Source organism: Paraburkholderia hayleyella (assembly GCF_009455685.1).
GTDB classification, from domain to species: domain Bacteria; phylum Pseudomonadota; class Gammaproteobacteria; order Burkholderiales; family Burkholderiaceae; genus Paraburkholderia; species Paraburkholderia hayleyella.
In genome coordinates this window covers 1-57,671 of record NZ_QPES01000002.1, presented here as the reverse complement: position 1 = coordinate 57,671, position 57,671 = coordinate 1, and the positions used below count along the sequence as shown (strand labels likewise).

Genomic DNA, 57,671 nt, shown 5'->3' with positions numbered 1-57,671 from the left:
ATGGCGCGCCGGTTTATGTACGCCACGAAATCGTGCATAACCGCCATGTGGTCGATAACTTGCGCCAAAAAGGCGCGTGTTTTGTTGAAGAGCTGGATGCGGTTCCCGCAGGCGCGGTGGCTATTTTCAGCGCGCACGGCGTTGCCCAAAGCGTTGAGCAGGCCGCCGCCGCGCGCGAGCTCGATGTGCTGGATGCCACCTGTCCGCTGGTCACCAAAGTCCATGTGCAGGGACGGCAATACGTCGCAGCGGGGCGCACGCTGATTCTCATCGGCCACGCCGGGCATCCGGAAGTCGAAGGCACGATCGGACAAATTCCTGGGCCCGTGCTGCTGGTGCAAAGCGAAGCCGACATCGCCCGCCTCGATCTGGCCGTCGACACCCCGCTCGCCTATGTGACACAAACCACGCTCTCGGTAGATGACACGCGCGACATCATTGACGCGCTGCAACGCCGTTTCACCAATCTCGTCGGCCCCGATACGCGCGATATCTGCTACGCCACGCAAAACCGCCAGGCCGCCGTGCGCGAGCTCAGCAAGCAGGTCGATGTGTTGCTGGTGGTCGGCGCCACCAATAGCTCGAATTCCAACCGTCTGCGCGAGATCGGCAGCGAGAGCGGCGTGCCAAGCTATCTGGTGGCCGATGGCTCCGAGGTTCAGGCCGAATGGTTTAGCACGGCGCGCACGGTCGGCGTGACCGCCGGGGCCTCGGCGCCCGAAGAAATGGTCGAGCACGTCATTGATGCGCTGCGTGCATTAGGGCCCGTCGAACTCACGACAATGGCGGGCCGTGAAGAAAAAGTCGAATTCAAATTGCCGTCGAAGCTGACGCAACCGCTCGCCGCGCGCGAAGTTTAAGGAGGACGTTTTGTCTATTCCGCTCTTACAGAAATTCCGGGTTGGCGCTTACATCATGCGTCAGCATCTGGCCCGCAACCGGCGCTACCCGCTAGCCCTGATGCTGGAGCCGCTGTTTCGCTGCAATCTGGCCTGCAACGGCTGCGGCAAGATCGACTATCCCGACCCGATCCTGAACCAGCGCCTGTCGCTTGAAGAATGCCTCGGCGCGGTCGACGAATGCGGCGCGCCCGTGGTCTCGATTGCCGGTGGCGAGCCGCTGTTGCACAAGGAAATGCCGCAGATCGTACGCGGCATCATCGCGCGCAAGAAGTTCGTCTATTTGTGCACGAACGCGCTGCTGATGGAAAAGAAAATGGACGATTACGAACCCAATCCGTATTTCGTCTGGTCGGTGCACCTCGATGGCGACCGTGAAGCCCACGATCACGCGGTGTCGCAAGACGGCGTGTATGACAAGGCCGTGGCCGCCATCCGCGAAGCCAAACGCCGGGGCTTCCGCGTCAATATCAACTGCACACTGTTCAACGATGCCAAACCCGAGCGCGTGGCGGCCTTCTTCGATACGCTCGGCCCGATGGGCGTGGACGGCATTACCGTATCGCCCGGCTACGCCTATGAGCGCGCGCCCGATCAGCAGCATTTTCTGAACCGCGAAAAAACCAAGCATCTGTTCCGCGAAATTTTCAAACGTGGCAACAACGGCAAGAACTGGTCGTTTAGCCAGTCGGCGATGTTTCTCGATTTCCTCGCGGGCAATCAGACCTACGCCTGCACGCCCTGGGGCAACCCGGCGCGCACGGTGTTTGGCTGGCAAAAGCCCTGTTATCTGGTGGGCGAAGGCTATGTCAAAACCTTCCGCGAACTGATGGATACGACCGATTGGGACGCCTACGGCACGGGGAACTACGAGAAATGCGCGGACTGCATGGTGCATTGCGGCTTTGAGGCCACCGCCGTGATGGATACCGTCGCGCATCCGCTGAAAGCGCTCAAGGTCAGCTTGCGTGGCCCGAAAACCACCGGCGCGTTCAGCGAGGATATTCCGCTCGACAAGCAGCGCCCGGCTGAATACGTGTTCTCGCGCCATGTCGAGATCAAGCTTGAGGAGATCGGGCGCAGCACGCCGGCCAAGGGTAAGGGCAAAGAGAAGGACAAGAAAATGCAGGCCGAAGCCGCCGTGGCGCATTAAGGGATGAGTGGGCCGCTTTGCCGGTCCACTTTCATGCCTGTGAGTTGCACAATCTTGATGCAAAAGAGCCGCCTGAAAAGCGGCTCTTTTTTTAAATACATCCGTTTTTGCTGAAAACCAGTTGAAATAATTAACGCGTGTTATTTAATCCATAAAACTTCATCAACGTGCGGCGCGATCACGCCCTCTCGCGCCGCATTTGCGTTTCACCTCAACAGCACTTCCCCGCCCCCGAGCGATACCGGGCGTTCTGCCTTTCGCGGAAAAATTCGTCGTAAGTCATCACGTCACGCTCCGGATGCGTGGCCTGCATATGCGCCACGTAGGTGTCGTAGTCGGGGATGCCGACCATCAAGCGCATCGCCTGCCCCAGGTAACGCCCTGCGGTGCGGACATCGTCTCGCAGATCAGAAAACATTCGGACCTCCGTTTCCCAGATAAACCCGCCGCCCGCCCTCGATGACACCGAGGGCGGGCGGCGTTCGTTTTAGTCCTGGCCGGACTTAAGCACCACCCGCACCACCCGCGCCACCCGCTTGCCGACCGGCGGGCATCGCTTCGAACGGCGTTTCGCATACGGTCGGATGATCGACGCGTCGCGCCCGCAGCACGGCCATCACGCCATACACCACGATGCTCACCACCACGAGAATAAACAGCGCGCAGAGGCTTGCATTGACGTAATCGTTGAACAGCACGCGCTGCATTTCAGCGGCGGATTTGGCGGGCGCCATCACCTTGCCGGCATCCAGCGCCTCACGCAGCTTGGCCGCATGCGCGAGAAAACTCACGCGCGGGCTGGCATCGAACAGTTTTTGCCAGCCTGCGGTCAAGGTACAGACCAGCAGCCAGACGGTTGGCACCAGCGTGACCCACGCATAGCGCTCGCGTTTCATCTTGAACAGCACCACCGTACCCAGCACCAGCGCGATCCCCGCGAGCATCTGGTTCGAGATGCCGAACAGCGGCCACAGCGTATTGATGCCGCCCAGCGGATCAACCACGCCCTGATACAGGAAGTAACCCCACGCGGCCACGCACAGCCCGGTGGCAATCAGGTTGGCCGCGAACGACTCAGTACGCTTGAGCGCCGGATGGAAGGTGCCCAGCAAGTCTTGCAGCATGAAGCGGCCCGCGCGCGTGCCCGCATCGACGGCAGTCAGGATGAAGAGCGCCTCGAACAGGATCGCAAAGTGATACCAGAAGGCCATCATCCCGGGCCCGCCAATCACCTGATGCAGGATCTGGGCCATGCCAACCGCCAGCGTCGGCGCGCCGCCGGCCCGCGCGATGATGGTGCTTTCGCCGACCGCCTTGGCGGTTTGCGTCAGCATGTCGGGCGTCAGCATGAAGCCCCATTGCGTCACCGTTTGCGCCACGGCTTCGGGAGTGGTGCCCAGCACGGCGGCGGGCGCATTCATCGCAAAGTAAATGCCCGGCTCGATCACGGCGGCGGCCACCAGCGCCATGATCGCCACGAACGATTCCATCAGCATCGCGCCATAGCCGATGAAGCGCGCGTTGATTTCGTTATCCAGCAGCTTGGGCGTCGTGCCCGACGAGATCAGCGCGTGAAAGCCCGACACCGCGCCGCAGGCGATAGTGATGAAGAGGAACGGGAACAGGTTGCCCGACCACACGGGGCCGGAGCCGTCGATGAACTTCGTGAAGGCGGGCATCTTCAGTTCCGGCGCGACGATCAGAATGCCGATGGCCAAGCCGAGGATGGTGCCGATCTTGAGGAAGGTCGAGAGGTAATCGCGCGGCGCGAGCAGCAGCCACACGGGCAGCACCGAGGCGACAAAGCCATAGCCGATCAGAATCCAGGTGAGCTGCGTCCCGCTGAAATCGAACCATGCGGCCAGCGCCGGGGTGTCATGCACATGCTGGCCATACGCGATCGAGATCATCAGCAGCACGAAGCCGACGATCGAGATTTCGCCAATCCGGCCAGGCCGGATGTAGCGCATATACAGCCCCATGAAGAGCGCAATCGGGATGGTCGCGGCAACGGTGAAGGTGCCCCACGGCGAATGCGTTAGCGCCTTGACGACGATCAGCGCCAGCACCGCGAGGATGATGACCATGATGAGAAAGGCGCCGAAGAGCGCGATCACGCCCGGCACGAGGCCCAGTTCCATCTTGATCAGGTCGCCCAGCGAGCGGCCATCGCGGCGCGTCGAGATAAACAGCACCATGAAATCCTGCACCGCGCCGGCGAACACCACCCCCGCGAGAATCCACAGCATGCCGGGCAGATAGCCCATCTGCGCGGCCAGCACCGGCCCGACCAGCGGACCGGCCCCGGCAATCGCGGCGAAATGATGGCCGAACAGCACGTACTTGTTGGTGGGCACGTAATCGAGCCCGTCGTTGTATTTGACCGCAGGCGTCATGCGCCGGGGATCGAGCTGCACCACCTTGCTGGCGATAAACAGGCTGTAAAAGCGGTATGCAATCAGATAGACGCACACGGCGGCAATCACGATCCATAACGCGCTGATGCGCTCGCCGTGCGCCAGCGCGATCGTGCCAAAGGCGAACGCGCCTACCAGCGCGACCACGATCCAGAGCAGATAGCTGGAAATCCGGTTCATGAAAATCCCCTATTGGTTAATCGACCTGCCAGCCCATCGCGGGGCTGCAGTCGTGTTGCATGGGTTTTTGCTAATTTTGCTGAGTCACTTGTTATCTCCCACTTCTTTTTTTAACCGGCACTCCGTGCGTTGTGCCGCACCAGATACTGCAACAGCCCATCGATACCGCCCTTGGCCAACTGGTCGGCAAACTGCGTCTGATACACCTGGATCAGCCACGCCCCCATCATGTTGATGTCGTAAATCTTCCAGCCCGCCGCGGTTTTTTCCAGACGGTAATCAATGGCATCGTCACCGCCATTGCTCAACACGTGCGTATTCACGACGGCGTCTTTGGCATCAGCCGCTGCGCTAACCGGGGCAAAGCGGAAGCGCACGTCCTGGTCACGCAATTGCGACAGCGACGCCGCATAGGTCCGCACCAGCAGCAACTGGAACTGCTCGTAGAGTTTTTGCTGCTGCTCCGGCGTGGCGGTATTCCAGGCGCGGCCCACCGCGATACGCGTGGTGCGCTGGAAGTTCGTGAAAGGGACAAAACGGGTTTCGACGAGATGGGTGATTTTCGCCATGTCGCCGCCGCGTGCTTCGCGGTCGGCCTTCATGGCACTCACGGTACCTTCGACCGCCTGTTTCACCACGGCCTCGGGCGTGCCCTGGGCGAAGACCGGAGCGCTCAGCACAAGCGCAGCCAGAAAAGCGAGGAAAGCGAGGAAATAACGTTTCATGGACATATCAGAAAGAAAGGGAAAGGCGCCGGCCCCTCTGCAGGCCGTTCTGGTGCCGCAGTGTATAACGACTTTCCACTCCCGTCGCTCCTGCGCGGCCTGTCTCGCCCCAGGGCCGGGCCGCTGTCTATATACTCTTGCGCTCCTGTCTCGCCCAGCCTTCGATCGAACCCCATCCCATTTGCCGCCATGCTGAAGTCCTCCATAGTCCGGCTCGTCGCCGGATCGGTGCGCCATCCCGCACGCGTGATCGCGCTGTCGCTCGTGCTGGCGGTTGCCAGTAGCGTGTACGTCGCCCATCACTTCAAGATCAATACGGATATCAGCCGTCTCATCGACACCGATCCGCAATGGTCGGCGCTGGACGAGGCCACGAGCCGCGCCTTTCCGCAGCGGGGACAGTCGCTGCTGGTGGTGGTCGAAGCGCCCGTGCCAGAGCTGGCCGACGCTGCCGCCAACACGCTCACGACCGCGTTGCAAAAAGAGCCCGGCGAATTCGTCGCGGTCACGCAGCCGGCAGGCGGCGCCTTTTTCGAGCGCAATGGCTTGCTGTTCGCCTCGCTGAGCGAGGTCGAAAGCACCACGGCCAAACTCACCCAGGCGCGGCCTCTGCTCAATCTGCTGGCCAAAGACCCGAGCCTCACCGGGCTCGCTGGCGTGCTGAGCACCAGCTTGATGCTGCCGTTGCAGATGGGTCAGGTGAAACTCGCGGACATGGACCGGCTGCTCTCACGCAGCGCCCAGACCCTGGATCAGGTACTCGCGGACCAGCCCGCGGCGTTCTCGTGGCGCGCCCTGGTCGATCCTGAGGCGGCCCGCACGCCCGCCCGCGCATTTATCGCGGTGCAGCCGGTGGTCGATTACGGCGCGCTCGAAGCGGGGGCGCAAGCCTCCCGCGCGATTCGCGCAGCCGCCGCCTCGCTCGATCTCAAGGGTCAATACGGGGCGCAAATCCGCCTCACGGGCGAGCAGCCGCTCGCGGACGAAGAATTCGCCTCGGTCCAGGAAGGCGCGCTGGTCAATGGCATCGCCACTTTCGCCGCGGTGCTGCTGATCCTGTGGCTGGCGCTGCGCTCGGGCCGCCTGATCGTCGCGGTGTTCATCACGCTCTTCGTGGGCCTGGCCATTACCGCCGCGCTGGGGCTCATGATGGTCGGCGCGCTCAACATGATTTCCGTTGCCTTCATGGTGCTGTTCGTCGGGTTGGGGGTCGATTTTGGCGTGCAGTTCGGCGTCAAGTACCGCGAGGAACGGCACCGTGATCCTCGCCTGGCTGCCGCGCTGGCCCACACCGCCGCCCACATCGGCGCGCCGTTGACGCTCGCGGCGGTGGCGGTCGCGGAAAGCTTCTTCTCTTTCATGCCCACGGCCTATCGCGGCGTGGCGGAACTGGGCCAGATCGCGGGCGTGGGGATGTTCGTCGCGTATCTCTGCAACATGACGCTGCTACCCGCGCTGATCCGCGTCTTCAACCCGCCCGGCGAAGCCGCCGTGCCGGGCTTCAAATGCCTCGCACCTGTCGATGCGTTTCTTGAGCGGCAGCGCAAACCGGTGCTGTTCATCACGCTGGCGCTGGTACTCGGCGCGCTGCCGCTGCTCGCGCATCTGCGTTTCGATTTCAACCCGCTGCACCTGAAAGACCCGCATAGCGAATCCATGGCGACCTTGCTCGCGCTCAACGATTCGCCGCTCGCACCGCTCAACAATGTGCATGTACTAGCGCCCTCGCTGGTCGAAGCCAACCGCATCGCCGCGCACCTCGCCGCCTTGCCGGAAGTGGGCCGTACCACCACGCTGTCGAGCTTCATCCCCGCCGATCAGACGCAAAAGCGCGCCCTGATCGCCGCCGCCGCGCAATCGTTGCTGCCCGCGTTGAACCAGCCCGCCGCGCCCGCTGCCCGTGACGCGGTCCGCATCGCCGCGCTCAAGCGCGCCGCCAACCAGCTCGCGCTCGCCGCGGAAGATCATCCGGGCCCCGGTGCGGCATCGGCGGCGCATTTGTCGGCCACGCTGGACAAGCTCGCCGCCGCCGATGCCGCCACCCGCGAGCGGGCGGAACACGCGCTCGGCGCGACGCTCAGGCTCGCGCTCGGACAACTCACGCTGCTGTTGCAGCCTGGCGTGGTGAGCCGCGAGACCTTGCCGCCCGAAATCGTGCACGACTGGCTCTCCCGCGACGGCCAGGCGCTGGTCGATATCTCGCCGAAGGTGTGGCCCGGCGCCGATCCGAACGACGATGCGGCCCTGCGCCGCTTCGCCAATGCGGTCAAGGCCGCCGAACCCGCGGCAATTGGCGGGCCGATTTCGATCCTGCATTCGGCCGATACGATCATCAAGGCGTTCGTGCAGGCCGCCTGCTGGGCGGTGATCGCCATCACCCTCCTGCTGTGGCTCACGCTGCGGCGCATCGGCGACGTGCTGCGCACGCTCGTGCCGCTGCTGGTATCGGCTGTGGTGACGCTGGAGTTGTGCGTGGTGTTCGGCATGCCGCTGAACTTCGCCAATATCATTGCGCTGCCGCTGATGCTGGGCGTGGGCGTGGCCTTCAAGATCTATTTCGTCATGGCCTGGCGCAATGGCCACACCGGTCTGCTGCAATCGAGCCTGACCCATGCCGTGCTGTATAGCGCTGCCACCACCGCAACCGCGTTCGGTAGCCTATGGCTGTCGCATCATCCGGGCACCTCGAGCATGGGCCGCTTGCTGGCACTCTCGCTGCTGTGCACGCTGATTGGCGCGGTCGTTTTTCAGCCCGTGTTAATGGGTAAGCCGCGTGCGCTGCGCGCCGCCAAACATTCGTAGGAGAAGTTTTCATGAAGTTTTACAACATCGTCGCAGCCGTCTTGCTCGCAGGCCTCGCCAGCGGTTGCGCGACGGGGCCGGAGCGCAAGCCAGGCGATCCGCTGGAGCCGATGAACCGGGCGGTATTCAAGTTCAACGATGCGCTGGACCAGACCGTCGCCGTGCCCCTCGCCAAGGGCTATCAGACCGTGACGCCACAGCCGCTGCGCACCGCTGTCAGCAATTTCTTTGCGAATCTGGGCGATCTGACCACCGCCGCCAATAACCTGCTGCAACTGAAAATCACCGATGCCACCGAAGACCTCATGCGCGTCGCCGTCAATTCGACCTTCGGCCTGGGCGGGCTGCTCGACTTCGCCACGCCCGCCGGGCTGCCGAAGCATCGCCAGGATTTTGGCCTGACGCTGGGGCGCTGGGGCGTGCCCTCGGGGCCGTATCTGGTGCTGCCGGTGTTCGGGCCCAGCTCGCTGCGCGACAGCATGGGCCTCGTGGTGGATGTGCGCTTCAATCCGCTGAATTACGCCGAACCCATCGTGCGTTATCCGCTCTACGCGACGCAGTTCGTCAGCGTGCGCTCGGATTTGCTCGGTGCGTCGGAACTGTTGAACCAGGCGGCGCTCGATAAATATTCGTTTGTCCGCGATGCCTTCACCCAGCAGCGGCGCGCCCGCCTCGCGGGTGCGACCACCGCGCCGATGCCGCTGCCCGATTACGGCGATCCCGACGACGATCATGCAACGGGGGCAGGGGCAGCGGAGCCCGCGCTGGGCAAGGCGCCTCCCCGGCAATAAGCGTCATGTCCTTGCTGTGGCTGCCCACGCGCTACCTCATCACGCCAGAACCGGAGCCTGATCCCGTTGGCGCGGGTACTCGGGACGGGCAGCCTGAAACGTTACCTGAGGCGCTGTTCGAACCGTTCCTGGAGCGCCTGGCCGCTGCGCTGGCGCGCGGCATCCGGCTCGTCCAGTTGCGCGCCAAAACCCTTGAGCCCCACGCTTACACGCGCCTCGCCGAAGCCAGCGCGTCATTGTGCCGCCAGCATCAGGCCCATCTGATCCTGAACGGGCCTGCGCTTTCATGCACAGGCACAGTCATGGAGAGCAGCGGCGCGGCGGGTCTTCATCTCAGCAGCGCGCATCTGATGGCCTGCCGCACGCGGCCAGTGCCCGCCACGTGCTGGCTAAGCGCGGCCTGCCATACGTCCGCCGAACTCGCCCAGGCAGAGCGGCTCGGTGCCACCTTCGTCACGCTGTCTCCGGTGCTGGCAACCGCCAGCCATCCCGACACGCCGCCGCTCGGCTGGGAAGCCTTTGCCGCCATGGCGGCACGCGCCAACGTGCCCGTGTTCGCTCTCGGCGGCATGACGCCTGAGCATCTTGCGTGGGCTCGCGCGCAGGGCGCGCACGGCATTGCCGCGATTCGCGGGCTGTGGTGAACCCGTGGTGCAGTCACGTATGACGCACCGCGATGACTTGGCCTGAGCCCGCTCAAGGGTAGAATGGCCTGGTCGTACCCAATCGCACTCAGTCGCACCCAGCCGCACCCAGCCGCACCCAGTCACGCGTCATCACACGCAATCACACGCAATCGCAGCAAGCTCGTTCGCTCCACGCTCCACGCTCCATTACCGCCTGTTTCATCACCGGCCTGACACGCCAGCCTAATGAGCCAGCCTAATGCGCTACGCAGAGCCCCACCCGCCTGACCCCACCATATTGCTTCAGCGCTTGCGCACGGTGCGCAGCCACAGCGTCGCGCTTGCCGCCCCGCTCTCCGCTGAAGATCAATGCCTCCAGTCGATGCCCGATGCCAGCCCGACCAAATGGCATCTGGCGCACACCACCTGGTTCTTCGAAACCCTCTTGCTGGGCCTCCATGCACCGGGCTATACGCCGTTCAATCCGGCCTTCCCGTACCTGTTCAATTCCTATTACGAAGCGCTCGGGCCCCGTCATACCCGCGCCCAACGCGGGCTGCTGTCGCGTCCTTCGCTTGAGGCAATCCGCACGTACCGGCAGCACGTCGACCAGGCGCTCGAGGCGTTGCTGGAAAGCGCCAGCCCAACCTGCCTCATGGCCATCGAGCCGATTCTGCGGCTCGGCCTGGCCCACGAAGAGCAGCATCAGGAATTGCTCGTGACCGACATTCTTCATGCGTTCTGGTGCAATCCGCTGCTGCCCGCCTATCGGGAACACCCCGGAGAGCGGCTTGGGGCACTGTCCACGCCCAGCGCCCAAGCGGGCCACACTCACGCCCAGGCCCCGGAGTGGCTCCGCCATCCTGGCGGCATCGTCGAGATCGGTCATGACAGCGCGGGCTTTGCCTTCGATAACGAAACGCCACGCCATCCCGTGCTGCTGCAACCCTTTGCCCTCGCCGACCGGCTGGTGACGTGCGGGGAATACGCCGAATTTATCGCGGAGGGCGGCTATCAACGCCCCGAATTCTGGCTCTCGGACGGCTGGGCCACCGTCCAGGCGCAACGCTGGCGCGCGCCCGCTTACTGGCTCGAAGCGGATGACCCCCGGCTGGCCTTGGCCCACGCAGCCTCTCATGCAACGGCATCAGGCTGGCATGTTTTCGGCGTGCACGGAGTCGCGCCGCTCGACGCTGGCGCGCCGGTGGCGCAGATCAGTTTTTACGAAGCCGCCGCCTACGCCGAATGGGCCGGAGCACGGCTGCCCACCGAGTTCGAATGGGAAGCCGCCGCGTCTTTGCCCGGCCTGCGCCAATTGACAGGCCAGGTATGGCAATGGACCCGCTCTTCCTATGAGCCCTACCCGGGCTTCGTGCCGCTGCCCGGGGCCGCCGCGGAATACAACGGCAAGTTCATGGTCGGGCAGCGTGTGCTGCGCGGCGGCAGCCTCGCCACGCCCGCCGGACATACGCGTCCCAGCTACCGCAATTTCTTCCCGCCGCCCACGCGCTGGCAATTCTCAGGAGTCCGCCTTGCCAAAAATCTCTGATGGGCTGTTGCAACACAGCGCACCCGCTGCGGTTTCCGTGAAAACGCTGGCTGCGACCACGGTCGGCGTTGAAGATGCGACGACGCCTGCTGGGACGGGAACCTCAGCGCCAGGGCGAATGTCGCAGCCGGATGCCGCGTTTGCCCCTGACGGCGCCTTCGCCGCCGAGGTTCTCGCGGGGCTCGCAGCCACGCCGCGCCACATTGCACCGAAGTACTTCTACGATGCGCGCGGTTCGGCGCTGTTCGATCGCATCTGTGCCTTGCCTGAGTACTATCCGACGCGCACCGAACTCGGCATCCTGGCTCAGCATGGCGCGGCGATGGCCGAGCAAATCGCCCAGGTCGGGCCGGATGTGGAACTCGTCGAATTCGGCGCGGGCTCGATGACCAAGGTCCGGCTGCTGCTCGATGCCTTTGCCTCCGGCAGCGCGCCGCGCCGCTACTTGCCGGTCGATATCTCCACGGCCCATCTCACCGCCGCGGCCCAGCAACTGCGCGCCGATTATCCTGGGCTGGAAGTCGAGCCCGTCGCCGCCGACTACATGGCGCCGCTCACGCTACCGCCCGTGTGGAGCAAAAACGGACAAAACGGTCGGCGCGTGGGGTTTTTTCCGGGCTCGACGATTGGCAACTTCAGCCCCATCGAGGCGCATGCGTTCCTGCGCCACGCGGCAACCTGGCTCAATGGCGGCGGGCTGCTGGTGGGGGTCGATCTGGTGAAAGCGCCCGCCATTTTGCATGCGGCTTATAACGATGCCGAGGGCGTCACCGCGCAATTCAATCTGAACCTGCTGCAGCGCATCAACGACGAACTCGGCGCGAACTTCGACCTCACGCAATTCGCGCATTACGCGTTTTATCAACCGCTGCTGCGACGGGTGGAAATGCATCTGCTCAGTTGCTGTGCGCAAACGGTGGAGATAGCGGGCCATACGTTTGCCTTCGCGGAAGGCGACACGCTGCATACGGAAAACTCGTGCAAATTCACGGTGCAAGGGTTTCAGGCCATGGCGGCGACAGCCGGGTTTCAACCTGGGCCGGTCTGGACCGATGAAGCACGGTTATTTAGCGTGCATTGGCTGGTTGCACCGGAGGCCTGAAGGCGAGATGCAGACATGCCGCGATGATTGGCCGCAACTGAACCTGAACCTGAACCGTTTGCGCCCGATTGTTACCAAACAATCGGCTTTAACAACAGGCTAACGACACATTCATCTGTTTATCCATAAGCTGCGTCCCCGAAAAATATTTTCAGCCAATTATTCAATGGATTTTATTTGTTGCCATGTCAACACCCCAATTAATCACAAAACACCTTCACCCATCACGAAAAATGATTTTTCTGAAAATATCCAGAACCTCACATCACCACTTGGCAAGTTAACCCTTGACGAACCCAATAAAGAAAACCAGCCCTATACTTTGCATCAACTATGAAAACCTGGACGAATACACCAGCAGATTACAACCAGAAATAAAACATGAAGTGGCAACGAATACCCGCAGCGAACACGACGACCTGTTATTTCATAATCAAATCATAACAGCACAGCTCCAAAGCTATGCCGAAAACCATAAAATCAATCTGACTACCGATCAATTAACTTTAGCTGTCGCGCTCGCATACAATCTTAAAGAAATAGAAACCCAGGATGAATTAAATGAGACTGGTTTAAAATTTATTTTCGAGGCATGCGGCATCAAACTTCCCGAATCAGCTCATCTGGAAAGCTCACCAATTTCCCAAAAAACAGAACCCTCCGCGAATGAGGAAATAGCAAGAACGATGATCGAGCGTTTTATCACAGAATCCAGACTCGATTTAGCCCCGTCTTTATTAGAAGACATTTACGAAATATCCTCCTTTCTTGTCAAAGCCACGGACACCGGTTACATATTAAATGATAAATTATTATTAAAAACAATCAAACTGGTCAAAAAATACGATAATCCATCGCCCAAGCCAGATCATCCGGAAAATGCATTATTTTTAAAAAATACAGCCCCATTCGATACTGAAAAGATGGAGCCGGCAACAAGAAGTTCCGTCAACTCAAAAGTCGAGATCATAAAATCCATAGCCGAAGAACGGCGAATGAGGCTGACGAACTCCGAGAAAATCGCAATCGAGCTATATCCAGAAGAAATTTTGACCGTAGTCAATGGCAGAAACGACATAGATATACAAATTCTGGAAAACTATGCCCGTGAAATACGAAGCAATCCCGGCCAGTATCCTTCATCCTTCGATTAAAACCTGGGCCAATAACACATAACGGATTGTAGAGATTCACACCGATTCACGTCATTACGGCGTGAATCATTGTTAATTCCGTTTAATTTTTCCAGTGTCCTGCCACTTGCAGCTCCGCTTTTATTGCATGCGCTGGATGCCTTAAATTTGTTTTTTCATCAGCACCTCACGCAGCACATTGGCCCCGCCAGCCCCGCCATCGGCTAGCCTTGACACAACGTCGGCCGCGCAGCACGTTCCATTCACCGTGCCGTCCTCCTGGCCTTCGCCACCGTGACTTTCGCCCGAACGCGTCCGCGTTATGCCTTAATTAAAATGCGGTCTGCCGAATTGATTCAATCGGAAGAAATTACTTCAACCTCATCGAGCCCCTGATAATTCCCTCTCAATTTGACAATTTTTAACAATCTGAATTACCATCCGCTCATTCCGGGAATCTGATTCCAAAGCGCCACCTGGCAAAAAAATCCAATCACGCCAACCGTCTTTTTCATACCATGTCACTGCTTCCGTTCTACTGTGCGGCAGGCCGTTTATACCGTTTTGCGGCTGTTCCGCAGGTCTTGTCCGAAAAGCCACAAACCCATTATCTACATGCCTTGCAACGGTTTCTCCAGGTACCGGAAAGAGCCTTTCAAAACCCGTTCCTAATCTTTCACTTTCTATTTTTTAACGGACAAGTGAAACCTCACCATCTATTTTGCATTTAATTATTCAATCTCCGCCTTGTGCCGCAAGACAAACCGGCAGTTTAAACACCCGTTTGACTAAAAATAATGCCGTCCAGATTGTCCGAATTAAAACATCCGTTTCAGCTAATGGTTTTAACGGTTTGATGCCTGTTTCAGCCTGTTTAAATTTCGCAAGCTCTTTTTCTATTTGATGCTTGGTCAGGCCATCGGCACGGCGCCTCGCCCCATGCCATTCGCCTTACTCCGGCAAGACTCGCGCGACCCTCGCGGTGTCCTTGACGGCTACCAGAGAACCTCGACGCCATGTCTACTTCACGCTCCTCGCACCCAGCACTTGCCACGCCCGCTCATCTGCGTCCGCACAGCCAGGCGCTCGCGCTGGAGCCGCGCATCCTGTTCGATGGCGCGGGAGCGGCAGCGCTCGAGCACCACACCAATCCGGCGCAAACAGACCATGCGGATGGCGCGCCGCGTCCCGCGTCTCCTGTAGAAGCACCTGCGCATGCCGCCAAGACCAGCGAAAGCGCCCACAACCAGGATGCGCCTCAGGGCGAGCGGGAGCGGGCCGAGCGTCCAGCCGCCAGCGTCAAGACAACGCTCGATGCCACCGCCAATGCCGCCCCCACGCTCAGCGTCTCGGCCAGTGGCGCGGAAGTGCCGCTCGGGGGAGCGTTCTCGTTCACCGTTACGCTGGGCAACACCTCGGCGCAGCCGGGCTACGCGCCGTTCATCGACCTTTTTATTCCCTCAGCAGGTAAGGACGGCAACGATGGCGTGCAATTCAGTTCCGCAACCTATCTAGGCCATACCCTCACCGCGCACGTGGTGCAGTTCGATGCGAGCGGCCATGCCACCCATCCGCTAGCCAAGGACAGCGACGGGCAGCCGCTGGTACTCACCGAGGCCGCCGGCCTGGGTCTGCACAACCAGCTCGTCGTGCTGGAGTTGCCCTACGCCAGCGTGTCGCGCGATCAGCCGGGGATTCCCGTCATCGTCAATGCCACGCTGAGCCCGCTCGCCGACACGGCGGACTCGAACCCCGCGGCCGATCTCATGATCCATGCGCGCAGCGGCTTTCAGTATGGCAACGACGCGCTGGACAACCCCACCGCCGACCCCAGCCTCCTCAGCCCGGACGCGGTGAGTTTTATCGTGCATCCGCGTCTGTTCACGCTGGCCCAGAAGCTCGACATGATCGAGATGGAAACCGCCACCGGACCGAACTTCATTCACACGGAAACCGTCACGCTCACGCCCGCCACCGGGCAAACGCTGCACGACATCACGCTCAACCAGGACTTGCCGGGCACGATCCGGGTGACAGCGATCCATCCAGGCGCAGGCGGCACCTTGAGTTCGGTCACGTTGCAAAACGACACGGTCATCACGAATGCCGCATTGATCGCGGAGAAACTCGCGGCGGGCAACGCCTTCCTGAAATCGTATTCGATCACCTATGCCAGCGTGTCCGCGCCGCAGGCCAGCACAGTCGATTTCTATGTGCCCAAACTGGACGCGACAGGTCAGCCGATCCTCGATGCACGCCGCGGCGACCCGCTCAGCATCACCCTCGGCGCGGCGCATGCGACAGGCCGCTGGACACCGCAAGACCCGCGCGATGTCACGCCTCCCGCCACCGATATCGCCATTTCGGGCGATGGCACGACCAAGGACACCACCTTCATCGCCAAGGCCATTACGCTCGAAAAAAGCGTGACGCTGAAAAACGATACGGGAGGCCCAGGGCTCACCCCCGGCGACACGCTGGGCTACACGCTGAACCTCGCGCTCTCCGATTACTTCGCCTTCGGCCAGACGCTGGGCGGCAATGGCTCGCTCACCATCGCCGACCAGATCAGCGACGGCCAGACCTTCAACGGCCCCGCCACGCTTGAAGTGAAGATCAACGGCGTGACGCACAGCATCGCGCTGCTCACCGCGACGCAGCTCAACGCCGATGGCACAACCTCGCTCACTTTCGATATCGTCCAGTCGCTGCTTCATTCGACGCTGGCGTCCAGCACGCTGGCAGGCGATCTCGCGTTCGACACCACGCTATCGGCCGCCACCCAGGCGGCGATCCGCTACACGACGCGCGTCAACGAAACCTACGCAGATCACCGCTACGCCCATGGCGATCTCAACGAAGGCGATACCGTCGGCAACCGTGCCGTGGTCACCGCGGACATCTTGCTCGATCACGCCAACCAGGGCGATGCCGCGCCCAGTGACGGTTCGGCCACGCTCAGCCGGATCGATACGCGCAACGTCGAGATCACGCTCGACCAGGTGAACGGCGCGCCGCCGCCTGTCAATGGCGAACTGCATCCGGGCGACGTGGTGACCTTCCGCCTCGACTACACGCTCGTCACGGGCGACTACGAGTCGTTCGCGCTGAAGGCCTGGCTGCCGTTGCCGCTGTTCGACACCAGCAGCATCGCCTGGCGGGAGGGCAGCGGCGCCAACCACTGGCAACTCGGCCCCCGCAACACGCATACCGGTAACCACCCGAGCGTCAGCAACGGCCCTGGCAATTCGGTGGTTTTCAGTTTCGGCAACTACAGCATGGCCAGCGGCACAGACAACCAGATCGAGGTGCTGTTCACCTTGAGCGTCGGCGGCCAGCCTTACGCGGACCATCGCTCGATAAGCGTTCTCGGGCAATCGAGCCAGGTCACCACGATCGATCACACGAGCCTGCTGTCGTCGGATATTGCCGCCATCCAGTCGATTGCCGAGCCGGTTTTAAGCCTGCGTCACGGCGTGGTCGCCACCAGCCACGGCACGGTGAGCGGCTTAAGCGGCAGCGGCGTGACATGGCATGCGCCTGGCACGAGTGGCCGGCCCTTCGATGGCGTGCTCACCAGCCTCGACGCGATCCACGGCAATGTCAGCGGCATCGACGGCAACGACACCGTGCGTCTTGCCACGGCGATCAAAAATAGCGGCGGTGGCGGCGCCTTCGAGGTCGCCACCACGATCACCCTGCCGCCCTATCTCACGTTTGCGGGTGGCTCGCTGGCGAACGCGAGGGTGCAGGTCTACCGCGGCGATGGCAGCGCGTTGGCCGCCAACGTCGATTACGTCATTGAAGGCAGCTCGATCCGCTTTCTCGATGCGGGCCACACGGCCTCGCTCGGCGCGGGCCGCAGCGGCTCCGACGCGGACTTGCGCGGCAGCAACCTGGTGCTCATCACGTACGACGTGATCGTGAACCCCTACATCGAAGCTGCCCGCACGCTGCAAAGCAGTGCCACGCTGACGCACTATGCGAGTCTGGCCGGCGGCCCCGGGTTCACGCCCAACGCACCCACGGATGCGACCAGCACCGCGCTTGAGCAGGTGGCCTCGCCCGCGGTGCATATCGTCTTCGCCGACGGCAGCCTGAGCGAGAGCGATTCGAGCGCCACTCACACGCACGGTGCGAACCTCGTACCCGGCGAAAGCATGCTGTACGACATCGTCGTCGCCTTGCCCGAATACATCACCGATAACCTGCGCGTCAACGCGCTGATTCCGCCGGGCCTGACGCTGGACATGAGTTACGGCAATGGCAACGGTTGCGAGCTCTTGTATATGCGCGACGGGAGCGCTGCGCTCGACGCCGATCTCAATCCCAACAGCTACGTTCACTGCGACCTCCCCGTCATCACGCAAGACGGTGCGTACTGGCGTTTTAATTTTGCGCTCACCGCCGCCGACAACATCACGAACAACAACAGCATGGTCCTGCGCATACGGCTGATTCTGGCCGATGTCGGCAGCAACCAGGCGGGGACCTCGCTCGCCACCCATGCCAGCCTGACCTTTAGCGACCCGGATGGCGACACGCCCAACGGCTCGACGCCTCTTGAGCGCACCTTGCCCGATACCAGCGCGCCCCCGACTGTCGTCGTGCGCGAGCCCACGCTGACCCTCAAGCAAAGCGCCGAGGTCATCCACAATACGGGCCCTCTCCTGGCTGCCGCAGGCAATCAGGGCAGCGGCGGCGCGGATGGCGGCGACCTGGTGACCTACACGATCCGCATCGGCAACGGCAACGCTGCATCGGACACCAACGCTTACGACCTCACGTTCAGCGACACGTTGCCGACCGTGCTGGCCGGTTACACGCTCGATAGCGTGACGCTGGATGGTGGCGCGAGCATGAGCCCCAACGCTTTCGTGCTAACCGATAACCAGCTCAGCAGCGCGGCGAATGCGAAGATCGACCTGCCGACAGGCGCGAACATCGTGCTGCGTGTCACCGGCCGCACCACCGACAACGCGGCCAGCCTGGCTGGCTTCGAGAACGTGCCGCGCGTGCAGTGGACCAGCATCGACGGCCCCAACGCCAATGAGCGCACCGGCGCCGATGGCCTGCTCCACAGCGGCGTAGTGAACGACTACCGGCTGGAAGCGCCGTTGCGGGTATCGGTTTCTCAGGGGGTGCAAATCTCGCGGGTAGGGGGCCTGCCTGACACGCCCGCGCCGTCTCCCACCACCACGCTGGACGAAAACGTCGCGCCAGGTGAAATCATCCGCTATCGCGTCAACGGCATCCTCGCCGAAGGCGAAACCGACCACTTCACCATGCGCGTCACGCTGCCCAACGGCCTCGCCTTCATCGACGATGGCAGCGTGCGCCTCGCCCTGATCTCGAACGGCGGCCTGTCGTCGAGCTACAGCGATCTGGTGACAAGCGGCGACCCCAACTTGCATCTCAGTGGCAACCAAACCAGCCCGGAAGCGCTACCGCTCACACCCGATCTGTCTGGCGCAGCGCCGCAAGGTGTGTTCAATCGCTCGCATCTCACCGTGACCACCGATGCCCAGGGCAACCAGGTGCTGGTGTTCGATCTGGGCGACATGCGCAATACCGAGCTGGATGCCGACCTCGAAGGGGTCTCGCTCGAATTCAGCGCCCGCACGCTCAACCAGGACAGCAACACAAACGGCGCGATGCTGACAGTCAAGGCCGCCGATTACTCCGGCTCAACCTTGCTCGCCCGCGGCAACACGCTGCTCGAACATATCGTCGAACCCGGGTTCAGCGGCATGGTCAAGCAGATCACGAGTTTTGCGCCCGTCGCGGACAGTGCCAACGCCGGGATCGGCACGGCGCAAGTACTCGTGCGCTTCACGCAAAACGGCAGCATGCCCGCCTTCGATACCACGCTAACGGACCACTTTGCAGGCGGCACGAACTATCGTTTCGATCATCTCGTGCTCGATGGCGCGACTTATCGCGCCGCCGATCTCGCCATCCTTGGCGCCACGCTCGATACCACCACAGGCCTTGCGCTCACGCTGCCACGCATCGCGCCTGGCGTCACGGTCGGCGTCTACTACGCCGTCGATGTGCCCAACACGCATGCCATTGCCCCGGACAACGCCACCTTGCGCTGGCGCAGCCTGCCTGACAACTTCACGCAATGGGGCGGCTCGGCCGTCGGCATGGCAGGCACCTCCAATGGCGCGCGCACGGGTGAGGGCTCCCCGCCCAACACCTATGTGCTGACCAGCGCAGCCGGACTGGGCATGATTAGCGGCACGCTCTGGGACGACACGTTATCGGCCAATGCCTCAAGAATGCCAGATGGCGTGGGGCTCGGCGGGCAAACGGTGACGCTGGTCTGGGCCGGGCTCGATGGCAACCTCGCCACGAGCGCCGACAATCTCAGCTTCAACACCACCACCGATAACGCCGGCCGTTATCACTTCGGCGTACTGGCGCCAGGCCAGTACCGCATCACCGCGCCCAATAGCGCCGCCCATATCGCCGAGCGCGATCTCGTCGTGCGCATCGACAGCGACGGCGCGACGCTCGGTGAGGTCGATATCGTGCTGAACAACGGTGCCTCAGCCGTGGCGAATATCGGTTACGTCGAACGCAACCAGGCGCCGGTGAATCATTTGCCTGGCACGCAGTATGGTCTCGAGGACACGCCGCTCTCGCTGAATGGTTTGAGCCTGAGCGATATCGATGCGCGTCCGGACGATCAGCTCACGGTGACCTTGAGCGTGACGAAGGGCACGCTGTATCTCGCCCGTGCCGTGCCGCAAGTCACGCTCACGAACCCGGGCATGCACAGCGCGACGCTGCAAATGCGCGGCACGCTCGCCAGTCTCAACGACGCGCTGCGCGAGCTGACCTATCAGGGCCGACGCAACTTCAACGGCACCGATACGCTGACGATGGTCAGCAACGACAACGGTAGCTTTGGCGATGCCAATGGCAATGGCATTCCGGGTGAACCCGGCGATGCGCTGAGCGCCACCGGCAGCGTGCAGATCGTGTTGCAGCAGGTCAACGATCCCCCCAAAGGTGTGGACGACCAGGCCATCGCCCTGGAAGCCGGCGGCACCGGCAACACCCTTGCGGGCATCAATCCAACCGGCAACGTGCTGGATAACGATCGGGACGCCGACCTGAACCCGGACAACAACGCCGTCCCCGACCGGTTGCATATGCTCAGCGTGACGGCTGACAGTGGCCCGGCACAGGGTGCCGAAATCAGCGTGGCGGCCAACGGCAAAACGCTGATCGCCGGACTCTATGGCGATCTCAGCATCGACGCGACGGGCCAGTACCAGTACCTCGTGCATAACGACGACGCTGCCGTGCAGGCGCTGCGGCTCGACACGCAAACGCTCAGCGAGCGCTTTACCTACCGCTTCGCGGATCAGGCGGGCAGCGCGTCGGGGGCTACGCTCACCGTCACGCTCAAAGGCGCCAATGACACGCCGCAAGCCCTCGCCGATACGGGCACCGCCATCGAAGCGGGCGGCGTGCATAACAGCAGCGCTGGCCAGGACGCCAGCGGCAATGTGCTGGATAACGATTCCGATGTGGACGGCGGCCCAGGCCGCAACGTCGCGCATCCCGCCAACCACGTCGATTACGGCGAAGTCCTCACGGTCAACGGCATCCGCACCGCCGGTGCATTGGCGAGTACCGCCTTCGACAACGTCGCACCCGGTACCGACAGTACAAACGGCACCGTCATCCAGGGCCAATACGGCACGCTCACGCTTGGCGCCAACGGCGATTACCGTTATGTCGTCGACAACACGGCCCCCGAAGTCGAACGCCTCACATCGCAAGACACGCTAACTGACGTCTTCAGCTACGAGATGAACGATGCGGGCAACCTGCAAGGCGTGGCTGAGTTGCGCATCACGATCCAGGGCAGCAACGACAACCCCGTCGCCAGCAACGATTACGCCTTCGCTACAGCCGGTGCGCCAAGCCTCGGCCGCGATGCCGTCAATCCCTCGGGCAACGTGATCCTCGATGCCAGCCCCCGCCCCGGCGGTGTGCCGCGCCAGGGCGATCAGGGCGATGGCAGCGATCACGATGTCGATCGCGTGGACAATCCCAACAGCCAGCTCGTGGTCAGCGGTGTGCGGGAAGGCGAGAGCACAGCGGCGGGTTCGCTTGCCGCCGTGGCGGCGCACACCCAAGCCGCCAACGGCACCGCGATCGCCGGGCTGTACGGCACGCTGTACCTGGGCGCGGACGGCTCGTACCGCTATGAAGTGGCAAGCGCCAGCGCCGCCGTGCAGGCGCTGCGTCCCGGCGCAACCGCCACCGATGTGTTCACGTACCAGATCACCGATACCGAAGGCTTGAGCGATCAGGCGCAGCTGGTCATCACGGTCACCGGCGTCAACGATGCGCCAACCGTTCATGACCTCACCCTCGGCGCCCAGGAGGCGGGTGGCAGCGCCAACAATCGGCCCGGTCATAACCCCGACGGCAACCTGTTTGACAGCCGCCGCGTGAGCGATCCCGATGGCGACCCGCTCAGCGTCAGCGCCATTCGCACACAGGCGGGCACAACAGGCACGGTGGGCGAGGCGCTCCACGGCCAGTACGGCGAGCTGACACTCAACGCCGAGGGCCATTATCACTACGCCGTGGATAACGACAACGCCGACGTTCAGGCCTTGCGCGAAGCCTCGGACACCCTCACCGAACGCTTTATCTACAGCGTCACCGACAGCGCAGGCGCAACTAGCAGCGCGATGCTGAACGTCGTCATCACTGGGCAAAACGACACGCCCGTCGCCCTCAACGACCATGCAACGGCCAAGGAAGCGGGCGGCGTCCTGAACCAAATCCCGGGTATCGACCCCAGCGGCAACGTGCTGGCCAACGACACCGATGTGGATCGCTACGGCGAAAGCCACAGGGTCGTCGATGTGCGCACCGGCACCGCTCCGGACGGCGGCCTCCAGGGCATGCTGGGTAGCGAGCTGCGTGGCAGCTACGGCTGGCTCACGCTCGAGCTCAATGGCGATTACACCTATCGCGTGAACAACGCCCTGCGCGTGGTACAACGTCTGCGGCCCGGCGAATCTCTTGAAGAATACTTCACCTACACCCAGCAGGATGCGGCTGGCGCAAGCGCCCACGCGGTCCTGAAGATCACCATCGAAGGCGCCTGGGACGCGCCCGTCAGCCGCGACGATCAGGGCCAGGCCACGGCGGCCAGCCTGGGCTACGCGGCGCTCGAAGCCACCGGCTCCGTGCTGGCCAACGACACCGCCACCGATCATGACGATCACCTCACGGTCACGGGCCTCCGTGCAGGGGCAAAAACAGCAAACGGCGCGATGCATCCCGTCGCCCCCAACACGAACCACGAAACCGGCACCACGATCAGCGGCCAGTACGGCACGCTGATGCTGGGCGCGGATGGCGAATACCTGTACCAGGTCGATTCCAGCAACCCTGTGGTCATCGCGCTCAATCCTGATGAAAGCGTCTTCGACGTGTTCACCTACCAGGCGAGCGATGAAGGTTTGCTGAGTTCGACGGCACAATTAACGATCCGCGTACATGGCCGCAACGATGCGCCGCTCGCGCGCGACGATCAGGCCATGGCGGTGGAGGCGGGCGGCATCCACAACGCCACGCCGGGGGTCAATCCGGGCGGCAATGTTCTTGCCAACGACACCGATGTCGACCATGCCGACGTGCTGACGGTGCGGACCGTGCGCCCCGGCACGCGCGCTGACGAAACGGCTGCGGCGAACGCTGGGCACCCTTCCCCTGACCTCGCCACGACAGTGGGCCATGCGCTGCGCGGCGCTTATGGCACCTTGCTCATGCAAGCGGACGGCACATGGCAGTACACGCTCGATAACACCCTGCCCGCAGTCGAAGCCTTGCGCACCAACGATCAAACCTTGCAAGAGGTGTTTACCTACACCCTCAGCGATCGCTGGGAAGCGCCTGGCGTGGCCGAATTGCGCATCACCATCGAAGGCCGCAACGACACGCCGCTCGCGCGTGACGACGAGGCCGAGGCCGTGGAAGCCGGTGGCCGTCACAATGCGACCCCCGGCGTCAACCCAAGCGGCAACGTGCTGGATAACGACAGCGATGTCGATGGCCGCGCTTATGGCGAAACGAAGCAGGTCGTGGATTTCAGCGACAGCGACAACCATCGCAGCGTGGCAGGCAATACGCTCACGGGGCATTACGGCCAGCTCACGCTCAATGCCGATGGCCGTTATCGCTACGTGCTGGATAACGGCAACCGCCAAGTCGAAGCCTTGCTGGCGTCCAGCGCGCCACTGGCCGAGATCTTCACCTATCGCATGCGCGATACGAGCGGCGCGCTGGCGCAAGCGCATCTGACCATCCATATCAGCGGTCAGGACGATGCGCCCATCGCGCACGACGACGGCAATCAGGCCAGCGACCAGCAGCATGCCGCGCAAGCGCGTGGCAACGTCCTCGCCAACGACACCGATGTCGATCGTGGCGACCCCCTCAGCGTGATCGCGGTCAACGCAGTGAGCGCGGCGAATGCGGCAAACCCTGCCGGCGTGACCGGCAACGCCGCCCAATCCGCCCCTCGCCTCTCCATGCCATCAACGTCGGCCAGCCGCTGGCTGGCCGCTACGGCACGCTGACGCTCAATGCCGATGGCCGCTACACCTATCAGATCGACAGCACGAACCATGAGGTCATCGCCGCCGCCGGACGCGGCCCCGTGCTGCAAGACGTCTTTAGCTACACGGTGAGCGATCTCGCCGGCGCCACGGACGAAGCGCGGCTGGTGCTGCATCTGGACATCGCCGCACCCTTTATCGAAGCACCCCAGCATCTGTACGGGCTGACCACGTTGAACCCCATGCCAAACTTCGCTCCCCCAGGGCTCGGGTTCGAAGCGGGGATCTTCGTCACGCCCGTGGTGCGCTCGACCGCGCAGTTGCTGCAATACTCGCTGCACTCGAGCGATAGCGGCCTGTTTCACTACATCCTGCCCGACATCGCCCCCCTTCCGACGGACATCGACTGCCTGAACCTCAACCAAACCGAGGCGCAATTCGTCGCGCAAAGCGTGCGCGACAGCCGTCTCGCCAGCGAGCAGGATCTGGCCCGGATCCAGGGCCGTAAAACACGTGTCAACCTGAGCGCCGATGGCTTGCTGGCAACGCCTGCGCGTTTCAACACCCAGGCGCCTGAGACACCGCACGCGGCACCCGCGCCGCAGCGGCACGGCAAACAGCACGACACGCCTGCCGCAGTTGCCGCGCCTTCGCGTGCCGTGGAGCACGCTGCCCCGCCCGCTTCAGCCCTGCCACACACGACACCTGAGCACGCCGCTCACAGCGCGCCTGGCTTTAGCGCTCAGGTACGCGCAGCGGCGCAGCGCTGGCGTCCCCATGGCGCGCCCCCGCCACAGCCCTTGCCCTGAACCCGGCGGCCTATCGACTCATCGTCCCATCGACTCATCGTCCCATCGCTCCATCGACTCACGCCCAGAAGGACACACGATCGCTATGTATTCGCTCAGGAATTCCACCGCGCTCATTTCGCTCACCGCGTTTGTATTTCTCTTGAGCGCCTGTTCCGCCTTGCAACCCCAACCGCTTGCCAGGAAAGATTTTCAAAAGAAAGTCGTCGAGGATCAGGCGCGCATGTATGCCGACCAGGAGCCGCTCAACGGCCCCATCACGTTCTATGAAGCCGCAGCACGTGCGCTCAAGTACAACCTCGACTACCGCCTGAAACTGATGGAAAGCGCGCTAGCCGCCGATCTGCGCGATGTCACGAGCCACGAAATGCTGCCGCAACTGGTCGAATCAGCAGGCTTTGCCGGACGCAGCAACGATTCGGGCGGCACCTCGATTGGCATCCAGGATGGCCAGCAAAGCTTGCGTGCCTCGACCTCCGAACAACGCTATCGCGCGCTCAACCGGCTCGGTTTGAGCTGGAGCCTGCTGGACTTCGGCGTGGCGTATTACCGCACGCAGCAAAAGGCCGATCAGGTGTTAATGGCCGAGGAGCGTCGGCGCAAGGTCGCGCAAAACGTGCTGCAGGATGTGCGCAACGCGTATTGGCGCGCCCTCGGTGCACAGCGTCTGAAGCCGCAAGTGGATGTCCTGCTCGAGCGTACCCAGCGGGCCTTGACGGCGGCGCGCGAAGCCCAGGCCCGGGGCCTGCTGCCACGCCAGGAGATTCTGGCGTACCAGCGCGCGCTGCTCGATTCGATCTATCTGCTGACCGTGCGCCGCCAGGATCTGGAGTTCTCCCAAGCCGAACTCGCCGCGCTCATGTCGTTACCACCGGGCTCGCCACTGGTCCTCGCGGATACCCCTGAAACGCCCCTGCCGCCGCTAAACGGCGATCTCTCACGGCTCGAACGCCTCGCGCTTGAGCAACGCCCCGAGATCATGGAGGAGTGGTATCACAAGCGCGTCAACGAAAACGACCTGAAGATCGCCAAGGCACAGCTCTGGCCTAACGTCACGCTGGATCTCAGCTCGCAGTACGACTCGAACAAGTACCTCTATAACAACGTGTGGTCGCAAGTGGGCGTGCAAGTGTCGGTGAACCTGCTACGGCTGCTGCAATGGCCTTCGTTGAATGCGGCGCAGCAAGCTCAGGCGAATACCGACGACATGCGCCGCATCGCGCTCTCGATGGCGGTGCTCACCCAGGTGCGCGTGGGCGCGCTGCGCTATCAGCTCGCGTTACAGGAAGTGAATTTCTCCGACGACAGCCTGCGCGTCGATGACCATCTGCTGGCCTACGCCCGCGCGGCCCGGACGGCCTCGCTCGGCAGCGAACTGGAAGTGATCCGCGCCGAAGGGCGGCTGCTGCTATCGCGCTATATGCGCGAAGCGGCTTACTCCAACGCCCAGGCGGCCTGGGGCCGGCTGTACAACTCGCTCGGCTTCGACATCCTGCCCGCAGCGATCGACAAGGACGACATCAAGACCCTCGCCCAGGCCATCGAGCACTCGGTCAACGAGCAAAGCCAGCACACCCTGCTGGCTGCTATTCCAGGTGTGCCAGGTGTGCCGGGTGCACCGGACGTGCCGGGCACACCCGGTACTACCCAACCGGCCCCGGCCCTCATCTCGGTCTCACGCTCAACCTCTTCTTCGACTGGAGCCTCGCATGCGTTTGCATACCCTTAAGTTTCCGCTGTCAGCGGCATTGATTTTCAGCGCGACAACGCTCGGGTACGCCGCCAGGCCCACCTCTGTGGCAACAGGCAGTGACGAGCCCAGCGCGATTCGCGTGCTGCTCGCCGCGCAGCTGGAAACCACGCTCTCCAGCCAGATGAACGGCACCCTCGGGCCCTTGCATCTGACACTGGGGCAAAAGGTCAGCCAGCACGCGCTGCTCGCGCAACTCAGTTGCGGCGAAGTCAGCTCACGCGCGAAGGTTGCCCGCGCTGAGCTGAAAATGGCGCGGCAAAATCTCAGCGCCAAGGAAAGCCTGAGAAAACTGGATGCTGCTGGCGATATCGAAGTCGCCAACGCCACCACGGAAGTCGAAAAAGCTTCCGGCGCGCTCGCGCTTGCCAACACGCAGTTGGGTTACTGCCACGTGGCAGCGCCCTTCAGCGCGCATGTGGCAAAGATCTACGTGAAGCCTTATCAAAGCGTGAGCGTCGGCATGCCGTTGTTCGACCTGGTGAGCGATGGCCCGCTCAAGGTCCGGCTCAATGTACCGTCCACGCAGCTTAAAGCGCTCAAGGCTGGCGCGCCGCTCGCCATTACCATCCACGAAACCGGGCACACCTATCCCGCCCATGTCAGTGCGATCAATGCCCGCGTCGATGCGGTCGCGCAAACGGTCGAACTGGAAGCGCAACTCGATCGCGCTGACCCTGAGCTGATCGCGGGCATGACCGGCATCGCCCGCTTTCCCCCGCCGCCCCGGCCGCCCCGGCCGCCCCTGTACCTGCCGCTACGCCATGAACCTGCCGCTGCTTGCGCCCGCCTTGATCGCCACGCTGGTCGAACTGCGCGACCGCGCGCTCACAGCGAACAGCCGCGAAGCGCTCGCGTTCTCGATGGCCAATGATGCGTTCGGACTGCTGCACTTTCGCCAGGCGCTGGTGTTTAGCCAGCATGAGGGGCATCTGCGTTTGCTCTGCGTCTCAGGACTGGCCATGCCCCCGGAAGATTCGCCGTATCGGGTCTGGCTCAAGCGCGCCAGCCACTGGCTCGGCACGCAATTGCCCGATGCCCAGCCGCACTGGCTCGAACACAACACGCTGACACCCCCGCCTGAAATCACCGAGCATTGGGCCGAGTGGTGGCCGCATGGCGTCTGGTGCGTGCCGCTGCATGCCGCCGATGGCGAACGGGAGGCGCTGCTGCTCTACCTGCTCGATGCGCCCCCGGAGCCCGCGCTGCGCACTGCGCTCATCGGCCTCTGGCAAACCTGGGCGTATTGCTGGTCAGCCCTCGGCAAGCAACCCCGGCGTCGCCTGAGATGGCGTCTGACGCGCCGCGAAACGCTCACGGTGGCCTTACTGAGCGTCACGCTCCTGCTTTTTCCCGTGCACCAGACTGCGCTGGCGCCCGCGCAAATCGTGTCGAATGAAGCGGAAATCATCAGCTCGCCGATCGAGGGCGTCATCGCACACATGGATGTGCGGCCCAATCAACCCGTCGCGGCAGGCGCACCGCTTTTCGAGCTGGACCCGACCACCTTGCGCAACCACGCCAACGTGCTGACGCAGCAAGTGGCCGTGGCCGATGCCGAGCTGATGTCCGCAAACCAGCGCGCGTTCGATAACCCGCAAAGCCGGAACGAACTCACCGTGCTAACGGGCACCGCCGAACAGCGCCGCGCCGAACTTGCCGCCACCGAAGCGCAACTGGCTCGTACCCATGTGGTCGCACCGAAAGCCGGCGTGGCGGTCTTTAGCGATCCCGATGACTGGTTAGGCAAGCCCGTGGTGACGGGGGAGCGCATTCTCGAAGTCGCCAATCCCGCCACGCCCGCGATGCGCATCGAGCTACCGGTCGCCGACGCCATCGCGCTCGAACCCGGCGCCGAAGTGACCTTGTACCTGAGCGCGTATCCGCTCAGCCCGCTGCACGGCAAAGTGCTTGAGACGAGCTACCAGGCCCGCCCTGGCGAAGACGGTGTGATCGCTTACCGGCTGCTGGCGAGCGTCGAGGGCCGCCCGCAACACGCGCGCCTGGGCTTGCACGGCACGGCCAAGCTGTACGGCAAATGGGTCAGCCTCGGTTATTACCTGCTGCGCCGCCCGCTCGCCGCCGCGCGCGCATGGAGTGGACTGTGACGCCTCAGGCTTTCGATGCGGCAAGCCGTAACGCGACTGAAAACGCGACTGAAGCCAGCGCGGCGATCGAGCCCCCGGTGCCGCCGCTGCGCGAAGACTTGCGCTTAAACGAAACGCCCTTGACGTCACGCCACGGCGAGCCCACCTGGGTCATCGAAGACACCGTGCTGAACCGCTTTTACCGCATCGGCTGGCTGGAGTTCGAATGCCTCGCGCGCTGGGGCCAAACCGCAAGCGCGATACAGCAGCAAATCAGCGCGGAAACCGCGCTGCGCCCAGGGCTCGAACAAATTCATGCGTTCATCCAGTTCCTCGCGCGCAACCAGCTGTTGCGCCTCGAGCCGGGCCGTACCCCCCTCCCTGCGGCCAGCGCAACAGGTTTTGCATGGCTCACCTGGCGCTGGTGGCTGCATCACTATCTGTTTTTCCGCATTCCGCTGGTGCGCCCGCAACGCTGGCTCAAACGGCTCACGTCGCGGCTCGACTGGCTGTTTCACCCGGCCACCGGTATCGCCGTGCTGTTGCTGAGCCTGCTGGGCATCGTGCGCGTACTGCATCAATGGGATACGTTCCGCGCCGCCGTGGTCGAATCGTTTTCTCCCGAGGGTTTGTTCAGCTTTGCACTGGCAGTGATCGCCGCCAAAACGCTACATGAACTCGCGCATGCGCTAGTGGCTACCCGCCTTGGCGTGCGTGTCGCGCACATGGGCATCGCTTTCGTCGTGCTGTGGCCGATGCTTTATACCGATACCGGCGAAAGCTGGAAGCTGTTGCGCTCACGCCAGCGGTTAGCGATCTCCGCAGCGGGCATCGTGTGCGAGCTGGCGCTGGCTGGGCTGGCCACGCTCGGCTGGGTGCTCACCGAGCCCGGCGCGCTGCGCAACGGCCTGCTGTATCTGGCCACCACCAGCTGGGTGTTGTCACTCGGGCTCAACGCCAGCCCCTTCATGCGCTTCGATGGCTATTTCATCCTGTCCGACCTGCTGGACATGCCGAACCTGCACGAGCGCGCCTTCGCCCAGGCTCGCGTCTGGCTGCGGCGCACGCTCGCGGGGCTCGATGAAACACCGCCCGAAGTCTTCACGCCACTCAAACGACGTCTGCTGATTGCCTTTGCCCTTGTCACCCTGCTCTATCGCCTGGTGCTTTTTCTGGGCATCGCGGTCACTGTCTACTTTCTGTTTTTCAAACTGCTCGGCGTGGCGCTATTTATCGTCGAAGTCACCTGGTTCATTGCGCTGCCGGTCTGGCGCGAACTGAACTATGTCTGGGCGCAGCGCGCTCATTTCCCGCCCTCGCGGCGACGGCTGTTCGGGTTGGCGGGCGCCGTGCTGGCGCTATTGCTAGCCGTGCCATGGCATGCCCAGGTGCATGCGGTAGGCGTGGCCCGGGCCGAGCATCTGCTGCATCTCTATGCGCCATTTCCAGCGCGCTTGCAGACGCTTCATCCCATGGGACAGGTCGCGGCAGGCACGACGCTGAGTGTGCTCGACGAACCGGATCTGGCGCTGCGCGTGCGCGGCCATGAAGCGGAATTGCGCGGTTACGAAGGACGCTTGAGCGGACTGCTGGCGGACAACGCCGGGCTCGAGCACGATGCCGCTACCCAGGCCCAGGTGAGCGTGCAAAGCAAGGAGATCCAGGCCACACGGGCCGAAATCGCCCGTTTATCGTTGCAGGCGCCATTTAGTGGGCGCTGGCTCGATGTCGATCCCGAACGCCATGCCGGGCAATGGGTCGGCAGGACGGAACCACTCGGCATGCTGGTCGATCCGCAGCACTGGCTCGCCGATGCCTATGTGCGGCAAGACGACATGCAGTGGCTCAAACGCGGCGCCAGCGTGCGGTTTTATCCCGAGGCCCAGATGCAGGCGATTCACGGCACGGTCATCGCGCTGGGCAGTACAGCGGTGCGGCATCTGGCGTACCCGATGCTGGCCTCACGCTATCAAGGCCCGGTGATGGTGGCACCGGAACATGACGCGCTGATTCCCAACCCACCGGTGTTTCATGTGGTGGTGCGGCTGGACCACGCGCCTGCGGCGTTGCGCGAGACGCGCGGCGAGCTGCAAATCGAAGGCCAGCGCCGCAGCATGCTGGGGCTGGGGTTGCAGCATTTGAGCGCGGCATTGCTGCGCGAGAGTGGGTTTTAAGGCGGGCAATATGAAGCGTGGAACCAAAACACAGGCCTTGTCTCTTACTGGGACACTTTAACCACAATTATGGTTTACCCATGTCACAAAGAATTCCATCCAGCGCCGGAAATTACACCGAATATAATGCCCGCCGCCCCGTCAATCTGGAAACCAGCAATAACTCAATTTTCGGCAATAAAACTCCATCCACCGCCCCCTCTTATAAAATTGACGAGTACAGCTCCCGCTCCGGCCAATATTCAAATCAAGCCCCCATTTATTCAACTCACATCGCCCAACTTATTCGCCAGGCAACAGTGGGGAAATCAACCGCCCGCACCCTTATCGACGCAATAATTTCGATAACAATATACATCAGCGCCAGCACGATACTTATCAAAACCAATACCATAACAACCATAACTCAACAGTAATTAATGACAATTTCAACCCAATTCAACCCAGCCCGATACAAGCCAATTCAACCCTGAATTTTATCCAGCCAGATAATTTAAATTTTAATTCAGTTGAATTTTCGGGCTTGTGGGATTTTAACCAGATGCAAGGAGCAGATACATTCGATGCCCTGAAAAATGCAACTGGCTGCATAAACCCCTATTTCAACAAAGGGGTTAAAATAAATTCTTCGCAAAACATCATTATAAATATCACACGACAAGAAGCCTTGTGCTTGCAGCAAACCTTTAACCGTTGCGTTACCCAACTACACAGAAATAAAGGTCAAATCGATAGCTGGCAAGCAAAGCTCGATCTCAGCGAGGTGCTGGACAATCTAAAACTCATAAAAGATAAAAATAATTATCTATTGGATTTTTATAACGATCTGGCAAAATTCCTTCTGCAAAACAGGTATGTTCCAACATTCAATCTTCTGAACAAAACCCTATGTAGTATAAAAAACATAGAGAGCCCGGAGATTGCCAGAGCCTGCGAACTTCTTTATCAAAATGTTCTCGATAAAGCCAACGACGATCCGTGGCCTGCAATCGACCTCCAGTTTTTTTCTCGATGCCCATCTGATCGCGTCGCATGCCGCAATCAATAAAGCCCTTTACTTTATTAGCGAAAAAATCAACCCTCACAACGAAGACTGGAATTATTCCCAATATAAAAAAATGGTCGATGGTTTAAAATTTTACGATAACAGGCGGAACGCCGACCTGATACTGGCAAAACTGGCCAAAATGATTCCGAAATTTAAAACCCATGAACTAGAGACAACTTTCTCAATCATTTCGTACACCAACGATTCCGCGGCATCATCCGCTTTACTCGATGCCGCTGTGACAACACTCAATTTCGCCGCCAACAGCAGATTCAGCCAGAAAAATCCTGAAGAATTTTTTAAAAATCTTCTGGCTTATCTTTTTTCACCTGAAATCCAGACGCTGCCCCTCAACTCGATTGACCAGTTGTTCGAGTTTTAGATTATGCCATTAAACAGCTAGCGCACTTCGAACCTCAAATACTGTTAAACATCGGCCAGTCATTAAATGACTGCACTATTACGCCTGAACTCGAGACTATTTTCCGTACTATTGCATCAAAAATATCATCGGTCCGCCGCAGCTACAATTACCCAGCCGCGCAGAGCGCTCTGGAAAAATACATTATTAACCATGACACGACAAGCGTAAATAATCCTTTGGCATTGCTTCATTACAATATGCTTATCGCACTAAAAGAAACCTTCACTCAAAATACGACTCACATTCTTGCGGATAGCCGGAAAGAGACATCAGGCGTTCGGGCATCACTTCGCACCCTGCTCAAATCAATAGAGAAAAAAATAAGCGAATCTCAACCCGAGTTCAATCCCAAGGCGAATGGCACGCAAACCCGTCCAGCGCTCACCCTTCAGGCCTCAGGCCTCAGGCCAGCAAAGCTGACACGGCCCATCCCTAACGGGATCAGGGCCGCATGATGCAGGTACAGCTGACGCGCTTAAACCGCGCCAGCCTGTACCTCTGTACCTGCACGATCACGCCGTACCAGCCCCCATGCCCATCCGGACTCGCCAGCACGCGATGCTGCGAATCGACAATCAGATAACGCCTGGCACGTGAAAGACACCATGCTCCGGCGCGGTGCAAAAGAAATACCTGACAGCACAGATATTTTTAACGCCATGATTTGACATGCGGCATGGAACCAAAACGCATACTTTGTCACTTAACCGAACATTCCAGCAAAAATTCGGGCTTATCCATGACAAGAATTAATCCATTCCAGGCCTCATTCCACAACAACCCAACCACTAACCAGTTTGAAACGGATAACACCAGTAACACCTCATCTTTCCCTCCCTTCAAACAACCGGATTCCACCAACCCGTCTTTACGCGCCAACACCTATCAACCATTCCAGCAAGATCAACCATTCCAGCGAGCATCTTCTTCTAATAAAGATTATTCAATCGACCAGACCTGGCAGCAAACCAAACGCACTCACCCTTATTCCCGCAACAATCATCACACCGACCCATATCAGACCAAAAATAATCTGGCCCAGCAAATGCCCCAGACAAATTTTTTTACTTTTAACTCCGTGGAATCGTCTGGCGTATGGCAGCTTGATTTGATAAGAAAGTCAGATGAATTTGTCGCGTTGTCCACAGCAATAAACGGCAACAATCTCTGCTTTCTCCGCGAACAAAAAAAATACAGTGCAAATAGTGTTGCTGTAAACATAACGGCCAACGAAGCCATTTCTCTGGACCATGCATTTAATCGTTGCGCTAATCAAGCCAAGCAAAAACCGGACCAGCATAAAAAATCCACCATTAATTATTTTCTCATTAAAATTGCAGATGGCCTGGATTTAATCAAAGATCCAGAGGGTTATTTATTAAATTTTTATCGCTCACTTGATTTTTTTATTCTTGAAAACAAAAACATCATACACTTCGATACTTTGTTCAGAATACTGCGGAGCACCCACAAAATAGGGTACCCAAAGATTGCCAGGGAAACGCTGGAAACAGTTACCAAAATTATCCAGAATCCCCAATATAAAACCATCGCGCCGAAATCTATTATTTGCTCCACGCTAACTATCACGTCAATTAAATCTGAATATGCCTCTCACTCCGAAATTGCTACCCACTGCAATTTTATTTTTGGAAAGTTAATCAACACAGCATCCACCCGCCCGTGGAGCTCAAATGATATTTCTTCCTATCTGAACCATGCATGCCAGATCGGCTCGACTAAATTAATCGATTCGGCATTCAATTTTGCCAATACGGTGTTTGATCCCAACGCCGCGGACTGGAATTATCCGGATACCAAAAAAATCGTCGACAGCCTCCAGTTTTCCGCTGACATAGCAGGCGCCGATCCTGTCCGGGAAAAACTAGCCATAGTTATCTCCAAAATTGAATTATTAAGCTTAACACTGCCTTTATTAGCTATTTCACATTGCACTGAATCCACGGAGTCACTCATACTGCTCGCCTCCTGCAAACAGGCACTCAAAAACATCAAAACCAATAGCGTATTCTATAAAAACAATGCCGTAAAATATTTCGCCGATTTTCTGGAATATATTTTTTCACCAGAAACCCAGAAACTTCCCAAATCTTCAATTAACAAACTGCGCAATCTTTTAACTGATGAATTTGAAAAGTTAGCGCAAGCCCAGCCCCGCATACTGCCGAACATTAACAGCGTGCTACAGAGGTACGCCACCCATCCCGGCATCAAGAGTTTTTCTGATTTTATTATGGCAAGAATAAAAGACATCACCATGGCTTATCAAGCCTCACTGCGCGCACCCAAAAACGCTTTAACTGAAAATCAGGCGCAGATGACCCATGATAATCCTGAAGATTCACAGAAAATCAACTCACCCCTTCAAGTCATACCTGATTCAAACAGACAAGCAACAGATTCATTGAAAATCGTGCCCAATATTGTCATGAACGCCATATCGGATATTCCGACAATTGATATCAGCGGGCCTGACGAGCTTCAGACAAGAAAGAAATTCGAACAGGCCTACGCCCAATACATCGAATTATTTCTACAGAATCAAAACACAAAAATCACTTTTAGAGTGACTTATGCCAGCGCCAGCGCGAACGCTAAACAAAAAATCCTCGACATGATTGAAGACGTCACACTCTCGCGCCCCATCACCTTCAATACCATGACCGATCCCGACAACGGCAATGCCTTAATCCTGGAATATGGCCCGCTTTAATACAAGCGCGTCAACGAAAACGACCTGAAGATCGCCAAGGCGCAGCTCTGGCCTAACGTCACGCTGGATCTCAGCTCGCAGTACGACTCGAACAAGTACCTCTATAACAACGTGTGGTCTGGCGCGAACTGAACTATGTCTGGGTGCAGCGCGCTCATTTCCCGTCCTCGCGGCGACGGCTGTTCGGGTTGGCGGGCGCCGTGCTGGCGCTATTGCTAGCCGTGCCATGGCATGCCCAGGTGCATGCGGTAGGCGTGGCCCGGGCCGAGCATCTGCTGCATCTCTATGCGCCATTTCCAGCGCGCTTGCAGACGCTTCATCCCATGGGACAGGTCGCGGCAGGCACGACGCTGAGTGTGCTCGACGAACCGGATCTGGCGCTGCGCGTGCGCGGCCATGAAGCGGAATTGCGCGAGACGCGCGGCGAGCTGCAAATCGAAGGCCAGCGTCGCAGCATGCTGGGGCTGGGGTTGCAGCATTTGAGCGCGGCATTGCTGCGCGAGAGTGGGTTTTAAGGCGGGCAATATGAAGCGTGGAACCAAAACACAGGCCTTGTCTCTTACTGGGACACTTTAACCATAATTATGGTTTACCCATGTCACAAAGAATTCCATCCAGCGCCGGAAATTACACCGAATATAATGCCCGCCGCCCCGTCAATCTGGAAACCAGCAATAACTCAATTTTCGGCAATAAAACTCCATCCACCGCCCCTCTTATAAAATTGACGAGTACAGTTCCCGCTCCGGCCAATATTCAAATCAAGCCCCCATTTACTCAACTCACATCGCCCAACTTATTCGCCAGGCAACAGTGGGAAAATCAACCGCCCGCACCCTTATCGACGCAATAATTTCGATAACAATATACATCAGCGCCAGCACGATACTTATCAAAACCAATACCATAACAACCATAACAACCATAACTCAACAGTAATTAATGACAATTTCAACCCAATTCAACCCAGCCCGATACAAGCCAATTCAACCCTGAATTTTATCCAGCCAGATAATTTAAATTTTGATTCAGTTGAATTTTCGGGCTTGTGGGATTTTAACCAGATGCAAGGAGCAGATACATTCGATGCCCTGAAAAATGCAACTGGCTGCATAAACCCCTATTTCAACAAAGGGGTTAAAATAAATCCCTCGCAAAGCATCATTATAAATATCACACAAAAAGAAGCCTTGTGCTTGCAGCAAACCTTTAACCGTTGCGTTACCCAACCACACAGAAGTAAAGGCCAAATCGATAGCTGGCAAGCAAAGCTCGATCTCAGCGAGGTGCTGGACAATCTAAAACTCATAAAAGATAAAAATAATTATCTATTGGATTTTTATAACGATCTGGCAAAATTCCTTCTGCAAAACAGGTATGTTCCAACATTCAATCTTCTGAACAAAACCCTATGTAGTATAAAAAACATAGAGAGCCCGGAGATTGCCAGAGCCTGCGAACTTCTTTATCAAAATGTTCTCGATAAAGCCAACGACGATCCGTGGCCTGCAATCGACCTCTCCAGTTTTTTTCTCGATGCCCATCTGATCGCGTCACATGCCGCAATCAATAAAGCCCTTTACTTTATTAGCGAAAAAATCAACCCTCACAACGAAGACTGGAATTATTCCCAATATAAAAAAATGGTCGATGGTTTAAAATTTTACGATAACAGGCGGAACGCCGACCTGATACTGGCAAAACTGGCCAAAATGATTCCGAAATTTAAAACCCATGAACTAGAGACAACTTTCTCAATCATTTCGTACACCAACGATTCCGCGGCATCATCCGCTTTACTCGATGCCGCTGTGACAGCACTCAATTTCGCCGCCAACAGCAGATTCAGCCAGAAAAATCCTGAAGAATTTTTTAAAAATCTTCTGACTTATCTTTTTTCACCTGAAATCCAGACGCTGCCCCTCAACTCGATTGACCAGTTGTTCGAGTTTTAGATTATGCCATTAAACAGCTAGCGCACTTCGAACCTCAAATACTGTTAAACATCGGCCAGTCATTAAATGACTGCACTATTACGCCTGAACTCGAGACTATTTTCCGTACTATTGCATCAAAAATATCATCGGTCCGCCGCAGCTACAATTACCCAGCCGCGCAGAGCGCTCTGGAAAAATACATTATTAACCATGACACGACAAGCGTAAATAATCCTTTGGCATTGCTTCATTACAATATGCTTATCGCACTAAAAGAAACCTTCACTCAAAATACGACTCACATTCTTGCGGATAGCCGGAAAGAGACATCAGGCGTTCGGGCATCACTTCGCACCCTGCTCAAATCAATAGAGAAAAAAATAAGCGAATCTCAACCCGAGTTCAATCCCAAGGCGAATGGCACGCAAACCCATCCAGCGCTCACCCTTCAGACCTCAGGCCTCAGGCCAGCAAAGCTGACACGGCCCATCCCTAACGGGATCAGGGCCGCATGATGCAGGTACAGTTGACGCGCTTAAACCGCGCCAGCCTGTACCTGCACGATCACGCCGTACCAGCCCATGCCCATCCGGACTCGCCAGCACGCGATGCTGCGAATCGACAATCAGACAACGCCTGGCACGTGAAAGACACCATGTTCCGGCGCGGTGCAAAAGAAATACCTGACAACACAGATATTTTTAACGCCATGATTTGACATGTGGCATGGAACCAAAATGCATACTTTGTTACTTAACCGTACATTCCAGCAAAAATTCGGGCTTATCCATGACAAGAATTAATCCATTCCACTCCATATTCAACACTAACCAAAACACTAACCAAAACACTAACCAGTTTCAGACGCACAACACCAACAATACCTCATATTTTTCTCCGCAAAATCCTTTTCCATATAACGACTATTCAAATCAAAATCCTTATTCTGATAATTTTTCTTCGCAACAGCTCTGGTCCAATACCTATTATTCCACTCCCATCGAGCAACCGAATTCCACCAACCCGCATTTACGCGCCAACACCTATCAACAAGACCAGCAACCGTCTTTTTATAATCACAAGTATTTAATCGACCAGACCCGGCAGCAAACCAGACGCGCTCACGACCAGACCCGGCAGCAAACCAGACGCGCTCACCCTTATTCCAGAAACAATCATCACACCAACCCATATCAGACCAAAAATAATCTGGCCCAGCAAGCGCCCCAAACAATTAATCTTACTTTTAAATCTGTGGAATCGTCTGGCGTATGGCAGTTTGATTTGATAAGAAAGTCAAATGAATTTATCACGTTGTCCACAGCAATGAGCGGCAACAATCTCTGCTTTCTCCGCGAACAAAAAAAACACAGTGCAAATAGTGTTACTGTAAACATAACGACCAACGAAGCCCTTTCTCTGGAGCATGCATTTAATCGCTGCGTCAATCAATTCAGGAAAAAACCGGCCCAGCAGATCATCCCCATTAATTATTTTCTCGTTAAAATTGCAGGCGGCCTGGATTTAATCAAAGACCCAGAGGGTTATTTATTAAATTTTTATCGTTCACTTGATTTTTTTATTCTTGAAAACAAAGATATCATACACTCCGATACTTTGTTCAAAATACTGCAGAGCGCCCACAAAATAGGGTATTCAGATATCACCAAGGAAACGCTGGAAACAGTTGCCAACGTCATCCAGAATTCTCAATATAAAACCATTGCGTCGAAATTCATTATTTTCGCTACGCTAACTGTCACGTCAATTAAATCCGAATATACATCTCACCCTGAAATTGCCACTCCCTGCAATTTTATTTTTAGAAAGTTAATCAACAGAGCATCCACCAGACCGTGGAGCTCAAATGATATTGCTTGCTATCTGAACCATGCATGCCAGATCGGCTCGACTAAATTAATCGATTCGGCATTCAATTTTGTCAATACGGTGCTTGATCCCAACGCCGCGGACTGGAATTATCTGGATACCAAAAAACTCGTCGACAGCCTCCAGTTTTCCGCTGACATAGCAGGCGCCGATCCTGTCCGGGAAAAACTAGCCATAATTATCTCCAAAATTAAATTATTAAGCTTAACACTGCCTTTATTAGCTATTTCACATTGCACTGAATCCACGGAGTCACTCATACTGCTCGCCTCCTGCAAACAGGCACTCAAAAATATCAAAACCAATAGCGCACTCTATAAAAACAATGCCGTAAGATATTTCACCGCCTTTCTGGAATATATTTTTTCACCAGAAACCCAGAAACTTCCCGAATCTTCAATTAACAAACTGCGCGATCTTTTAACTGATGAATTTGAACAGTTAGCGCAAGCCCAGCCCGGCATACTGCCGGACATTAACAGCGTGCTACAGAAGCACGCCACCCATCCCGGCATCAAGAGTTTTTCTGATTTTATTATGGCAAGAATAAAAGACGTCACCATGGCTTATCAAGCCTCACTGTGCGCACCCAAAAACGCCTTAACTGAAAATCTGGCGCAGATTGCCCATGATCATCCTGAGGATTCACAGGAAACCAGCTCACCCCTTCAAGTCATATCTGATTCAAACAGACAAGCAACAGATTCATTGAAAATCGTGCCCAATATTGTCATGAACGCCATATCGGACATCCCGACAATTGATATCAGCGGGTTCGACGAGCTTCAGATAAGAAAGGAATTCGAGCAGGCTTACGCCCAATACTTCGAATTATTTCTACAAGATCAAAACACAAAAATCACTTTTAGAGTGACTTATGCCAGCGCCAGCGCGAACGCTAAACAAAAAATCCTCGACATAATTGAAGACGTCACACTCTCGCGCCCCATCACCCTCAATACCATGACCGATCCCGACAACGGCAATGCCTTAATCCTGGAATATGGCCCGCTTTAATTCCAGCATGCACGGGAACGTGTGCACGACATCCGTTACCAAGCTAGTGATGCAACGTGCAGCAACGTGAAATCTGCTTTTCGCAGCTAACACCAGGCATCTAAAACAAAACCATTAAAAACATCCAGAACACAATGCGCCCGCCACTCGATTTCACACCGTCTCAACCCAGCTCATCAGGAAACCACCCTGTGATTGCTCGACGTCTTATTCAATTTTCAAGCGGAGTGATGTTTGCGTTCGCGCTGCTGGGAAGCAACGGCTATGCCCTCGCGGCCAACGCCCCGGACAACAGCACGCCCGCCGTGTTCTCCACCCTGCCTCAGCAGGCGCCTTATCAGGCGGCCTGGAAAGCCATGCTGCACAACGAGCCACAGGTGCCCGGCTGGATCCGCACGGCAGACGCCACCAGCACCGAATACACGACCGTGCAGATTGGCCAGGAACGCTACCTGAGTGGCTTCATGTGCAAGCCCCACGATTGCGGCAACCATCGTTTTTACGGCATGTTCAGCGCAGACCGGCATCACGCATGGGGCTTGCAAGTCAGCATCGCCGACCGCCCGGGCGCACTCGAGATGCCCAGCGCACACGCCACCTACCGCTGGTATGGCCAACCCAGCGATGCGCTGAAAACCTATCTGAAGAACCGTCTCAACGCCGACCCAAACTGGAAGTAAGCCATGTCCTGCCCGTGTTTGCCGCCTGCTTCGCCATCCTCGCTGCACGGCTCGTCATGAACGTCCAGACGGTTCGCCCACACCGCCCCCGCGCGATGCTTTGCGCCCTCAGTGTGGGCCTGGCCTCGCTGGCCACACTCGGAACGCTCACCGGCTGTTCAAAGTCGGCCAGTGCACCCGAGGCCGATCCGCTTTTAGAGTATCAGTGGCATCTGAAGAACACCGGCCAAGGGGTATTCAGCGACCAGCGGCCGGTCCCAGGCATAGACCTGGACATGGGCACGCTTTTCGAAGAGGGCATCACGGGCAAGGGCGTCATCGTAGGGCTGCTGGATCGGGACCGGGCCAATGCCGATCATGAAGACCTGGCGCGCAACATGGTCATCCCGCATGCGCGTAGCACCTCAACCGACGCGCGCAGCGCGATGCATGCCACGGCGGTAGCGGCCATCATCGCCGCCGCCGCCAACAACGGCAAAGGCGGGCGCGGCATCGCGCCCGAGGTGCGGATTCTCGATCTCACGGCGGACATTCCGCCCGGCACGCCCGCACCTCGTTTGATCGACAACAGTCTGGGCGCGCAGACGCCGCGTTTCATGCCCTACACGCACAGCGAGATCCGGCGCGATGACGACGCGCTCGACAATCCTGCTCAGCCGCTGATTTTCCGTGCGGCGGGCGATTCCTTTCTCGCGCTGGCGCCCGATGCGGCCCGTGCGTTGTGTGCGGCGACCACGCGCGGCTCGGGCGTGGGCTGCATCTCCGCAGTCGTCGATCCCGCCAGCGCGAACCCGTTATCGGTCACGGTCGGCGCGGTCAATGCAGCGGGCCAAAAAGCCTCGTATTCCGCGACCGGTTCGGCGTTGTGGATTTCCGGGCTCGGCGGCGAAGCGGGCTCGCAACGAGCGTACCGGCTCAAGGACGAAACCGCCGAGGCGCTGGGCAAGATGCCCCGTTCGGACTTCGCACCGGGCCTCGTCACGGCAGATGCACCCGGATGTGCCCAGGGCCTGAATCAGGAACACAGCAGCTATAACGCGCTCGATAGCGGCGCTCGCTCGGTGATCGAGCGCAACTGCAACTACACCGCGCGCTTCTCCGGCACAGCGGTGGCGGCGGCCACCGTGACGGGCGTAGCGGCCTTGCTACTGCAGGTCAACCCGAAACTGTCGTGGTGGGACATCAAATACCTGCTAGCCACCACCGCGCGCAAGATCGACCCCACGCAGAAAAAGACGCGCTGGAACGACATCACGCTGGACGGTGGCTGGACCACCAACGCAGCGGGGCATCCATTCAGCAACAGCTATGGCTTTGGCCTGGCTGACGCGTCACGGGCCGTCGCAGCGGCACGGCATTTCAACCCGCTGCCGCAACCGCATTTCACGGCATGGAGCACATCGATCACACAACCGTTGACGATTCCGTATCACAGCGAGAGCGAGGGTTATTCGACGATCGCCCTCGACGACAACCTGAAATGCGACACGGTGCAGATCCGGCTGAAAACCACGCACAAGATGCCCGGCAACCTGCGCATCCTGCTGGTGTCACCGGCCGGCACGCGCAGCGTGCTGCTGCCTGCGCTGACACTGCTCATGCCAACGCCCGATGGCTTCGTGATCGACCTGGCCGCGAGCAATGCGTTTCTCGACGAAAGCGCCAAAGGCACCTGGAAACTACAGGTGATGGACATGCTGGACCCGTCTTCGGATGGCAATGCCACGCTGACCTCCTGGCAATTGCGCGTGCTGGGCCGCCCTGCGTCCTGATGGATCTGATGGATCTGATGGAAACGGGCCCGCGCCAGCGCGGCGGCCTGATGGCTGCTGACGCGGGGTCAACGCTGGGCGAGTCTTTGCGTTCGCAGCGGCGTGCATACTACGTGCGCCGCTGGCCTTGCCCGTATAATTCGCCATGATTTTTCCCGCGCCGCAGCATACGGGTGCGCATCCCTCCTTCCTGCCTTCACCCGCATTTACGACTGGCTGTCGCCAGCCGGGCTTAAGGCCGTGCGCTTTGCTCACGGCTGCGTCACCGCCTATGCAAGCGCGCAGCGCGCAAGGCCTCAAAATCTCAGGATGACTCGCTTATGAAAGTGCCGAAACGGCTCCTCCCCTTGCTCGAAGAAGGCTTGATTGACGAAGTCATCGGCCAGTTGATGAGCGGCAAGGAAGCGACGGTTTACATCGTGCGCAGCGGCGATGCCACCCGTTGCGCAAAGGTCTACAAGGACGCGAAGCAACGGAGTTTCCGTCAAGCCACGTCTTATACCGAAGGCCGCAAGGTCAAGAACAGCCGCCAGGCGCGAGCGCTGCAAAAAGGCACGCGCTATGGCCGCCAGATGCAGGAAGAGCTGTGGCAAAACGCCGAGGTCGATGCGCTGTTCCGCCTTGCCAATGCGGGTGTGCGGGTGCCGCAGCCTTATATCTGCAGCGAGGGCGTGTTGTTGATGGAGCTGGTGCTCGATGCGGCGGGAGACGTTGCACCGCGCCTGAACGATGTCGCGTTAAGCGAGGCGCAGGCACTGGCCTTTCACGCGATGCTGCTTAACCAGGTCGTGCGCATGCTGTGCGCCGGGATCGTTCACGGCGACCTGTCTGAATACAACATCTTGCTGGCCGCGGACGGGCCCGTGATTATCGACCTGCCTCAGGCGGTCGATGCTGCAGGCAACAACGAAGCCGCCACGATGCTACGGCGCGATGTCGATAACCTGGCGAATTACTTTGGACAGTTCGCGCCTCAACTGCTCGCCACGCGTTATGGCGACGAGATCTGGGCCCGTTTTGAAGCCGGCCTGCTGCAAGTCGACGCGCACTTAAGCGGCGAGGTAGAAGCGGATACACGGCCGGTCGATCTGGCCGGCGTGCTGCAAGAACTCGAAGACACGCGCCTCGAAGAAAACGAACGGCTGCGCCGCTTGCAGGAATAACACCAGGCATGACAGCAGACGTGGCAACGGGTTCTGCTGGTTCTGCTGCATACCAAACAGCGCGCTTTTCATCGCCGTTCGTCCGCGGTTCCGCGGTAAATCGGCTAGTCGAACCGCAGCGCACCCGCTTGCGCCAGCGCCTCACGCGAGGCAACCAGCGCCGCCCGTGCCACCCGCGCATCCGCCGCAACCTGGAGTAACGGCCGCAATTGCGCAGGATTGCGCATCAACTCGCGTAGCACCGGTATCACGGCGGTATGGCCGTCGGCACGCAGCCCCACCATCGCGGCCTTCGGCAAAGTACGCGAGGCCGGATCGACAATCGCGCGGCACACCGCAAAGGGCACGCCATGAGCATGGGCGATCTTGGCCGCGACATACGACTCCATATCGACAGCTAACGCACCGGTGACACGATGCAAATCGGCCTTGTCCCGCGCGCTCAACAACGGTGCAGCAGAAGCCAGCAACGGGCCGTAATGGAGCTGCGGCGCAAGCGGCGAGGCCTTCAGCGCCGCGATCAGACGCGCCGACCAGACCGGATCGGTCGGGCAACGTCCAGCGGGGCCCTCGATCGCATCGGCCACGATCAGCGCGCCAGGGGCGAGATCCGGCGCGAGGCCGCCCGCCGTGCCGAAACTGATAATGCCGCTGCAACCATGCGCCACGGCGGCCACCAAGGCCTGCTCAAGCCGGTCGGCGCACATGGAAAACACCACCTCGACGCCAGGGCCACGCACGATACGCGCTTCAAAGGCCATTCCCGTCACCGCAATCACAGGCCGCGCGTGAGCCCTGGGCGAAGTCACAAGTGTCATCGTTACATCCCAACCGTGACGCGCGTGACCCCATCACGTGTCATCTGGCGATACCGTGCCAGGGCCCATAGCGGGAAAAACTTGCAATAACCGTGATAACGCAGATAAAACACGCGCGGAAAACCAACCGCAGTAAACCGGGTTTCGTCCCACAAGCCATGCGAACACTGTTGCTGCGTCAGGTAGTCGATGCCGCGCGCAAGCGCCGGATGCGCCACGGCCCCGGCGGCCATCAGCCCCAGCAGGGCCCATGCGGTCTGCGAAGCGGTGCTCGGCGCCGCTTCGTAGGCACGGTAGTCGAGCTTGTAGCTCGCGCCATCCTCACCCCAGCCGCCATCGGCGTTCTGGATCGAGAGCAGCCATTTCACGGCGCGCTGCATGCGCGCATCATCGTGCGGCAGCCCTGCGGCGTTCAGCGCGCACAGCGCCGTCCACGTGCCATAGATGTAGTTCATGCCCCAGCGGCCATACCAGCTGCCGTCCGCTTCCTGAGCCTTGAGCAGATAATCGAACGCGCGCCGGGCAGGCTCACTCGTCGCGGGCAGTTCGCCCAGTTGCGCGAGCATCGACAGACAGCGGCCCGACACATCCGCCGTCGGCGGATCGAGCAGCGCGCCGTGATCGGAAAAGGGAATGTTGTTCAGATAAAGCTGCGTATTTTCCGGCTCAAAAGCGCCCCAGCCACCATCGCTGCTTTGCATCCCGACGACCCACTCGCGGGCCCGGGCAAGCGCTTCGCGGCCGGCCGGGCCGCCCAGCGCATTCGCTCCAGCCTCAGCTCCGGTATCAGCGGCAAGCGCCGCCGCGCGCTGCATCGCCATCGCAACCACGGCGGTGTCATCGACATCGGGATAGTGTGGGTTCGCGTACTGAAACGCCCAGCCGCCTGGGCGCACATTGGGCCGCCGCGAAATCCAGTCGCCCCGCACGTCAAGCACCTGGAGCGGCCGCAGCCATTGCAGGCCACGCTGCGCCGCCTGGATAGCGCGTGGCTCACCGGTTTCAAGCAACGCGTGCGCGGCCAGCGAGGTATCCCACACCGGCGAAAGACAGGGCTGGCAATAGGCTTCGTCGTCTTTAATCACCAGCAGCCGTTCGATGGCACGGCGTGCGAGCGCCCGGTTCGGATGATCGGCGGGATAGCCCAGCACGTCGTACATCATCACGGCATTGGCCATCGCCGGATAAATCGCCCCGAGGCCTTCTTCACCATTTAGCCGCTCATCGACGAATGCCACGGCAGCCTTGATCGCACGGTTGCGCGTGTAGGCCGGAAACAGGCCATCGACCAGGCGCAGCGCACCATCCACACCGCGAAAAAAGCGGAACCAGCCCCGATGCTGATGCGCCGCGCGCGGCGGCAAACCGGTGTTGACCGGAGCGCCGCAAAACAGCTCGTCGATGCGCACGCCACGCGGATTGCGCGCGACCGGACGCTTGGCGTGCAGTACCAGAAGCGGCACGATCACCGTGCGCGCCCAGTACGACACCTTCGACAAATGAAACGGAAACCATTTGGGCAGCAGCATGATTTCAACGGGCATCATGGGCACGGCGTACCACGACACCACGCCATACAGCGCCAGCAAGATCCGCGTGAAAACGTTCGCCGCCTCGGCGCCGCCGCGCGCCAGAATGGCTTCGCGGGCGCGGCGCATAGGCTCGGCGTCAGGGTGATCGCCGATCATCTTGAGGGCGAAATACGCTTTCACGCTTGCGCTGATATCCATCTCGCCTTCGGCAAAAAGCGGCCAGCCACCGTTGGGCAACTGGATGCGGCGCAGATAACGGGCGATTTTCTGTTCCAGTTCGAGGTCCGGTGTCTCGCCCAGATGGTGCACCAGCAGCACGTATTCGGCAGGAATGGTGGCATCGGCTTCAAGCTCGAAAACCCAGTGGCCATCGGGACGTTGCGCCTCGAGCAAGGCCCCGGTGGCGCGACTGATGGCACGCTCCAGGCGTGTCCTGGGCGTATCTGGCGTATCCAGGATATTCGCCGGCGCGTCCCCCTCCAGTGCTGCGGCCAGCAGGCTCGGGCATGCCTTCGCCTCATCGTGTGACAGTTCGAGCGTGGGCAGCAGCGGCTCGTGCCGCGGCACCAAAGAGAGATCATTCATCGGGAATCCATCGGTTTGTTCAACAGTAAATCCGCGGCTTTCTGGCCCGAGCGGATCGCCCCTTCGATCGTGGCGGGTAAGCCCGTGGCCGTCCAGTCGCCCGCCAGCGTCAGGTTGTTCCAGCGGGTCTGGGCCGCCGGGCGGCGCATCTCTTCTTGCGGCACAGCGGCGAAGGTGGCGCGCTTTTCGCTCACGATCTGCCAGTTCGGCAGCGGCTCGACCGGCAGCCCCGCGACCTGGGCCACCTCGGCCCAAACCTGGCGTGCCAGATCTTCGCGCGGCGTGTCGAGCAAACGGTCCGCGCCGCTGATCGTGACGGAAAGACGGCCATCGAAAGCGAACAGCCATTCGGCCGTGGCGTTGATCAGGCCTGTCATCAGCGCCAGCCCAGGCGGTGGCTCAACCGCGAAATGCAGGTTCACGATCGACGAAAAACGCTGTGGCGTTTGCACACCCGGCACCAGCGTTTGCGCCACGTTGGGCGGCACAGCCAGCACCACGGCATGGTTGGGTTCGAGGACGATGCGCTCGTTGGCAAAATTCAACGCATCGACGCGGTGCGTGCCGCTCGCGGCGAATTCGATGTGCTTGAGCCGCGCGCCGAGCCGGATCGAGGCGCCGCCATGCTGCAGCAAACGCAAGGCCGGATCAATAAATGCGCTGCCCAGGCCGTTGCGCGCCACCAGCGGACGGCATGCTTCGCCGCCTGCGACGAGGGTCTCGCGCACCACTTCGGCCGCCAGTTGCGCCGTGCCCTCGCGCGGCTCGATATTCAGCACGGCGAGAAACAGCGGGTGCCACAGCCGATCCCACAACACCCCGTTGCAGCGCATGGTTTGCGCCATGGTGCGGCCCGGGCGGGCCAGCAGGAGCGGCGCGAGCGAAAGATAATCGAGTGCCTGGGTACCGGGCACGCGCATTTGCGCATCGAAGACCCATCCGGGCACGCGGCCTGGCGACAGGCGCAGCATCCAGCGTGCCTGCGTGGCCAGATCCATAAAAGCGAATTCGGGCTGGGACGGGCCCACCAGCTGATCCGCCGCACCAATCGCGCGAACGTAATTGAGCGTGGCGTAGTTGCCCGAGAGCACCAGATGGTTACCGTTGTCGATAGTCGCACCGAGGGTGCGGTCGTAGTAGGAGCGGCAGCGGCCTCCCGCATAGGCAGCCGCTTCGTGCAGAACGACCTGCACGCCCCGGCGCTGCAACTGAACAGCCGCCGCGAGCCCGGCCAGGCCCGCACCAATCACATGAACAAGTTTTGCCATCAGATCAAAAGAACGCGTAACGGGCAACGATCCACATGAGCCGGACATGCGGCTTGCGGATTTTTGCGCGGGGAAAAGTGAAGCCGCGTTGAACCGTGCGTTCAAGCAAACAGCGATAAACCCCTGACATGATGCGGGGCGCCCGTACCTGGTAGCGCGGCGCGGCATCCATCAGGCGGGCCGCGTGCGCGAAGTGTTGCCGCGCGCGCTCGACCAGCACCGCGCACACCCCCGGCAAGGCAGGATGGGCAGCCATCGCAGCGGGAGACCCGAGTGCAATCCCTTCGCGCTCAAGCAACTCGCGCGGCAAATAACAACGTTGAATCGCCGCGTCTTCGTCGATGTCACGCAAGATGTTGGTCAATTGCAACGCGCGGCCCAGATGATGCGAAAGCGCGTGCCCAGCCGCGTCAGACATCCCGAAGATTCTCACCGATAGACGGCCCGCGGCACTGGCGACGCGATCGCAATACAGATCGAGTGTGGCTTCGTCAGGGGCGCAGAGATCGGCGGCGGCGTCCATCGCCATGCCGTCGATCATGGCGTGAAAATCATCGCGTTGCAGGCGAAAGGTCTGGATGTGCTGCGCCAGCGCCCGCAAAGCCGCGGGCGGCGCACCGGCATAACAGGCGTCGATGCCAGCGCGCCAGCGTTCAAGCTGGGCGTGGCGCTCGGCACGAGGCAAGGCGCTATCCGCAATGTCATCGACCGCGCGGCAAAACGCATACACCTGGTACATCGCATCGCGCTGCCGCGCGGGCAAAATGCGCATCGCCAGATAAAACGAACTGCCGGACGTGGCGGCAGTTGCCTGGATGTGAATCTCGTCCACGACAGGGTTGGAAACGACCAAGACAATCTCCGCTGGGAGGTCTGCAGGAAGCGGTCATGAGGTCATGCCAAACAGGCTGGGCAGGACGGACCGCAGGGCAGGCTGCGCGCGCGGACACGCGCGAAGAAAAAAAAGACACCGGCAAAAAGGCCGGTGGAAACGGGCGAAAGTATAACAATCTTTGTTAAATACCGTGGCCGGAAAGCCCGTGGTGGCGGCATGGTGACGTGTTTTGTCCCCCCGGCGCATGGCGCGCCATCGCATGCTAGCCGCGCCCAGGACAACGCATCTCGTATGATGGGCGTCTGGCCGCTCTCCTGCGATACCCTCGCCGCCTTCATGACGACACCTCAACGGCCCATCCCGCCCGCCTCATCTGCCACGGCCCATTGCGTCCCGCCCCGGCTCAATGAAAGGCCGTTTCCAGCGGCAGCAGAACACAATTTCGCGGTGCGGCGCATCACGCTGATCGCCTTGCTAATCGGGGCTATCGTGCTGCCTTGCCTCTACGTTGCCACGATGGCGTACAACGACTGGCGCACGCGCGAAGCCGATGCCACCAACGCGATTTTGCGCACGGTCCGGCTCGCGGAAGAGCACGCGCTCAAAGTGTTCGACATGAATGATTCGCTCGATGCGCGCATCGTCGATCTCATCCAGGGGCTGGATGACACGGACATCCACGCCCGCGAGGCCTGGTTGCACGAACGGTTGCGCGCTATTGGTGGCGGCTATCCGCAGGTCGCGGCACTGTCGATTTTCAGCCGCGATGGCACGCTGCTGGCGAGCAGCCGCCATTACCCGGTGCCGCCGCGCTCGATTGCCGGACGCGAGGACTTTACCGGCATCCGGGAAGGCCGGGTGATCGAACATATTTCAAAAGTCATGATGGGGCCCGTTGCGGGTGAAATGGTATTCAACACGGGCGTTGCCCGGCAGACGGCAGATGGCGGCTTTGCCGGGGTGGTCTCCGTGGCGCTCAGGCCGGATTACTTCAACGCCTTCTACCGTGAGCTGCTCGGCGATCATGGCAGTCCGATGACTATCGGGCTCACGCGCACCGATGGCGCAATTCTGGCGCACTACCCGCCTTACCCTGCCTCCACTCATGCCTCCAATCCTCCCGCCATCGCCGCTACCGGTTCGCCATTTGCCCACGCCTTGGCGCAAGGCCAGCGCGCAGGCATCGTGCGCATGCGCTCGACAAGCAACGGTGACCCTTTAATTCTCGCGTTTCGCCGGGTGGGCACCTATCCGGTGTACGTCTCGAGCAGCTATCGCACCGCGGCTATCTGGGCTGGCTGGTATCGCCATCTGAGCGTGTTGCTGCTGTCGATGTTCACGCCGTCGATTGTGCTGTGGTGCGTGATCTGGCTTTCGCTCAAACGCCTCGCCGCGGAAAAACAAGCCTGGGAAAGTTGGCAAGCCGAAGCCTCCATGCGCCGCTCGATCGAATCCGCTTACCGTCAGTCGCGCAAGATGGAAGCGCTCGGCAACCTGGTAGGCAGCGTTGCGCATGATTTCAACAACCTCCTGATGATTGTCTCAGCCAACGTGCAGATCATCAGGCGGCGCGCCGTGCCCGATCTGGAGCGAGAACTGTCAGCCGTCGAACGGGCACTGAAAAACGGCCAGTCGCTGACGCGCCAGTTGCTGGGCGTTGCCCGCAAACAGCCACTGCGCAACGAAACGCTCAACGTCGCACGCTGGCTGCCGGCGTACCGTGAGCTGCTCCAGGCCTCGCTCGGGGCAAAAATCTCGCTCGTCGTCAACATCAGCGCCAATGTCTGGCCGGTACATGTCGACGTTGCCGAACTCGAACTGGCGCTGATCAATATCGCGGTCAACGCACGCGATGCCATGCCAAACGGTGGCCGCTTTACCGTGCGTGCCAGCAACCTCAGTTTTCGTCACGAAGACAGCTTTCCGCTGACGGGGGATTTCGTTCAGATCGCGCTGGACGACACGGGCATTGGCATGCCAGCAGATGTTCTGGCGCGTGCCTTTGAGCCGCTCTTCACGACCAAGCCCAAGGGCATGGGAACCGGGCTTGGCCTGCCGCAAGTCTTCGCTTTTTGCGAGCGTTCGGGCGGCCTGGCGGCTATCGACAGCGCGACAGGCGCAGGCACCTCGGTGCGTCTCTATCTGCCACGGGCCACGCTACCCGAGGTCGCGCAACCTGTGGCCCCCGTGGCCGAAAAACGCCCGGCGCCAACCGGATTGCGCATCCTGCTGGTGGAAGACAACGAAGAGGTGGCCGCAGGCACCGAGGCACTGCTCCAGATGATGGGACATCACGTCAGTTGCGTGGCCAATGCCGATATCGCGCTGCAACGCTTTGCCGAATGCCAGGCTCACGACATTGCCTTGCCTTGCGATCTGGTGATCTCCGATATTCACATGCCAGGCACGATGACCGGCATTGATCTCGCGGAGGCCGTTCAGGGGTTCGAGATTCCTCTGCCGGTCATTCTCGTCACCGGTTATGCAAAAGAAATTGAACGCGCCCGCCAGGCTGGGGTGCGTGTGCTGTCAAAACCATTCGATATCACGTTGCTTGAGCAGATGCTGCAGACCATCCAGCATGACCTGCCGGTCTCTGCAGACAGCCGTTAGCGGCCGCTCCAACAGATGAGCCAGGTGGGCTAGGTAGTAAGCCATGCGCACCCGCGCGCGATGCCAACCCAGCCTCTGGCGCGGCACGAATTACACGATTTTGTAAAAGCGCCTGGCTGCGCCGCCCATCCGTTGCCCGTGCAACCCGCTGGCACGCAGGCATTCGGCTGGCACGGCGATTGCTTTTTTCAGCGGGGAAAACACTGGTAGCGATGACCTTCGGAGATTGTGATGCGACACACCGTGATTGGCCTGTTCGACTCCCTCGCGCAGGCCCAAACCGCACAAACAGCACTGATCCAGACGGGCTTCGTTGCCGGTGACATCGTTTTGCAGACCAGCGCAGGGCTGGCCGCCGAAGCCCCCACGAACCGCCCCGGCATGCTCGCTGATATCGAACGCTTTCTTGCCAGCCTGTTTGCCGCAGCACCACGCCAGTCCGAGGCGCAACACTATATGGACGCGGTGCGGCGCGGCGCAGTGCTGCTCTACATCGACACGGCCAATGAAGCGCAAACGGATTTGGCACGCAGCACACTCGCCAACCTGGGCGCGACGGATATCGGCGAACGGACGCCCGATTGGGACGAGCCCTATGCCGCATCGAGCCTGGCACGAGAGCATTCGATACTGGATGAACTGGGCATTGGCGCCTCGGCGGTGAGCACGCCTGTGTCAGGCGAACCACATGGCTCGACAGCAGGCGCAAGCGTGACGGCACTAGCGGCGGGAGCCGCCGCTGGACTCGGCGCGGTGTTTCAGCGGGAATCCGGGGCAACCCCCACTCATCAGGTCGCATCGGCGCCCCCTCTAACGCCAGCGGCTGTCCCGGCCGATTCGTCATCGGGCAGGACGCAGGCGGCGGCGTTACAGAATGCGCAGATTCCTGACGAATTTCTGGAATACGAAGAAGATTTTCGCGGTCACTACGATACGCAATATGCGGCCGACAGTACGCGTTATGAGGACTATGTTTCGGCGTACCGGTATGGCGCTACGATCGCCCAGAACCCTCGTTACCAATCTCAGGGGTGGGATGAGCTGGAGCCCCGTGTCCGGCAGGAATGGGAAGACACCCTTGCCCATGGTGGTGCATGGGAGCATGTAAAAACCGCCGTGCGCCATGGCTGGGAGCGCGCGACGGCCCGGAAAACAAACCACTAGTTCAGGTTTTTAGCCGTGCTGCTTTTTAACCCATGCCACATAACGGTCGATAAAAGCCTGCAAAAATTTACGCAGATCGTCATTGACAATTTTTCCCGCGTCGTCAATTTGACCCGGATTATGTTTGATGAACATTTCCGGCTGGGCCAGTAGCGGCACATCGAGCGCCGCCAGTACGTTACGCAGGTGTTGCTGTGAGAGCGCCGTGCCCGTGGCTCCGGACGATGTCCCTGCGATGGCGCCGGGCTTGCCGCCCCAAACGCTTTGGCCCCACGGGCGTGAGCCCCAGTCCAGCGCATTTTTCAGCACGCCTGGAATAGAACGGTTGTACTCCGGCGTCACAAAAAGCAGCCCATCGGCGCTCTCGATCTTTTTCTTGAACTGCACGGCTACTTCGGGATAAGCATCGTCGTAATCCTGGCTATAAAGCGGCAGGGTACTGATATCGACAAAATCGAATGAAAAATCCGCAGGCGCCAATGAAACAAGTGCCTGAGCGAGCTGTCTGTTGATCGAATCACGGCGGATAGAGCCCACGATCACGGCAATCTTGTAAGCCATAATTTCGGTTCCTTGATAAAAGCGCGGTGCGTAAAACAATGAAGTAAAACGAGGCACCGCAGGCGTGGCAAACAGTCGAATCTGGCCCGATAACAAACACGGATTCATCGACTCATTCATTCCGTGCGTTGCTATTCAAACATAAATCGCTCCTGGCGACTGAAATTATGATGGTTAGCACCGTACCGTAAAAACCCTAACTCACAGAAAATACGTCTGCCATTAATGCATTGAATGGACCTCATTAACCTTCCGCGAGGTTTCACAAAATGATTTTGTTCCATGCTGGAAAATCACATGATGACGCCATCGCTGTACGAAGGCATTGAGGCTGACACGACATCTCATCGTGACGAACACCCTGAGCGAAGGATGAAAATCTGATGCAGCGGAAATGGAATCAAAGCGTTACAACTCTTTTCTGAACGTAAGCACTCGCTAGCGGGTCTCAAGGCTAGGTCATACAGAATGACACAACAGACGAACGATTAAACAGGGAGGCATATGGCATATTCATCGGGTTCAATCAAACCTTCACGTGAGAAAAAAGAGGAATTTGATCTTGCTGATAAAACACGCGCTAAACAGCGTCAACAGGACGATGCCCAAATTAATCCCCGGGCAGAAAAGTGGCGTTATCAACCGCCTTCGGCGAACGTAAAAACCACGCGTTAGCTTTTGGAACATTAAGCTGAAATAGTGATAAAAAACGCCACAGCCAAATAGCACGCCCAACGACTGGATTAGCATCCGGTTTTCGGGGGTAGTGTTTGGCTGTGGTGTTTTTTATTTCAGGGAAATGGATTATTTACCGCGAGTATTGCTGATGCCCCCACTTCGGCAGAAAAATTAAATACGTTTAAATTATTTAATCGAAAAGTATTTTAATATTTTCTGGCGGCCGCCCTATCACAGCACGTCCGTTACGCACAACGATCGGACGCTGTAATAACAGCGGGTAGGTTTCCATTGCCTGATAGAGCTGCGCCTCCGATATCTTGGGATCATCCAGATGCAAGTCAGTGTATTGCGTTTCTGTCGTTCGCAACATGCCACGTGCGGAACAACCTAATAGGCAAGCGAGTTGGCGAAGCTGCTCAACCGTCAATGGCGATACCAGATAATTAACCACCTCAACGGGTTCGCCGCTCACATTGAATCTATCGCTGATCAGGTCATAAGCCTGCCTGGATTTAGAACACTGGGGGTTATGATAGATCGTAATCGTCATAAAGATACCGTTTACAAAAGAGAACCGATCAGGCTGTTCTGGTTGAACAATTGAATGAAAGCGGGCAACACCTACCGCACGACACATTCTCATATCGCGCCATTGTAATAGCGAGGCAAGACCGGGCCACAACGACATGTACTCGCCGCCCGGCGAAGTCTCACGCGACTCTCTGGATCAAAACCCAGTATTGCCACAAACAGGCAGCCCAAGCCTACCTGCTAGTCATGCCACGTCTTTATGCGCATAAACTGCCTTGTCCAGATGGCTATCGAGCAGCTTACTTAAGAAAAATATTTTTGAAATATGACTTCGTCACGTAGAATTCCACAATGTTGAAATCAAGGGGAATAAAGCGTGGCAGCAGAAATTATTGCGGTAACGCAACAAAAAGGCGGCGTCGGCAAAAGTACGATTGCCATGCACCTCGGCGCAGCTTTCTACGAAAAGGGGAAACGCGTTCTGGTTGTCGATGCCGACGGTCAGAACACCCTCGTACAGTGGGCTAGCGCCTCATCTGACGGCGATAACGGAATCCCATTCCCCGTTATCAATCTCTCCGAAGCCGGTGGTCAAATTCACCGTGAAATCAAAAAATTTGTCGCAGATTACGACATCATTATTGTCGACTGCCCCCCGTCAATTACTGAAAAAATTTCTGGCGTCGTTCTGCTTGCCGCATCAGTCGCCGTTATTCCTACTTCCTCATCACCGGCAGATTACTGGTCGAGTGTTGGGCTTGTGAAACTGATCCAGCAAGCACAAGTCATGAATGAGGATCTTCGAGCCGTCTTCCTGCTGAATAAAACGGAAGAAAAGCGCATGCTCACCCGCGAACTCAAACGTGCGCTGGAAGAATTAGGCTTCCCTCTGCTAAAGACACAAATCCCAACACGTGAAGCCTATAAACAAGCCATGGCGCTCGGCCAAACCGTCCTGCAAATGAACGACCGCGGCGCAAAGCTTGCGAGCCTGGAAATCCGAGCGTGTGCTGACGAAATCGCTGCACTGCTTCCTGACTTTATGCGCATAAAGGACCCTGAATGAAGCCCTCCCAATTTGCCAAAGGTTTTCAGGCACGCCCTGATACGACAAGCAGCGAAAAACGCACCGCCCTCGACCGGCTCAACGCGATTGACAATATCGTCCAAACAAACAGCACTGACTCGATCGAACATGTCGCTTCTGTCGCTTTATCCCAGTCCGGTGGCAAAGCAGGGCAATCCGACGATGTCAACGAATCTCCGGAGTATCAGGCGTGGAGAATCGAGCATCGCTATCAACCCGGTCAAGTCATCGACCTGGCGCTCAAGGCTATTAAGCCCAGCCCGTTTAATCCACGACACTTTTATTTGAAATCGTCGATTGCCGATCTGGCCGTGAATCTATCGAAGCAAGGGCAGCAGCAAGCCATTCACGTCATTCCCGATTACGAAAACCCAGGAACCTATTTCGTCAGTGACGGCGGGCGGCGAGTACGTGCACTCAAAGAAGCCAACAAAGACTGGGTCAAAGCGATCGTAATTGATCTGCCCATCGGGATTCAAAGCTACAAACTCGGCTACGATTTGAACGTCCAGCGCGACTCACAAACCGTTTTTGATAACGCAGTCGTGTGGAAACGGTTTTTAGACGATAAATATTTTCAGAGTCAAAAAGAACTCGCTGAACATCTGAATCTTGATGAATCAACCATCGCGGTTGCCTTGTCCATCGCCAAGTTGCCCGAGGCTGTGATGCATGAAATGGTTTCGAGGCCGGATCGCTTTGGCTCAAATATGGCGTATCAGGTTGGTCGATATCATTCCGTGCGCGGGGCAGAAGCTACGCTGCGGTTAATCAGCAAGATCTTGTCGGATGATCTGAGCACGCGTCAGGTAGCCGATATCGTTAAAGGCCGGACGAGCCCCCAGGGCAGCACCAAACCATCGAGCCGCCAGCGCTATGCCCAGCGGCTGGAAATCAAGCTGGAAGGGGTATCGGTAGGAGATCTGAAGTCATACGGTGATGACCGCATCGAACTGAAACTCAAAGGACTGTCACGGGAAAAACGTGATGAAATCTTGCAGCAGATCGAGCAGATCCTGTTGCCAAAATAATCGCCACGTCTACTAGCCACGATTGCCAAAAACTCGTGAAGAAAAGGCATAGCAGCTACGGACAACATAGGCGGCATGTATAGGGCCAATGGTTAATGACGAATAGTTAATAACCAGCGGCCCATAACCCGATGACAAACGTTATGCGGTCAGGTCGGCCGTGACTGGTTCAAGGTGAAGGCAAGCAGATCACCATCCGTTGGGCTACCCCATGTCTTCCTGGCAAGCCAGTCGAAAAATGCCGTTTCGGTCAGCTTCGACTCCAACCCCCTCCGCCGCCAGTCATCGCGCAGATGTGTACCCAGATCGGGCAATTCATCGTCCTCAAACGAACGTCGTGCCAGCTCACGTTCGCTTTCACCCTGTTCATCGTAAAGCACCCGCGCTTCCTTGCGCCTGAATGCCGCGTACTCGCCGAGCAACCGGGCTTTCAGATCATCCGCGGGCACCGCGATAGCGGCCGGTTTGCCGCTGCCTGCCACGGCTTCCACCTCGACCGATGGCGCATAGCCTTTTTTCAGCGCGTCCTTGAATAACGCGGGTGCGCTGCGAACCGCCGGCAAGGTCGTGCTGCGCATACGCTGTTCCGTCATTTGCAGGGCAGCGCGAATCCGGTTTTCTTCACTGTCCGCGTAAAGCGTTTGCGCTTCTTTCAAGGGGATCCCAATCTTCACCATACGATCAACCAGCGTGCTATCGAATACGTTGGGATGATCGTCGAGCGCGAGCATGGGTTGTTTGCGCTCAGTCACACGAAACTGGATTTCAGCTACGCGGCGCCCCTCGCGGTGCTCAATCAACTCAACAAAAATATTGGTCACCGCGTTGACTTCGGCAATCGCTGGCCGCAGATAATCGCGTTTAAAGTATTTATATTCGCGTTTGACCTCGTCACCCGCCTCGGTATCAGGCGTACCGGACAGAATAGGGCGCCACCATTCCCACGCTTCACGCATCGTCAGATGACTGGGATTAGTCAGATAGCGCACACAGATTTCATACAGGGCCAAACCCGCGCTGCTGCGCAGCTGGCTTTGAAACTGCAGGCTGAGCCGTGCATATTGAACTGGGTCGAGCAGCTTTTTCTTGATTTTTGGCGCAAATGAAAATTCAACCCAGACCCGGCGTGTAGCCGGATCCTCCAGAATTTCCGCATCGGCAATCAACGTCGAAATACCCCATTTGCGGCCCGGTTTCTGGCTTGAAGTTCCAGTACTCCATTCGACCTGAACCGACACCATGCGACGCAAATGCTCCTTCACCAGCGCCGTATCGTTTGAATCAAACGCGGAATTGGCCACGATATCGGACAACAATGCCCGGTAGGTATCGCCAGAATCGTCTGCCTGTTGGGCGACGGCGAGCAGAACGTTGAACAGCTTACGGGTAAGCAGCGTAATTTTGCCGCTTTTTGGCTGAATGGCGATTGCCTCAACGGCCTTACGTAGTTCAGCGGAACTGGGGCTCACCACATCAGTTTTCTTCGCGCGCTTCGTGGCCAT

General features: G+C 59.0%; 38 protein-coding genes and 3 pseudogenes (1 of these 41 running past the window's edge). 31 read left to right on the top strand and 10 right to left on the bottom strand.

Translation table 11 applies throughout. The features are described 5' to 3' along the window. Both ispH and hpnH read left to right on the top strand, forming a co-directional pair. Positions 1-860 carry the 3' portion of a 4-hydroxy-3-methylbut-2-enyl diphosphate reductase gene (gene ispH / locus GH657_RS14725; protein WP_153101807.1) on the top strand. It extends 85 nt beyond the left edge of the window, so only the last 860 of its 945 coding nucleotides appear in the window; the start codon falls outside the window, past its left edge; the stop codon is at positions 858-860. 10 nt (positions 861-870) lie between these two features. Continuing rightward, positions 871-2,052: an adenosyl-hopene transferase HpnH gene (gene hpnH, locus GH657_RS14720; RefSeq protein ID WP_153101806.1), complete on the top strand. Its 1,182-nt coding sequence runs from the start codon at positions 871-873 to the stop codon at positions 2,050-2,052. Between the two features lie 211 nt (positions 2,053-2,263). On the opposite strand, the gene GH657_RS14715 is transcribed toward hpnH, so the two are convergent. From GH657_RS14715 to GH657_RS14705, 3 genes are all read right to left on the bottom strand, one after another. Continuing rightward, positions 2,264-2,470 carry a YbdD/YjiX family protein gene (locus GH657_RS14715; RefSeq protein WP_153101805.1) on the bottom strand — a complete coding sequence of 69 codons (207 nt, stop codon included), beginning with the start codon at positions 2,468-2,470 and terminating at the stop codon, positions 2,264-2,266. 85 nt (positions 2,471-2,555) lie between these two features. Then, entirely contained in the window at positions 2,556-4,649 is a 2,094-nt protein-coding gene (locus GH657_RS14710; protein ID WP_153101804.1) for a carbon starvation CstA family protein, read from the bottom strand. 110 nt (positions 4,650-4,759) lie between these two features. Next, positions 4,760-5,374, bottom strand: a complete 615-nt coding sequence (locus GH657_RS14705; RefSeq protein WP_153101803.1) for an MlaC/ttg2D family ABC transporter substrate-binding protein — start codon at positions 5,372-5,374, stop codon at positions 4,760-4,762. Between the two features lie 189 nt (positions 5,375-5,563). Between GH657_RS14705 and hpnN the strand changes: the two genes are divergently transcribed. The 23 genes and pseudogenes from hpnN to GH657_RS14590 all read left to right on the top strand — a co-directional run bounded on the left by hpnN (position 5,564) and on the right by GH657_RS14590 (position 43,463). Beyond that, positions 5,564-8,176: a hopanoid transporter HpnN gene (gene hpnN / locus GH657_RS14700; RefSeq protein ID WP_153101802.1), complete on the top strand. Its 2,613-nt coding sequence runs from the start codon at positions 5,564-5,566 to the stop codon at positions 8,174-8,176. 11 nt (positions 8,177-8,187) lie between these two features. Beyond that, positions 8,188-8,946: pseudogene (locus GH657_RS14695) on the top strand (MlaA family lipoprotein); the annotation flags it as partial. A 26-nt stretch (positions 8,947-8,972) separates the two neighbouring features. Then, positions 8,973-9,611 carry a thiamine phosphate synthase gene (locus GH657_RS14690; RefSeq protein ID WP_153101801.1) on the top strand — a complete coding sequence of 213 codons (639 nt, stop codon included), beginning with the start codon at positions 8,973-8,975 and terminating at the stop codon, positions 9,609-9,611. Between the two features lie 241 nt (positions 9,612-9,852). Beyond that, positions 9,853-11,142 (top strand): ergothioneine biosynthesis protein EgtB, encoded by a 1,290-nt coding sequence (gene egtB / locus GH657_RS14685; RefSeq protein WP_153101800.1) that lies wholly within the window; start codon positions 9,853-9,855, stop codon positions 11,140-11,142. Positions 11,143-11,260: 118 nt separating this feature from the next. Continuing rightward, positions 11,261-12,244, top strand: coding sequence for an L-histidine N(alpha)-methyltransferase (gene egtD, locus GH657_RS14680; RefSeq protein WP_153102358.1), 984 nt, complete (start codon positions 11,261-11,263; stop codon positions 12,242-12,244). Positions 12,245-12,531: 287 nt separating this feature from the next. After that, positions 12,532-13,398, top strand: coding sequence for a hypothetical protein (locus tag GH657_RS14675; protein ID WP_153101799.1), 867 nt, complete (start codon positions 12,532-12,534; stop codon positions 13,396-13,398). A 995-nt stretch (positions 13,399-14,393) separates the two neighbouring features. Beyond that, on the top strand, positions 14,394-23,999 hold the full coding sequence (locus tag GH657_RS14670) for a VCBS domain-containing protein (RefSeq protein ID WP_153101798.1): 9,606 nt from the start codon (positions 14,394-14,396) through the stop codon (positions 23,997-23,999). Further along, on the top strand, positions 23,933-24,787 hold the full coding sequence (locus tag GH657_RS14665; protein WP_153101797.1) for an Ig-like domain-containing protein: 855 nt from the start codon (positions 23,933-23,935) through the stop codon (positions 24,785-24,787). The genes GH657_RS14670 and GH657_RS14665 overlap by 67 nt, the downstream gene beginning before the upstream one ends. Next, positions 24,756-26,516, top strand: coding sequence for a TolC family protein (locus GH657_RS14660; protein WP_246174176.1), 1,761 nt, complete (start codon positions 24,756-24,758; stop codon positions 26,514-26,516). Before GH657_RS14665 ends, GH657_RS14660 begins: the two co-directional genes overlap by 32 nt. Continuing rightward, positions 26,497-27,411: an efflux RND transporter periplasmic adaptor subunit gene (locus GH657_RS14655; RefSeq protein WP_153101796.1), complete on the top strand. Its 915-nt coding sequence runs from the start codon at positions 26,497-26,499 to the stop codon at positions 27,409-27,411. The genes GH657_RS14660 and GH657_RS14655 overlap by 20 nt, the downstream gene beginning before the upstream one ends. After that, positions 27,302-28,645, top strand: a complete 1,344-nt coding sequence (locus GH657_RS14650; RefSeq protein ID WP_153101795.1) for an efflux RND transporter periplasmic adaptor subunit — start codon at positions 27,302-27,304, stop codon at positions 28,643-28,645. The genes GH657_RS14655 and GH657_RS14650 overlap by 110 nt, the downstream gene beginning before the upstream one ends. Continuing rightward, positions 28,642-30,798 carry a site-2 protease family protein gene (locus GH657_RS14645; RefSeq protein WP_246174175.1) on the top strand — a complete coding sequence of 719 codons (2,157 nt, stop codon included), beginning with the start codon at positions 28,642-28,644 and terminating at the stop codon, positions 30,796-30,798. The genes GH657_RS14650 and GH657_RS14645 overlap by 4 nt, the downstream gene beginning before the upstream one ends. Positions 30,799-30,878: 80 nt before the next feature. Beyond that, the gene (locus tag GH657_RS14640; protein WP_153101793.1) at positions 30,879-31,214 is read left to right on the top strand and encodes a hypothetical protein; all 336 of its coding nucleotides are present in this window, start codon (positions 30,879-30,881) and stop codon (positions 31,212-31,214) included. Between the two features lie 125 nt (positions 31,215-31,339). Continuing rightward, positions 31,340-31,846: a hypothetical protein gene (locus GH657_RS14635; RefSeq protein ID WP_153101792.1), complete on the top strand. Its 507-nt coding sequence runs from the start codon at positions 31,340-31,342 to the stop codon at positions 31,844-31,846. Beyond that, complete coding sequence (locus tag GH657_RS14630; protein ID WP_153101791.1) at positions 31,749-32,228, top strand: hypothetical protein; 480 nt, start codon at positions 31,749-31,751, stop codon at positions 32,226-32,228. Before GH657_RS14635 ends, GH657_RS14630 begins: the two co-directional genes overlap by 98 nt. A 781-nt stretch (positions 32,229-33,009) precedes the next feature. Beyond that, positions 33,010-35,004 (top strand): hypothetical protein, encoded by a 1,995-nt coding sequence (locus tag GH657_RS14625; protein ID WP_153101790.1) that lies wholly within the window; start codon positions 33,010-33,012, stop codon positions 35,002-35,004. Between the two features lie 113 nt (positions 35,005-35,117). Next, positions 35,118-35,519 carry an efflux RND transporter periplasmic adaptor subunit gene (locus tag GH657_RS14620; protein WP_153101789.1) on the top strand — a complete coding sequence of 134 codons (402 nt, stop codon included), beginning with the start codon at positions 35,118-35,120 and terminating at the stop codon, positions 35,517-35,519. Between the two features lie 549 nt (positions 35,520-36,068). Continuing rightward, on the top strand, positions 36,069-36,959 hold the full coding sequence (locus tag GH657_RS14615) for a hypothetical protein (protein WP_153101788.1): 891 nt from the start codon (positions 36,069-36,071) through the stop codon (positions 36,957-36,959). A 493-nt stretch (positions 36,960-37,452) separates the two neighbouring features. After that, on the top strand, positions 37,453-37,659 hold the full coding sequence (locus tag GH657_RS14610) for a hypothetical protein (protein ID WP_153101787.1): 207 nt from the start codon (positions 37,453-37,455) through the stop codon (positions 37,657-37,659). 71 nt (positions 37,660-37,730) lie between these two features. Beyond that, positions 37,731-39,848, top strand: a complete 2,118-nt coding sequence (locus GH657_RS14605; protein ID WP_153101786.1) for a hypothetical protein — start codon at positions 37,731-37,733, stop codon at positions 39,846-39,848. A gap of 230 nt (positions 39,849-40,078) precedes the next feature. Continuing rightward, positions 40,079-40,528, top strand: a complete 450-nt coding sequence (locus tag GH657_RS14600; protein WP_153101785.1) for an inhibitor of vertebrate lysozyme family protein — start codon at positions 40,079-40,081, stop codon at positions 40,526-40,528. A gap of 56 nt (positions 40,529-40,584) precedes the next feature. Further along, on the top strand, positions 40,585-42,300 hold the full coding sequence (locus GH657_RS14595; protein ID WP_153101784.1) for a S8 family serine peptidase: 1,716 nt from the start codon (positions 40,585-40,587) through the stop codon (positions 42,298-42,300). A gap of 320 nt (positions 42,301-42,620) precedes the next feature. Beyond that, the gene (locus tag GH657_RS14590; protein WP_153101783.1) at positions 42,621-43,463 is read left to right on the top strand and encodes a PA4780 family RIO1-like protein kinase; all 843 of its coding nucleotides are present in this window, start codon (positions 42,621-42,623) and stop codon (positions 43,461-43,463) included. Between the two features lie 104 nt (positions 43,464-43,567). Here the strand turns inward: GH657_RS14590 and GH657_RS14585 are convergent, their stop codons facing one another. From GH657_RS14585 to hpnD, 4 genes are read right to left on the bottom strand one after another with little or no spacing between them, the layout of a single operon-like run. Further along, on the bottom strand, positions 43,568-44,281 hold the full coding sequence (locus tag GH657_RS14585) for a phosphorylase (protein WP_153101782.1): 714 nt from the start codon (positions 44,279-44,281) through the stop codon (positions 43,568-43,570). A 2-nt stretch (positions 44,282-44,283) separates the two neighbouring features. Next, positions 44,284-46,398, bottom strand: a complete 2,115-nt coding sequence (gene shc / locus GH657_RS14580) for a squalene--hopene cyclase (RefSeq protein WP_153101781.1) — start codon at positions 46,396-46,398, stop codon at positions 44,284-44,286. Further along, positions 46,395-47,666, bottom strand: a complete 1,272-nt coding sequence (gene hpnE, locus GH657_RS14575; RefSeq protein WP_153101780.1) for a hydroxysqualene dehydroxylase HpnE — start codon at positions 47,664-47,666, stop codon at positions 46,395-46,397. The genes shc and hpnE overlap by 4 nt, the downstream gene beginning before the upstream one ends. A 4-nt stretch (positions 47,667-47,670) precedes the next feature. Next, on the bottom strand, positions 47,671-48,519 hold the full coding sequence (gene hpnD / locus GH657_RS14570; RefSeq protein WP_153101779.1) for a presqualene diphosphate synthase HpnD: 849 nt from the start codon (positions 48,517-48,519) through the stop codon (positions 47,671-47,673). Between the two features lie 276 nt (positions 48,520-48,795). Between hpnD and GH657_RS14565 the strand changes: the two genes are divergently transcribed. Both GH657_RS14565 and GH657_RS14560 read left to right on the top strand, forming a co-directional pair. Next, entirely contained in the window at positions 48,796-51,114 is a 2,319-nt protein-coding gene (locus tag GH657_RS14565) for a hybrid sensor histidine kinase/response regulator (RefSeq protein ID WP_425495768.1), read from the top strand. A 231-nt stretch (positions 51,115-51,345) separates the two neighbouring features. Continuing rightward, entirely contained in the window at positions 51,346-52,278 is a 933-nt protein-coding gene (locus GH657_RS14560; protein WP_153101778.1) for a hypothetical protein, read from the top strand. Positions 52,279-52,287: 9 nt separating this feature from the next. Here GH657_RS14560 and GH657_RS14555 read toward each other — a convergent pair whose 3' ends face one another. After that, positions 52,288-52,839, bottom strand: a complete 552-nt coding sequence (locus tag GH657_RS14555) for an NADPH-dependent FMN reductase (protein ID WP_153101777.1) — start codon at positions 52,837-52,839, stop codon at positions 52,288-52,290. Between the two features lie 504 nt (positions 52,840-53,343). Between GH657_RS14555 and GH657_RS18050 the strand changes: the two genes are divergently transcribed. After that, positions 53,344-53,514: a hypothetical protein gene (locus GH657_RS18050; RefSeq protein ID WP_174769983.1), complete on the top strand. Its 171-nt coding sequence runs from the start codon at positions 53,344-53,346 to the stop codon at positions 53,512-53,514. Positions 53,515-53,707: 193 nt separating this feature from the next. Here the strand turns inward: GH657_RS18050 and arsC are convergent, their stop codons facing one another. Further along, a complete protein-coding gene (gene arsC, locus GH657_RS14550; protein WP_343031286.1) occupies positions 53,708-54,208 on the bottom strand; it encodes an arsenate reductase (glutaredoxin) in 501 nt (166 codons plus the stop codon). A 219-nt stretch (positions 54,209-54,427) separates the two neighbouring features. Between arsC and parA the strand changes: the two genes are divergently transcribed. The 3 genes and pseudogenes from parA to GH657_RS14540 form a co-directional block, all read left to right on the top strand. Next, entirely contained in the window at positions 54,428-55,117 is a 690-nt protein-coding gene (gene parA, locus GH657_RS14545; protein WP_153101776.1) for a ParA family partition ATPase, read from the top strand. Beyond that, positions 55,114-55,219 (top strand): annotated as a pseudogene (locus tag GH657_RS18570) (ParB/RepB/Spo0J family partition protein); the annotation flags it as partial. The gene parA and the pseudogene GH657_RS18570, both read left to right, overlap by 4 nt. Before the next feature lie 89 nt (positions 55,220-55,308). After that, positions 55,309-56,169, top strand: a pseudogene (locus tag GH657_RS14540) (ParB/RepB/Spo0J family partition protein); the annotation flags it as partial. 149 nt (positions 56,170-56,318) lie between these two features. Here the strand turns inward: GH657_RS14540 and GH657_RS14535 are convergent. After that, a partial coding sequence (locus GH657_RS14535; RefSeq protein WP_153101774.1) for a replication initiation protein occupies positions 56,319-57,671 on the bottom strand: 1,353 nt, incomplete at its 5' end.

Bases quoted from the DNA above. Each gene is read 5' to 3' on its own strand.
- GH657_RS14705 (WP_153101803.1), bottom strand. From the start codon at position 5,374: ATGAAACGTTATTTCCTCGCTTTCCTCGCTTTTCTGGCTGCGCTTGTG.
- GH657_RS14690 (WP_153101801.1), top strand. From the start codon at position 8,973: ATGTCCTTGCTGTGGCTGCCCACGCGCTACCTCATCACGCCAGAACCG.
- GH657_RS14640 (WP_153101793.1), top strand. From the start codon at position 30,879: ATGTCACAAAGAATTCCATCCAGCGCCGGAAATTACACCGAATATAAT.
- GH657_RS14610 (WP_153101787.1), top strand. From the start codon at position 37,453: ATGATGCAGGTACAGTTGACGCGCTTAAACCGCGCCAGCCTGTACCTG.
- GH657_RS14670 (WP_153101798.1), top strand. From the start codon at position 14,394: ATGTCTACTTCACGCTCCTCGCACCCAGCACTTGCCACGCCCGCTCAT.
- GH657_RS14715 (WP_153101805.1), bottom strand. From the start codon at position 2,470: ATGTTTTCTGATCTGCGAGACGATGTCCGCACCGCAGGGCGTTACCTG.
- hpnE (WP_153101780.1), bottom strand. From the start codon at position 47,666: ATGGCAAAACTTGTTCATGTGATTGGTGCGGGCCTGGCCGGGCTCGCG.
- GH657_RS14650 (WP_153101795.1), top strand. From the start codon at position 27,302: ATGAACCTGCCGCTGCTTGCGCCCGCCTTGATCGCCACGCTGGTCGAA.
- GH657_RS14630 (WP_153101791.1), top strand. From the start codon at position 31,749: ATGTTCTCGATAAAGCCAACGACGATCCGTGGCCTGCAATCGACCTCC.
- GH657_RS14625 (WP_153101790.1), top strand. From the start codon at position 33,010: ATGACAAGAATTAATCCATTCCAGGCCTCATTCCACAACAACCCAACC.
- GH657_RS14585 (WP_153101782.1), bottom strand. From the start codon at position 44,281: ATGACACTTGTGACTTCGCCCAGGGCTCACGCGCGGCCTGTGATTGCG.
- GH657_RS14595 (WP_153101784.1), top strand. From the start codon at position 40,585: ATGAACGTCCAGACGGTTCGCCCACACCGCCCCCGCGCGATGCTTTGC.
- egtB (WP_153101800.1), top strand. From the start codon at position 9,853: ATGCGCTACGCAGAGCCCCACCCGCCTGACCCCACCATATTGCTTCAG.
- GH657_RS14590 (WP_153101783.1), top strand. From the start codon at position 42,621: ATGAAAGTGCCGAAACGGCTCCTCCCCTTGCTCGAAGAAGGCTTGATT.
- GH657_RS14605 (WP_153101786.1), top strand. From the start codon at position 37,731: ATGACAAGAATTAATCCATTCCACTCCATATTCAACACTAACCAAAAC.
- GH657_RS14565 (WP_425495768.1), top strand. From the start codon at position 48,796: ATGGGCGTCTGGCCGCTCTCCTGCGATACCCTCGCCGCCTTCATGACG.
- GH657_RS14600 (WP_153101785.1), top strand. From the start codon at position 40,079: ATGTTTGCGTTCGCGCTGCTGGGAAGCAACGGCTATGCCCTCGCGGCC.
- hpnN (WP_153101802.1), top strand. From the start codon at position 5,564: ATGCTGAAGTCCTCCATAGTCCGGCTCGTCGCCGGATCGGTGCGCCAT.
- GH657_RS14555 (WP_153101777.1), bottom strand. From the start codon at position 52,839: ATGGCTTACAAGATTGCCGTGATCGTGGGCTCTATCCGCCGTGATTCG.
- egtD (WP_153102358.1), top strand. From the start codon at position 11,261: ATGTCGCAGCCGGATGCCGCGTTTGCCCCTGACGGCGCCTTCGCCGCC.
- GH657_RS18050 (WP_174769983.1), top strand. From the start codon at position 53,344: ATGGCATATTCATCGGGTTCAATCAAACCTTCACGTGAGAAAAAAGAG.
- arsC (WP_343031286.1), bottom strand. From the start codon at position 54,208: ATGTCGTTGTGGCCCGGTCTTGCCTCGCTATTACAATGGCGCGATATG.
- shc (WP_153101781.1), bottom strand. From the start codon at position 46,398: ATGAATGATCTCTCTTTGGTGCCGCGGCACGAGCCGCTGCTGCCCACG.
- GH657_RS14660 (WP_246174176.1), top strand. From the start codon at position 24,756: ATGGCGCGCCCCCGCCACAGCCCTTGCCCTGAACCCGGCGGCCTATCG.
- GH657_RS14560 (WP_153101778.1), top strand. From the start codon at position 51,346: ATGCGACACACCGTGATTGGCCTGTTCGACTCCCTCGCGCAGGCCCAA.
- GH657_RS14710 (WP_153101804.1), bottom strand. From the start codon at position 4,649: ATGAACCGGATTTCCAGCTATCTGCTCTGGATCGTGGTCGCGCTGGTA.
- GH657_RS14655 (WP_153101796.1), top strand. From the start codon at position 26,497: ATGCGTTTGCATACCCTTAAGTTTCCGCTGTCAGCGGCATTGATTTTC.
- GH657_RS14635 (WP_153101792.1), top strand. From the start codon at position 31,340: ATGCAAGGAGCAGATACATTCGATGCCCTGAAAAATGCAACTGGCTGC.
- GH657_RS14615 (WP_153101788.1), top strand. From the start codon at position 36,069: ATGCAAGGAGCAGATACATTCGATGCCCTGAAAAATGCAACTGGCTGC.